The organism is Pseudomonadota bacterium, from assembly GCA_022572885.1.
Lineage (GTDB): Bacteria > Pseudomonadota > Gammaproteobacteria > Steroidobacterales > MnTg04 > MnTg04.
The window spans coordinates 57,672-106,674 of the sequence record JACZVC010000006.1 but is presented as its reverse complement, the minus strand read 5'-3'; the positions used below and the strand labels follow the sequence as shown (position 1 = coordinate 106,674).

Genomic DNA, 49,003 nt, shown 5'->3' with positions numbered 1-49,003 from the left:
TTGCCCCAGGTCAGGAGGCCGGCGTAGAGGGCGTTGGAGACGATGTCGTTGATGTCCTTGGGCGTCCACATGCGATCGGTTCGCTCCTCGGCGCGCTCTAGGAACACCCGCTCGCCGTTCTCCCTGGATTGCACCTTCCGCCGCCAGGCGCGGGACTTCACGGACTTGCGCACGCCTTCTTTGTTGAGCCGCATCGCCACCTGGCGCTGGCTCACCTCTTCGTACAGGTTGAAAATGCGCCGGACGACGTCGGCCTCTTCAGGTAACACGACCAGCTTCGCGCCCGGCTTCTTCGCACCTGGCTTGGCGCCCTGGGGCGGATCAACGTCCGGCCAGCGCTCCGACCAATCGTAGCCGTACATGGCGTACGTCGGCTCAAGCTTGCCCTGGCGGGCCTTCTCCTTCAAGCCCCGGGTGAGTGCGAGGAGGCTCTGGCGCTTGTGAATCTTCCCGACGAAGAAGTTCAGGTCGGCCAGGAGGTCATCGCCGTCGTTAGAGAAGTCGTAGGTCTTCTCTTGCGTGATGATGAGCGTGTCGGCGTCGCGGCAGACCTGGCGGATGACGCGACCGTCGATGCCGTCTTCGTCGCGCGATAGGCGAGTGAAGTCCTGGGTGACGAGCGCGGCGATCTTACCCTCGGCGATCTCTTTGAGGAGCTGCTTCATCACGGGACGGTCCGTCAGGTTCTCGCCGGACTTGATCTCCTGGCGAACCTCGCCCTCGTAGCCGTGCTCGGCCACGACCCTCTCCAGGAAGCGGTTGGCGTCGGCACGCGACCAGTTGTCGCGCTGGTGCGCGGTCGAGGCGCGGTCGTAGAGAATCGCGAGCCCTGGCTTCGAACCGTTTCTCACTTCATCGCTCTCCTAGGCGAGTCCGAGGTGCCACATATATGCATCACCGTCGCGCACAGGGCAAGTCGCGTCTGCGCCCCGCTCGCGCTGACTCCGTCACGTGCCGTGGACGAATGGACGAAGTGGACGGTGAATTTCACTATCTTTTCCCGAACTCCCGCAGCGCCTTCTCCCAAGCGGCGAAGATATGCCAGTTCACCAGCGCCAGCAGTCGCTCATCCGGCAGAGCTCGCAGTGCGGGCGCGAGGTGGGGCCGCAGGTCGTCCAGAATGCTGGCCACCGCCCTGTCGAACGGACAGCCGAGTGCGATGAGCACGGCCGCCTTGTGCTGTCCGAGCTCCGAACGGAGGTCATCGGGCAACCGCTCACCAGTGCCCTTCACCACGAGGCGACCATCCTCCTCTACGAGTTGCGCCCCGTGTTCCTGCACAGCGCGCACGATCTCCAAAGCGTTCACCTAGATCTCCTCCTCCCACTCTTCTAAAGAAGAGAATTCATCGTCCACTGCGTCCACATCGTCCATTCTAGATTCGATTTCCGCATCAGCGGCGGTCTCGCTTGCGTCCACTCCTAGCGATCCTGCGTCCACATCGTCCACTTCACCAGCGTCCACAGCATCGAGATCGTCCACTCGATCTTGCATCGGAACCAACTTGATCAGCCGGCGCCGCGTTGCTCGTGGCTCCCGGTGGAACGTCACGGCGACATTGATGGCCCTGAGGGCCGGCAGGATGCGACGGATCTGATTGGACAGCGCCCTTGCCGTCTTCGGCCACGAGCGCCCCCGTCGGGTCGTATCGTCCACGCGCCTCTCCAATTCGCGCAGGAGTTCGGTCGACGTACCCTCCCAGCCCTCCGGCTCGCAGGCAAGCGCCAGCCCGCGCATCTCCTCCGCGATAAGAGAGGCGTCGAGCACGACTTCATGGGCCAACGCTGCGCTGTCGGAGAAGCTCTTGATAAAGGCTCCCTGCGGCCAGGGGAGAGCGGGCTCGGCCGACATGACCCACGACGCGTAGTCCGCCATCCTGGGCAGCCCAGTCCATGTCTTGTGGCGGTTTCGAAGCGCCATCGCAACGGCATCCAGGAGCGCCCCGAACAGGCTTGGACGTAGCGCTTCGAACGCCTCCAGCAGCTCGCTCTCACGCCGACGTCGTTCAGGCGGAATGGACGGGAGTCCCACCAGCTGTGTGCGGTCCAGAAGGTCGCTCGCAGCGACGAAGTCGTCGATTCCGGTCATGAGAACCGGTCGAGCGAACGTGAAGACCTCCTCTTCCGCGTCGGTGTAGAGGCGTCGAGTGGCCCAGCCTTCCCCACTCGCGATACGGCAAAGCGCGTCGCTCAGCCAGGCAGGGATGTGTGAGATGTTGTCGAAGGCGAGAATGTAGTTTCCTCGCGAGGCAATCGCGAGGTCCCTCTCGTCCTTCGGCATCGCTCGGAGCGGGACCGCCGATGGGTCGATCAACGACCGTAGACACTTGGCGGCCAGCGTCTTCCCTGAGCCCTGCTCAGACACAAGGACTAGCACCGGATACGGCGGCCTCGGACGGACGGCCCCGACCAGCCAGCCGACGGCGGGCGCAACCTCACCAGACTCGCTGCTCAGCAACGGCCGCAGCATTGCCAGCGCCTCATCGGGTTTTCCCTGCAACTCGCGGATCCCCGCGATTGCCGCCGTCGCCTGCGGGTGATCCGCCTGCAAGTGAAGCGCCTTGGCAAACCACTCGCCGGCTTCATCCAGATGCCCCTGCGACTGCAATACGCTCGCCAGACCGCAGAAAACATCCGGGTCCCCGGGCGAGTGCTCCAATGCTGTTCGAAACGACTCTTCCGCCTCATGCAATAATCCCGATTCATGCCTCGCCAGGCCCAGGTTCAACCAGTGCCTATGGTTATCCGGGTCACAATCGGTCAGGCGTAACAACAAGGCCGTCGCTTCCGCGGCTCGGCCTTTGGCCAGGCAAATACTGGCCAGGCCGCCAAGGGCAACGACTTGAGAGGGTTCCAGAGCCAACGCGCGCTGGAAATCATCGGCGGCCTGGCCCATCCGCTGCAGCCTGAGCAAGATATGGCCACGATGCGCATACATCAGCGGGTTTCCGGACTCGATCCCGACTGCCCGGTTTATCGCATCCAGCGCCTCCGGGAGACGGTTCAGGTTATTCAGCACCCGGCCATACACATGGTGCAGACCAGCGTCTTCGGGTGACCTCGCGAGGGCATCGAGACAAGGGTCAAGCGCCGATTTCGCCCCATCTGCCGCCAGTAGCTCGCCGAGCCTGGTCGCGTTATACGGCATCAGGATACCTCAGCATCCACCGGCGGCGAAATGCTGCAGGAATTGACGTGGGCGACTACGGGTCCCGATTTCATGCTTGTCCGGGTCATTTGAAAGCCTCAGAATAGAGGCCGCAGTTTATCAGATTCGCCTCGGGGGACGGACTGTGGGCGATAAGTGCGCCGTTTCCGGTTCGGGTAATCCGGCAATAAATAAGGCACAATCCGGCGCCGCCAGGCCCTAAACAAATTCAAAGGATACGCGCCAGCCGATGATCTCCATAAACCTGCCAAAGCTGCGTCGAACGGCATATGCAAGCATTGTGTGCCTGTTGTTCCCCGGACCGACGAATCCGGAGGAAGTATTTATCGATATCGCCAGCGAAAGCGGCATAGACTTTTTTCATTTCAACGGCATGTCGGGCGAAATCTACTTTCCTGAGATCGTCGGTACCGGCAGCGCCCTTTTCGATTACGACCGCGATGGCGACCTGGACATCTATATCGTCCAGGGCACCACGCTGGGTCCCGGCAAACAGGTTAATGACGCATTGTTTCCACCCCGGCACCCGCTGCCCTTGAGCGACCGCCTGTACAGAAACGACACCAGGACCGGCGATGATGGAAAGACGCTGATTCGTTTCACCGATGTGACGGAGGAATCGGGCGAGCTTGGCACTGGATATGGCATGGGTGTGGCAACCGGCGATATCAACAATGACGGTTTTCCAGATCTCTACGTGATGAATCTGGATAACAACCAGTTGTTGCTCAACAACGGCGATGGCAGCTTCAGTGACGTCACTGCGTCGGCTGGCGTCGATGATCCGCGCTGGAGTACCAGCGCCGTTTTTCTTGATTACGACAAGGACGGCTGGCAGGATTTGTATGTGGCGACCTATGTCGAATTTGACTGGGAAAATCGAATCCCCTGCTTTTCCAAGACTGCCACGCGGGAATATTGTGGCCCCAAAACCTACGCTGGCACTGTCGATAAACTGTTTCGGAATCTGGGCGACGGCCGTTTCGAGGATGTGACGCGGAAGGCCGGAATCGGCGCAATCGGTGGTGCACTCGGCGTCGTTGCAACGGATTTCAACGGCGATCAATGGCTGGATATTTATGTGGCCAATGACGGCGCTGCCAACTTTCTGTGGATCAACCAGCAAGACGGCAGTTTTGTCGACGACGCGCTAATGGCGGGGGCGGCATTTAATATGGATGGCGCCCCGGAAGCAAGCATGGGCGTAGATGCGGCCGATTTCGATGACGATGGCGATGACGACCTGTTCATGACGCACCTGGCGAGGGAAACCAATACCCTTTATATCAACGACGGAACCGGCTGGTTTGAGGACCAGACCGTATCCATGGGTCTGGCGAAAGACAGCTTCTCCTATACCGGCTTTGGTGTCGGCTGGTTCGATTACAACAACGATGGCTGGCTGGACCTGCTGATGGTCAACGGCGCCGTGACCCATATCGAGGAACTGGTCGCGGCAAAGGACCCCTATCCACATCATCAGCGAAACCAGCTTTACCTGAACCTCGGCAACGGCCATTACCAGGAAGTAAGCGCCGAATCTGGGAAGGTTTTTGAATTGTCGGAAGTCAGTCGGGGCGCGTCATTTGGAGATATCGACAACGATGGCGACATCGATGTCCTAATAACCAATAACAACGGTCCGGCACGGCTGTTGATCAACCAGGTGGGCGCTCGCAACCACTGGCTCGGACTCGAGCTGGTATCCACCCGGGGCCACCCGATCATCGGCGCCAGGGTCGCGTTGGTGAATGACGGCAAAAAACGCAAATGGCGGCGGACCCGGCGCGATGGCAGCTACGCATCGGCAAACGACCCCAGGGTAATTATCGGGCTCAGCGGCGACGCTGGCGATCAGCATCTCTTCGTACTCTGGCCGGACGGGAGGCGTGAGTCGTTTACCGGGCTGGCGGCCGATCGTTACCACCGCATCGAGCGCGGCAAGGGCCGGCCGGCAGATGACTAGCCTGCCAAAAAGCAGACCAGGAATTTCCCGGGCATGAGCGTACGGCAGCCGGTCTCATTCCTGATAGCGCTGATGATGTTTGCCGGTTGCGCCAGGGGAGTTCAGCTCCAGGAGATCGGTCACCCCGATCTCAGCGGGCTGGAACCCGGCGTGCAGAAGTGGCTGATGGAAGGGCGGCTGCGCATTGAATCGGTGGCCGGCGGCAAAAAACAGCAATCCGCAGCCTGGGGAAATATGGCCATGCTCTACCATGCGTACGAGATGCACGGCCCCGCCCAGGCCAGTTATGCCAACGCCATCGCGCTGGATGAAAACGATTTCCGCTGGCCCTACCTGCTTGGGTTCAGTCATCAACGTCTTGGCAACTACCCGGAGGCGGAAAAATATTACCTGCAAGCCATGCAACTGGACGCCGATTACCTGGCTGGCTGGGTACACCTGGGACAGGTGTACCTCGATGACCGGCAACTGACTAAAGCCGAGGCCGCTTTTTCGCGCGCTCTCGATATCGACCCTGCACATGCGGCGGCATTGACCGGAATGGCGAGATTCAACATCGCCAACAGGGATTTCGAGCGCGCCATCGGCCAGCTCGAGACGGCTGTCGAAATCCAGCCCACAGCGAACCAACTGCATTACTACCTGGCGATGGCTTACCGGCAGACCGGGGACCGCGAACTGGCGCGGCAACACCTGGAGCAGCGGGGCACCGTCACCCCATGGTTCGAAGACAAGCTGTTGATAGAACTCAGCGCCCTGCACCGCAACTCACGATCCTACCTGGACCAGGGCCTGGCTGCTTTCGAGCGCGGAGACCTGCGCGCCGCGGTAAAAAATTACCGGCTCGCGCTGGAATCCAGGCCCGGCGACGCCACCACGCATCTGGCCCTGTCGTGGGTGCTTGAGCTGCTTGGCAAGTCCGACCAGGCAAGGGTACAAGTCGAGCTGTCGCTGGAATTCGACCCGGATTCCGCCAAAGCGCACTACAGCAAGGCCCGCCTGCTCGAGGACACCGGTGACGATAACCAGGCCGCGAAGCATTACCTGATCGCGATCGCCGGCGATCCACAAGCCGAACCGCCAAAGTTGTTGCTGGCCAATCTGCGCATGCGGCAGAAACAATTCAAGCAGGCCGTCGAACTGTTCCAGCAAATCGATGACGCCGACAATGTCGATGTGCTGTTGTTGTTCAGACTGGCGCTGTCCCTGCACGCGAGCGGTGATTGTCTTGCTGCGGTCGCGGCCATGGAACGTGCGCTGACCCGGCAGGCGAACTCCGGCACCTTGAATCAGGGTCTGATCCGTTCGGGCTCGAGTTGCCCGCCGGCTGTGTTGGTGGACAAACGGCGATGGCTGGCGCTGGCGAGGCAAATGTTCGAAACCCTGCGTAGCCTGGACAGTGCTGAAACGCTGGCCATGGTGCTCACGGCCAACGGTGAAACCAGCGAAGCGATCCGGTTACAGCAGTCGCTGCTGACCAATATGCCCGGCGGAGGGGCCAAAAGATTCGCGCAGGACAACCTGGTACGATACCGGCAGGGCATGACCGCCGTCAGGCCATGGCCTGAGGACAGTCCATTCTACTCTCCGCCACCGGCCTCGCTTGCCGACAAACGGCGGATAGCCGGCCTGCCGGCGCCACGCTGAACGGTCCACTCAGGCGTCTTTGTAGCCGAAGTAGTGTATGTGTGGCTCGAGGATCGCCATGAAAGGTTCTAACTTGTCCGCATAGGACAACCAGCGGCCCACGGCTCGCTGGTATAGCGGTTCGGTAACCTGATGATAACTATTGGTCGCAATGCGTCCTCGTTGTTTTGCTTTCTCATTGAATGCCAGCACTTCCGGCCGCCAGGCTACGCCAAGGAAACGGAGCAGGTTTCTTGCCTGTTGCTCAAGATCTCCGACCAGATCCTCGTAGCGCACCATGTGCACATTCAAGGCCAGCCTGCCGACATAGGTCTGCCACAGCCGCATTACCTTGTCATAGATGTTGACCGTGTCTTCAAGGCTGAAGAAGTTGGCAAAGGCGTCATTGCTGTTGAACTGCTGCATGAAGCAGGACAGGCAGACATCGCAAGGGTGGCGCGCGGAAAACACGATTTTCGAGTCGGGGAACAGCCGCCAGATTAATCCCGCATGCACCGTACGAATCGGCAGCTTGTCGACGATAATCATTTTTTTGTCCCGCTCGACATGCTTGTCAACTTCGGCAAAATAGATTTGTCTCAGCTTTGCCAATTCACCGCTATCCAGGCTTTTCAATTTTTCCGGGTAGCCGGGCTGGTCGCCGGCGATCGCCATCTCGACGGCGTTGATGGTCGGTTTCTCCTCGAGCGTTTGTATCATCGGGTGACCATCGAGAAGCAGATCCGTCAGTGTCGTTCCGGACCTCGGAAAACCGAAAAGGAATACCGGCGTATCAGACGGATCGACGGGCTCCGGCACGGGCCAGCTACCGGTATCCTCGCGTTCGAAAAATGCATGCAAGTCGTCGATTTTCTTGAGGAACCGCTGCGCGTCGACTTGTTGCAGCCTTTCGTTCATCCGGCCATGGCGATTGGCCGCCTCGAATAGTTCGAAAGCCTGCTCAAACTCCCCGGCGCGGTCTTTCCCAAGACCGAGTTCATAACTGAACTGCTGTCCCAGGCGGTGATCCATTGCCGACAAATCGAATCTCTCAAGGCGGTCTATCGCCTGTTTGATATCTCCATTGCGCCTGTCAAACTTGGCGATCTCCAGGTTGATCCTAGGATCCCTTGGGTCGATCGCCAACCCTTGCAGGGCTACCGTCATCCCCTCCTCCAACTGATTAAGGTCCTCGTGCAGCGCCGCCAGCTCCGCATAAGGACGAGAGTTTTCCGGATCGCTGGCAATCGCCTTCTCAAGCGCATCGCGAGCCTCCCCAGACTGCCTGAGTTCATTGAAAACCAGTCCCAGCGCCATCCATGCTTTCGAATTCTCAGGTGTCCGGTTCAGTACTTCCTGGTAGGCAATGACCGCCGCGGACAAATTTCCTGCAGTATGCAGACTGATTCCCTCGTTGAGCCTGGAGAGCAGATCGCCTGGATTCAGCCGAAATGCTGTAGAAAAGGCATCGGCCGCATCCAATGGGCGGCTTCGCATCATCAGGACGGTGCCGAGATTGTGATAAGCGCCAGCCAGTTCTGCATCGCAGCTGATCGCATTTCTGAAACATTCTTCCGCCTTATCCAGTTTGCCTTGGGCGCGGTAAACATGGCCTAGATTGTTATGCACTTCGGCAAACCTCGGCCGGATGGTGAGCGCCCGCAGGAACGCATCGGCCGCCTCGTCGAATTTGCGACGATTATTAAGGACCCTGCCCAGATTGTTGTAAACCGCTGCATTCTCCGGATCCAGCTCCAGGGCCTTGAAGTAACACTCGATGGCCTGTTCGTGATTGCCTTGCTCCTTGAACACCATGCCGAGACTGTTGTGAGCCACTGCCAGTCCAGGTTGAAGCTGCAGCGCCTGCTGGTAAACAGCAGCCGCTTCCTGGTATTTCCTGCGCGCCCGCAGGATATTGCCAAGCGTGTTGAGGAAACCTGCTTGCATGGGGTTGATGGCGATGGCCTTGCGGACCAGCCTCTCGGCGTCATCAAACTCACCGAGCGCCGCATCTATGCTGCCCAAAGAATGCAACGCATCGGTGTGCTCGGGGTCCAACCGCAATGCCGCGACGAAATGCTGCCTGGCCTCTTCGAGCCGACCATGCTGGTGGGCGGACTCTCCCAGCGCGTAGTGGCGGGTTATTTCAGCATGTGGGTTTTTTGGATCGGTCAAAATATTTCCTGCTGTCGTGCCCGCATTATGCGGCTTCCTGCCAGCCGGGCAAGTGCCAGACTTGCCTTGGGGGCTAATGAATAATATGTTTGGAACACAAAAACACGGGACCGGATGACCATGAACCGACTGACACTCCTTGCCATACCTTGCTTCCTTTTACTCACCCCACGGCACGGCATCGCCGAAGAATCATTGGCAGATTGTGCCGCCATTAAAAATGCGAGCGCACGCCTCGCCTGTTTTGACAACCTGGCAGGCGCAGGTACCCGCGCCGACGCGGCGCCTGCCGCAGCGCCCGCGATACCGGCAACCGGCACCCAGGCTACGCCGCCCGCTCCCGTGGTGAGTGCCGAGGCTGCCGCGGCGCCCATATCTGCGCCAGCCTTACCCGCGCCCGAGGCACCTCCCATAGCTGGCGTCACCAGCTACCAGGACATTTTTGGCCTGGAAAACCAGGCTGCTGCCAAAGGCATCAAACAGATAAGCAGCCGCATCATCAGCGATTTCGACGGTTGGGATGGAAAGACTGTTTTCCGGCTGGAAAATGGCCAGGTCTGGCTGCAGAAAGACGTCAATTCCACATTGTCCTGGCGCGGTTCCAGCCACCCGGTGGCAACCATCAGTCGAAAATCTTTCAACAGCTATCTACTCAAGGTCGAAGGCACCAACAAGTCGGTGCGCGTCACCCGGGTCAAGTAAGGACAGCAAACCCCTTATTGCACTGTGTCGTCGGCCCCTTGCAGTCCAATGGCGGCCAGCACATTTTCCACAGATCCTTTTTCAGCATCCCACAGCTCGTCGCGCTCGACCAGCGTATAAAGCGCTTCGGCATTCGATTGCAGGCTACCGGCGATTTGCCGCCAGTCCGTAGCGGCCGGGGAGCCGTCATCGCCATCGCCTTGCTCGCCCAAGTCCGCAACCTTGGAACTTTGCAACTGCCACTTCATCGAAAAGTGGCGTGCAGCCTCGCGTGGGGTCGCGGCCAAGCTTTCGTCAATATGGTCGGTCGGCAGATCCAGGCCCGAAATAACCCAGTATTTCTTTGAGCGGTCTTCCTTTGGCCAGATCTGGCCGAGAAACACGAGATGCGGCACCGCCCAGATGCACAGGCCGGTCGCCTCCGTGGAAATCAGTCCGCTGGTGTATACATGACGATTCATGCCCTGAATCTGTTCCTTCAGCCATTCGGCAAATTTCTCGACGTCCTGATCTGTTTTGAATCCCATCGCTGTCTCCCGTCGGCGCAGTTTCCCCTGCGCCGGTCGCTATTGCTGCCCAGCCGTGGCGAGACTACCGTCCGCCGCGCGCAGTGCCCGGAGATTCCTGGGCGGCAGAAATATCTCCGCCCCATCCGGCCATGTTTTGAGCGCTCGTTTTTTCTGTTGATATCGTTGCATATCGCCATACAACATAACCTGCCCATCGGCATCCTGGTCCCGTATCGCCTCGAACATGGCCTCGGCCTGATATTCCTCCGCCTCGGCGAATTCGCCGTTGGCCGCCAGGGCCATAGCCAGCGTTACCGCCATATCGGCGCCGGGCATCTCCCGGTAAAGGTCGCGCGCATAGCCCAGGCTCCGTGCCCGCAGATCGGCGGTAGCAGCCGGGCAGGTCGCGTAAAGTCGGGCAGCTACGGTCCTGACTCTCACATTGCCCGGGCCTAAAGCCAGCGAATCACCGACCGGGCCTAACGCGGCGGCGCATTTTCCCTGTACCAGGTACGCGATGCCAAGCAGGAATTGCGCGGTCATGTGCTGCTCATCTTCCGCGACCACTCGCTGATATTGCACGGTCGCCTCGGCAAAGCGCCGCAACCTCATCAGCGCATTGGCGAGCAACAATCGCGCCCTGGCAAATTCCGGCCGGCCGTTCAGCACAGAACGGTAAAAGCCAATAGCAATATTGCCGCTGCCATCCTGATCCAGCCAGACGGCCTTGATATAATTTGCCGTCGGATCCGACGGGCTCAGTTTCAGTGCTGCGTCAATCGCAGCATAGGCGGCCTTGTCCTGCTCGAGTACCCGCTGACTTTTCGCCAGCGCGATAAACAACGGCTGAAAACCGGGACCGATGGCAGTCGCCAACTTAAACGCCTTGACCGCTTCTTGGTGTTTGCCTGCTCGCACCAGCTCGCCGCCCATGCGCAGGTATTCCGCCGGGGCAACCCGATGAGCATGCACGAATGCAAGAACCGGATCCGCGATGACTGGAATACGCTGATTGACTTGCTGTAGATGCTTGTCCGCGTTGTCCCCATCGTTCATAGCGCGATAGGCTGCCGCCACCTGGTTGTGCAGATAACCTGCATCCGGTTGTGAATCCAGCGCGCGCAGGAAATAGGAGACCGCCCGTTGGTTCTGCTTTCGCTCCAGCGCGATCTGGCCCATGCCCGCCAATGCTACCGCATTCCTGTTTTCCAGCTTCAGAACCTGCCGCAATTGCGCCTCCCCCTCTGCGATGGCTCCCTGGCGAACGAACTGCAGGCCCAATCGGGTCCGAGCGGCAATATTCGATGGTTCGAGTGTGAGACTGACCCCGTACATTGCTATCGCACGATTGGTCTGGTCGAGTTCTTCCAGCACCAGGGCAATCAGGTAACTCCAGCGATAGTTTCCCGAATCGAGCAGTAACGCGTTCCTGTACGCAGCCCTGGCTTCATTGAGCATTCGGTAGGCATGGAAATGCATGCCCAGGCTGCCAAAATGAAACCCCAGTTCCGCTCCGTCGAGTTCGTCCCGCCCAGCCTCGAAACTTGCGATGGCCGGTTCGATCAGTACCCGGATCTCCGGCTGCACCCGGGTGAGATCCGGCAGCGGAATTTCCACGAGGACGATTTCCGTGTCCCGCGGCGTCCTGTTTTCCTGCGCAATCGTTTCTTTCGCGATCAACCATGCAATGCAAACCAGTGCGAGGAAAACCCATGCGCGGATTCCGGCCTTCGAGGCCCTGGCCCTAGCGATTATCATTGGCTAAACCGTCGCTGTGCATACTCATTCGTTTGCCATTTTCGCCAATGCAGTTGCGTCGTTCCCGTCTGGCCACGCTACACGCATTTCCCGGTCTACCTCCGGCACCGGAATCTCTGCCGTCTGACCATCCGGCCACAGCACCCAAAGTCCATCTACCACTGGGTTTTCACCCAAACCAAAAGTCAGGACAGGCTCCATCTGGGACAAGTAGCTGCGCGTCGGGTTCAGCGTCCTTTGTTGAGTCACGTCGCCGCTGGACAAGGTCACGACCGCCCCTATCGGGCTCCGGCCAAGCGCTCCCTGATCCAGGCTTACACGTAACCAGTGGTGTCCGGTGCGCTGGTCATTTCGCAGGAGCATCGGTCGGTCGCCGCTTTGCGTAATCACGATATCCAGATCACCATCGCCATCGAGATCGCCGTAAGCGGCCCCGCGCCCAACCAGCGGCATACCCAGATCACCGGCCTGACCATCCGCGATGGGCAAGTATTGCCGCTGGCAACCCTGTCCGCATTGCCAGAACAACTGGCTGGCCTGTCGATAATTCTGGCTTGGCTGGACTGTATTGATTTCCGGCTCCACATGTCCGTTGGTTTGAAAAAAGTCCAGCCATCCGTCCAGGTCGTAATCAAAGAAAAACAATCCAAAACTCAACGCCTGGCGGCTGAGCGGGCCGATCCCCATCAGGATCGCTTGGTCGGTAAACAAGCCGTTACCCTCCTGGGCGACATAGAACGACGTCATTTCGTTGGCAAAATTGCCGATGGCAACAGCGAGGTCGCCGTTATTGCCGTGCGCCGCCGTGTCCATGCCCATTGCGCCTGTCGCGTGGCCCGCATTATCGAACGCGAGGCCCAGGTCGGATCCCATTTCCCGGAAACCCTGGCCGCCAAGGTTTTCAAAAGCGAAATTTCGCACCGTGTCGTTGGCGACTACAAGATCCAGCCAGCCGTCGTGGTTCAGGTCGATCGGCACAACCGCCAGCCCTTTGCCCATCGCTTCGCCGGTGGCCGGGTTGAAAACCTGCACCCACTCTGACTTGTCGGTAAAACTTCCGTCACCATTGTTCAGGTAAAAGTAGGCCTGCGTGCCAGCGTAATTGGCTGGCGGCCCGAATGCCCGACCGATACCAGTTAACCGGTAGTCAACCTCAAGATCGATATCCCGTGACCATTCGACGTAATTGGCAACGAACAAATCCAGATCCCCATCATTGTCGGCATCGAAGAAAATTGCAGCCGTACTCCATACGTCGTCATCACCGGAAACTCCCGCAGCCGCTCCGACCTCGACAAAATGATCGCCGCCCATATTACGCAGCAGGCGATTTCCGCCAACCGCCGTAATAAAAATATCCGTCCATCCATCGTTGTCAAAATCCGCGGTGGCGACGCCCATGCCGTACAGTTCCAGGTTTACGCCGGTCGCCACGCTGACGTCGGTAAAAACCCCGTCTCCGTCATTCCGATACAGCCTCTGGGTTGCCCCGGCGGTTTCATCCCGCCACGGCCAGCTTTTTCCGTTGACAAAAAACAGGTCCTGATCGCCGTCACGGTCATAATCGAAAATTGCGACTCCGCTCCCCATGGTCTCCGGCAGCAGCCGCTCGCCGTAGGCCCCATTTTCGTGGACGAAATCTATGCCCCAATCTTCAGCCACCTCCGAGAAATGAACTTGCGGCGGCGACCGGTCGCTGGCCACCGAGAGCTGCTCCGGGCCTGCCAGCGTGGCTTCAGCAACCGGTTCGAGCCGTTCTTCCCCGCGGCCGGAAAAAAGCACGATCAATACGACAATGGCCAGCCCGATCATGACCAATAATGACCAGCGAAACACCCGGCCGATGATCGCGTCATCCTGCTCCATCAGATCCAGTTCCGCCGACAGGTTTTGTTCCTTGTTTTTTTTCATACTACTCAGTCCGGCGCACTGTCAAAGACAGGGCCCGTGGTGACGGACTCGCGTTGCAAGTCGTAAATCGCCACCGGGTTGGCGGCGTGGTTGGCGGCTGGATCCATGCGCCTGGCCAGCGCAATGGCGCGGTCACGCGCATTGTCGTCCACTTTGTAGGTCTGGTACAGGCGGCGGTGCTCCTCCGACAAGCCGGTTTCGCCGGATTGCGCGTATGCCTGCGACAGGCCGTAGTACGCCTCGGCGTTTTCCGGCTCGATGCCCAGCGTATGGCGGTACCAGGCGATCGCCTCGGCGATAAACGAGTTGCGCTTTTCCCTGCGCCCATCGCCCCGCTCCAGCTGCGCCCGCTCGAACAGTGTCTGGGCCAGCATGTTGCTGACCCGGTAATCGAGGCTGAAATCAAAACCACGATCACGGGCGAGCTGGTAGCGCGTATCGAGGATGTTGCGGAAGTTCTCGATCGCCTCGTCGAGAAAACCGTTCTGCCGGTTTACCTGGCCGGTAAACCAGGCGACGACCCAGGGATAAGCGGCCGGCTCGTACCGGGCCGCGCGCTCGAGCATGACCACCGCTTCATCCAGCCGCCCCTCTCGCAAGTAAACCCGGGCCAGGTTCAAGGGTCCGTCTGCCCGGCCCAGGTTTTCGACCATCCGGAACGCTTCCTCGGCCTGGCGCAATTCACCGGCTCCGGGGGTCCGCAGCAAGCCGATGCCATAATCGTTCCAGCGCTGCCATTCCGGTATATCCGGGACCTGGGCGGCGCTTTCGGCCTGATTGTACACTGGAAAGGTTATCGAATCGGTGGCTATGGTTACCACGGGAAGGTCGTTAACCGCACGCGTATCGTCCAGCACTAAACGCATCATCGTGGTATCGAATTTCCGGTACTTCAATGCTGCCCTTACCGTCACCGGTCCTCCTATATCCTCTGGCACGGTAAAGCGATAATGAACGACCTCACCGGCGCCCGGTGGAATCTGGTGATTATAAAGGCTGACAAATATGTCCTCCGGGTTACGCCTGTCGATTCGGCGGCCTTCCCGGTCGACCACATAAGCGTTGCCAAACCAGGACCACGGATCGACCTCGCCCAGGTCGTTCACTGCACCGCTGCGGCCGATGAGCCTGTCCCCCGCGGATACCGTGATCTCTACCCAGACCTGGTTTGAATCGGCGGTCCCCTGCGTGAACAGGTGGCCCAGCGTCAGCGTGCGCAATACTGTTTCCAGCAGGTAGCTTTCACCGGGAACCAGCGCCGGGATATCCGGCCGCAACGGCGCGATCAGTTCACCGCTGATTGCACCGCCGCGCCGCAAGCCGAACAGATCCAGCCTTAGCGAGCCTTCGAGGAATTTGCGATGCGCTGCATTGACCCAGTCCGGCATACCCACGATCTGCGGTATCGCAGTATTGGCGCTCGGGAACTGATGGTCGTGGATGCGAAACTCGCCGCTGACCGGGTCGGGGATGGCGGCGAAATCGTCCGATACCTGCCAGGGCATGTGGCACTGGTTACAGGTTGTCACCGCCTGGTCCGGGTAATAAAAACTGGCCGCGCCATGACCGGATACCCCGCTGAGCAGAAAGGAGTCATAGCTGTTCTGCCCGCGCAGCCAGCGATAACCATTTAGCTCAACCGGCAAGTGCACCTTGTGGCAGGTGCCACAGAACTCCGCAGTCTTGTGCAGCGGCTTGAGAAAGGTCTTCTTGTGAAATTCGGGCTTTGCCTTGACCAGCATCCGGTTGACCCATGCCAACAGCGGATCGTCGCTGTAGGCGAACGGGTAATGAATGGGTTCTTCAATCGTGTAATCCGCGTTTCCCCGGGGGCTGTTGATATGGGTGATCGCATGACAACTGGTGCAGGTAATTCCCGCCTGCGCCGTGGGATGATTCACGTCGTCGAAGTCCGGATCGTCGAACGCGCCGCTGAAAAACGGCACCGGATCGTGGCAGCCGGCGCAGAACCTCGATCCTTGCACGGTACCGTCGCGCTGCATCGCAAATTCCCGCGTGTTGCGCACGGAAAACAAGTACACCGGGTTATTGAAGGAGGACAAATGATGCATGCTCATTTCCCAGCCGCGGTGTGCGTCTATATGACAATCCTTGCAATAGGAATCCATCATCATCGCTTTTGCCGGGATAAAATTGCCCGTTGCCGTGCGCGACAGCGACGGGAAAAAATACTGCTCCCCCGATGCCGGGCCAACCACATTCCATAGCCTGGGGTCTTGCGACTGGATGCCGAGCATGACCAGGGCGAAAGAGACCGCAACCAGGGTAACCGCGCCACCCGCTTTCCAGTTGATCCCCTTGCCGGCGAGGCGATGCAGTATGAACAGCCAGACCACGAGCAAGGGTACGATCACGTGTACCCAGTAGGCCATCTCCCGTGCCGCAGGATCACGCACCTCCAGGTATGGCAGGCCGCGAGTCAAAATCAGGCCGCTGGCAAGCAGCACCAGGGCAAACGCGAACAGCGCATAACCGACCTTGATCGCGCGGCGGTTTGGCCGGTGCCTGGCGTTCTTGATGTGAACGATGCCGTAAACGATGACCGGCAAAACAATGATCAAGCCAAGGACCAGGTGCGCCAGGAACATCCACTGGTAGAAATAATCCTGGTAGGTCGCTGCGCTGAACCATTCCGCCAGCGTAATCCCGGCCAGATAGACGGAATTGATGGCGAGCAGGGCAAACATCCCAAAGACCACCATCAATAACTTGTGCAGTTTTGGTCCAACCGCCGGCACATATTGCCGACGCTCCGTTGTTTCATTTTGCATGTGATTTTTTTTGCGAACCTGCGCCTTGTATGGCGTCGCTCGTCGTCCGGGTCGTTGGGGCCGAACCTATCGGCCAGCCTGGAACCGCGTATTGTACCTTGAATTCAGGCCGTTGCGCTCGCTGATCTGCTCGGCCCGCCGATCTACGCCAGCCGCCGGCGTTAAGCTTACCGGCAGCGGCCCGACGCTTTCGCCATTCACAGTATAAAGATCCATATCCTTGGCATACCCCCTGGCCTCGAGCACCAGCCATTGCCGGTAGCCATCGGCAGGCGGGGCGGGCTCGGCGAACTCCATATGCACCTCTTCACCCGGCCCTATGATGGCGAGCGCATCGTCATGTCTTTCCAGCAATTCGGTTATCGGGCCAAAATCCGTGTAAAAACCCGGCATGTAGCGCGTATCCCAGTACTGGCTGCGATCGCTGTACCGGTAATACGGTTGTCGTTCCGGCCCGGTGGTGCGCAGCGGAAAACCGCTGCGCGCCATGCGCGCCGATTGCAAGGGAAGCACTTCATGGCGGTAGCTGGTCAAGTCCTCGGCCCAAGCGACGCCAACCCTGTCCCAGTACACTTCGAGGTTGCTCGACAGCCTGAGTGCATTTGCATCCTCGGGCAGGCGGTCCAGCGGCAAGGCCATTTTTCTTGGCATACCGGCCGGGTACCCGAACTCCGGGTAAAGCATGTGCCATTTTCCCGCGCCATCCCGATACTCCAGGCTGGGCGGCGAGTAGGATTCACCGGCCTGCCACGCCGCAAAAACAGTCTGTGAGTACGGGTACTCGACCCAGCCATCGACGATCAATACCGGTTTGGCGCCAGCGACCGGCGCGCTCAGCGGTTTGCCGAAATCCAGTGTCAGGCGCTGCTCCTGCGCCAGTTTGCCGATAAAACGAGGGTCGCGGGCGCCGGTCGCGGCCGGCTTGAGGTCGGCGAGCAATATGGCATCGGTCACATCCTGTCCCAGCTGGTTGCGGGCCGAAACCGGCCAGTCGACATGGCGATAAAAAATCGGCTCACCGCTAACCTCCGGCGCACCGGTAGCCATGCGTTCATCCATGATCATGGACCAGCCATCCGGGAGATCGTAGACATGAATTTTCACCTGGTCCAGGTAGGCGTTTTCTTCCATGGGTTCGGCTATCTTGATCTGCAGACGCCCGTCTCTCGCCACCAGGGAATCTTTGGGAAACAGGAAATATTCCCACGGCCTCGGTTCCGCCGCCTGCCCCGGCGATACAAAAAAGCCCAGCCCCCCTACGCCGAGCAAATCACTGATAAAACGATATTTCTGGCCATCCCAGGCAAACAGGACCGGGCAACTCGAAAGCTGGCGCTGGGTTTCCGGAATCCGGTAAAGCTGACCCGCAGCCAGGTCCAGCTCGGTTTGAAAAACACCGTCCGACCAGTTGATCGCGACAAAATCGGCGGCCTGTAGCCCGGCCAGCCCCATTGCCAGCGGCTGCAGACTTTGGCCGGGCCCCGAGTCGCGACTGAAAGTACTGCCCATGGTCCAGTTCGCTCCGTGCCGCAGGGCGACCTGCGTGCCGATGCCGGAACGATTCGAGCGCATCGACTCCGCCGTCTCTTCTTTGCCGGTCAGCGCCAGCAGGACAAATTCATGCCGGCCGGGTCCCGGCGGCAGTTCGGTGAGCCGGCCGCCTTCATCCAGAAAAATCAGCGACGCTCCTCGCTGACCCTCGCGCACCAACGGCAGGCGAGCGGCCGACGGACTGCTATTGACGATGGTCACTGTGCCCCTTTTTACTCCGCCCAGTGCGATCAGTTGCGTGCCGGTATCATCGGCCCAGACCAGCTCCTCATAACCGTCACCGTCAAAATCCTGCAGCGCCAGCCAGCTCGCCGCGGACCCGTTGCGCATCAGCTCGCTGCGCTGCCAGCTGCCGGCTACCGATCGTGACCAGACCAGCAGGCGGCCAGCCGGGTCCGCGCCATAGATCTCGACCCGGCCATCGGCATCCAGGTCGCCGACCACAATCGCGGTCAGCGCCTGCCCGATAAAATCGTCCAGGCCATCGGCCGGCTGGTATTTCCAGAGCCTGTCATTGAGGTACACGGCATGTGGCGGCTGTTGATTCAGCACGATCAGGTCAGCGTCGCGATCGCTGTCGAGATCTGCGACCAGCACCTGGCGGCCACCCCGCCCGTCGCCAGCCAGGCCCTGGCTTGCCGCGAGCGGACGAAAGCTGCCATCCAGGTTGTTGTTCAGCAGCTCGGCAGGGCCATCGCTGTTCACCAGAAAATAATCGAGATCGCCATCGTGATCCGCATCGAAAACCGCACCGCCGGCGCAGTGGCCCTCATGGTCCAGAGGTTTCGTGGTGTCTGCTCGCCAGCTTCCAGCAGCGGTCTGGCGCCAGAGCTGATTTTTCCCCTCGCGGCAAAAATAGACATCGAGCAGGCCATCGTTATCGATATCGCCCCACAGGGCGCCCCGAACTTGTTTGACCCCGCTCAACGGGTGCTCATGCGCCGGCTGGAACGTGCCGTCAGCGCCAAGCAGTACCAGTGACCCTCCCGGTGCGGCAATGAACAAGTCCTGTCGTCCGTCCTGGTCGATATCAGCGCTGCTGAGCTCGCCCACCGGAAGACCAACCAAATGTTCGACGGCATCGGCAAATACCGGACCGGCGGGTTCGGGTGTCTGGCTGTCAGCGATATCTCCCAACGCAATCGCCTCGGCTTTTGGCCCCATGCGCGTGTACTTGAATTCCGCGAGCCGCGCCCGTGGATTGTCTTTGAACCGCTGGTAATCAGACAGCATCCGGGTTGCCTGTTCCCGATCGCCTGATCGCCGCAAAACCAGCGCGGAACTGTAATATGCCGAGCGCAGGTATGGATCCAGTTCCATGGCTTTCTGGTACCAGACCAGCGCTTTTTCCGGCTGACTCACCTGCAGCAATACCTGCCCGAGGTAATAGGCGGCATAGGCATCCTTGGGATCGGCTTCCGTTACCCGGCTGAAATGAGACAACGCCGCAGCGGTTTCACCCAGATACAGGCGCAACAAGCCAGCAACATAATCGGCCCGGACATGACCAGGCTCATCCGTGAGCACCTGGTCGACAATGGCCAGCGCCGCTGCTTCATCGCCTTCTAGCTGGCGGTTCAGCATGGCGATCGCAAGGTTGACCCTGGCATCGGTCCACTCCGGGTATTTCTCGATCAGCGCAGCAAAGGTTTGCTGGGCCGCAGCATATTGGAAATGGCCCATCTGGGCGACACCGCGGTTATTCATCGCGATTTGTTCGGCATTCGGCCCGGCAGATTGCCATTCGCAGGCATTGAGCAGGATCAGTCCACCCAGAATCAGCGCGCTACCCGTTGCTTGCCCTCGCCAGCCTTGCTTCATTGTTTCGCTCCGTGTTTGCCTGGCCGGTTCTGCCTCAGCCGGCCTTTGGCGTCGCCGATCCGGCCCTCGATACCTGCACTGTCAATCGGCCCCTTGGCCGGCGCCAGCCATTCTTGCTTGAAATAACTATGCAAACCGGTACGCAGGTGGGCGCGCATATCATGACCGCTGCGGCGGTCTCTTTCGGCGCGCAGCATGTCGATGTGAATCGGCGCAACCACGACTTTCTCGCCAGGGCCGGGGTCCGCCTGCGCAAGTATCCGCCCATCATAATCGACCACCATGCTGCCGCCCGGCCAGCTAAACGGCGGGTAGTTCCTGAAGCTGGCCCCCTGGTTGGCGGCTACGACATAGACCGAGTTCTCAAGCGCCCGCGTTCGGTTTATCAAGGTCCACCAATCCATGGGTTGCGCGGTGCCCCACGGATCCATGTAGGCGGAAATGCGGACGATCAATTCAGCCCCCTTGAACGCCAGCTCGCGGATAGTCTCTGGAATAAGCCAGTCGTAACAAGTGGCGACCGCCAGCCGGCCCAGTTCAGTTTCGACCACGGGCAAGGGGTCGTGGGGGTAATCCTCGATATCATGAGGGCTCGTATGCACCTCCCAGGGCAGCCAGGGATTCACCTTGCGATACTTCGACAGGATTCCGCCCGGCCCGATCAACACCGTGGTATTGAAAACCGCGTCCGGATAATCCGGGTCCGCCTCCAGGAACGAACCCGTCTGGATATAGCAGCCATACTTCTTTGCCAGCTTTTCATAAGCATCCGTATGCTCGTTGGGAACCGGGATGGCTAATTTTTTTCGCAATGCGGCGACCGTCGGATAGGCTGGCGGCGAATGCGCGAATTCCGGAAACGCCAGCAGCCGGACATCGAAAAACGGTTCGTAACCACAAATCGTCTGCTCGATAATTTCGCACATGCGTTTGCTATTGGCGCCGATCTGCCCGCGCCCGGATGGACTGGGAAAATCGGTCTGGCAGGCCGCTGAATAATACAGATCGGTCATCGTTCGTGGAGTTTACTGTGTGGCACGATTGTCAGTTTACCCCAGCTTGCAGCGCCCCATCTAATCGGGCTTCGGGTTGCCGTTGCCGGGCAATATGGTGGGCGAGGGCCGCTGTGTTACGCGCTCTTAGCCTCCCCGGAGCCGTGCGGCGGGCAAAGCTCGCGATGAGCAATCTCGCGCGGGCGGAACTGGTCCGGATCCGCCAGTGCCCAGGCCGTTGCCCACGGTTCCTTTACCGTACCTTCGAGTATTTCGCCATGGTCGAGAAACTCATGCAACAAATGTCCGGGCCTGGTATCGGCCGACCCTGTGCGCCGGTAAAAATGCCAGGGACGAAGATCTTTCGGGTGGTCAAAGCCGGAGGCCGCAACAAATTCGGCCAGCGCGCGCATGGTGTTGCGATGAAAATTTGCAACCCTGCGCCATTTATCTTCAACCACCAGCGCCTGGCTGCGGTTTTTGTCCTGGGTGGCGACGCCGACCGGGCAGCGATTGGTATGGCAGACCTGCGACTGAATGCAGCCGATCGAGAACATGAAGCCACGGGCAGAATTGCACCAGTCCGCACCGATGGCCATGTTGCGAACCATGTCGAAAGCGGAAACGATCTTGCCGCTCGCACCCAGTTTGATCTGCTCCCGCAGGCCCGCGCCGTAGATCAGGTTGTGGACGAAAAACAGGCCTTCGCGAAGCGGTGTTCCCATATGATTCGAAAACTCCAGCGGCGCGGCGCCGGTGCCGCCTTCCGAGCCGTCCACGACGATGAAATCCGGGCATATCCCGGTTTTCAGCATCGCCTTGACCATCGCGGCAAATTCCCAGTAATGGCCCACGCACAATTTGAATCCAACCGGCTTGCCGCCTGACAGTTCGCGCAGACGAGCGATAAACTGCATCAATTCCACCGGCGTGGAAAAAGCGCTGTGCCGCGCCGGCGAGATGCAATCCTGACCCACCGGGACATGCCGGGCCTCCGCGATTTCTGCGGAAACTTTTGAACCCGGCAGAACACCGCCATGACCGGGCTTGGCGCCCTGGGACAACTTGATTTCGATCATTTTGACCTGGTCGCTGGCCGCCTGGCTCGCGTACAGGTCCGGATCGAAGCTGCCGTCTTCGTGGCGGCAGCCGAAGTAGCCGCTGCCGATTTCCCAAATGAGATCGCCGCCGTGTTTTCGATGGTAGCGGCTGATGCTCCCCTCGCCCGTGTCGTGGGCGAATCCGCCCTCCTTCGCGCCCTTGTTGAGCGCCTCGATGGCGTTGCCGCTGAGAGAGCCAAAGCTCATCGCCGAAACATTGAAAACCGAGAGCGAATACGGGGCCTTGCAGGACTTGCCGCCAACCGCGACCCGAAACTGCTCTTGTTGAACCGGCCGCGGCATGGCGCTGTGGTTCACCCAGGAATAATGAGATTCGTAAACGTCCTTTTCCGTCCCAAAGGGCTTGTTGTCTTCCACGTTCTTGGCGCGCTGGTACACCAGCGATCTTTGTTCGCGGTTAAAAGGCGTGCCGCTAAGATCCGACTCGAAAAAGTACTGCCGGAATTCGGGTCGTAGACCCTCGAATATCCAGCGCATGTGGGAAAAAATCGGGTAATTGCGCATTACGCTGTGGCGTATCTGGGTCATGTCCCGGACGCCCAGCAACCCGAAGCCCAGGGCTGCAGACGCCGGCCAGAGCAGCCAGGACGGACCGGTGGTCAGGGCAAAGCCGGTCAGCGCCGCCGCCAGCGCCAACAGAAAATAGACAAATCCACGCATCATCCTCATGACGCCAACCTCTCCTGTTCAAATGTAGGTCCTGCGCCGTGCAGTCTATATTTCCCCGGACTTGATAACGATCTGTTTTGCTACCTGCATATCTTTCAGGGTATAGGGAATTCCACCGACGCCGTATCCCGATTCCTTGAAGCCTGCGAATGGCATCCAGTCGACGCGAAATGCAGTGTGGTCGTTGATCATAACTGACGCCGCATCGATGCGCCGGCTAACCCGCAGTGCGCTGTCGATGTCCCGCGTAAACACAGAGGCCTGGAACGAAAACGGCAGGCTGTTCGCGCGGGCGATCGCGTCATCGACATCGGCAAACCCGTAAAGGCAGACGACCGGACCAAAGATCTCTTGTGTGCTGACCCGTACATCGGCCGGCGGGTTCAGCAACACGGTCGGCTGGTAAGTCGTGGCCGAAAGAATTTTCCCGCCGCACAACAAACTGGCGCCGCCATCGATAGCTTCGCGTACCCATGCATCCACCCTTTGTACTTCGGCCTCGCGAATCAGCGGCCCCACCTCCGTTTCTGCCAGCGTGGGGTCGCCCACTTTGAGACCGTCACAGGCCTGGGCCAGCTGCTGTGCCAACTTATCGATGATCACGCTGTGCGCGAAAATTCTTTGCACGGACACACAGACCTGGCCAGCGTGATACATGCCGCCCTTGCTGAGCAAAGGAACGGCCTGCTCCAGGTCCGCGTCGGCCATCACGATCGCCGGCGCTGCCCCGCCGTGTTCGAGCGCGCAGCGGGTACCGGGAGCCAGCTTCGAGCGCAGCATCCAGCCAACCTTGCTGCTGCCGATAAAGCTGAAAAAAGCCACTCGCGGATCGCTCACCATCGCCATCGAAACATCGCGGCCAGTCGTCACCAGCGCCTGGCACCAACCCTCGGGCAGGCCCGCCTCGCGAACGATGGCTACGATGCGCATGCACGACAGCGGCGTTGCTTCCGCCGGTTTGACAATGACCGGGCAGCCGGCGGCGATCGCCGGGCCGATCTGGTGAGCAATCAGGTTCAAAGGGTGATTGAAAGCGCTGAACGCCAGCACCACGCCGATCGGCTCGTGAATGGTAAACGCCAGGCGGTTTGCCGATGACGGCGTGATATTCATTGGAATGCAGTTGCCCGCCTGGACGCGCAGGTGATCGACACAACTGCGAAAACTGTCTGCCGCACGGTCTATCTCGACCAGCGAATCCGCCAACGGCTTGCCGCCCTCGCGCGCAGACTCTGTCGCCAGGAACTCTCTTTGCCGGTGCAACAGATCAGCCGTCTTCTTGAGAATTTCAATACGCCTGGCCGGGCTGAGCCAGCCATCCCGGTTGCGGTACAAGCCATGGGCCGTCGCCATCGCCTGCTCCGCCGCCGCCTGGCCACCCCGGCCGACGGTCGCGATCGCCTGGCTATCAAATGGCGCGCTTACCGTCAGCGGTTCGCCTTCCGCGTCGGCGCCGGGCACCATCAATGCGAAATGCTCGCTCATTTCAGATTCTGACCTTCAGATTCCCCAGTTTTTCGGTAAGTATCATGTTCTCCCGGTAGTCAACCGGACAATCGACTATCGCAACCGTGCCACAGGAAAGAGCCTGCTCGAGCGTCGGCAAAAGATCGCCGGCACTCTCCACCCGATATCCTTTCGCACCGAAACTTTCGGCAAACTTGACAAAATCGGGGTTGCTAAAATCGATGTGGCTGGTACGGCCGAATTTTTTGTTCTGGTGCCACTCGATCAGCCCGTACTTACTGTCGTTCCAGATCAAAACAACCAGTTCCAGTCCGAGTCTCACTGCTGTTTCCAGTTCCTGGCAATTCATCAAAAAACCGGCATCGCCGGTAACGGCCACGACTTTTCGCTCGGGATAAGTCAGCTTTGCGGCAATCGCACCGGGCAAGGCGATACCCATCGACGCGAAGCCGTTCGAGATGATGCAGGTATTCGGCGCCTCCGCCTTGTACATCCGGGCCATCCACATCTTGTGGGCGCCAACATCGGAGATGGCGATATCTTCCTTGTCCAGCACCCGGCGCAAGTCAGATACGATTTTCTGCGGCTTGACCGGGAATCCCTGGTCATTTTCGTAGGCCTGCAGTTCGTCCACGATGATCTGGCGCAGGCTGTGCGCAATCTTGCTTTCCCGCGGACGAGCCTGGTCTGCGATCTCATTCAGGGCCTCGGCAATGTCACCAACGACCCCCGCCTCAAGTACATAATGCGCATCCACTTCGGCCGGTGTCGCGTCTATGTGAATAATCTTCTTATCCCGGTTCGGATGCCAGCTTGCCGGCGAATACTCCACCAGGTCGTAGCCGACGCAAATGACCAGGTCCGCCTTTTCAAAACCGCTGGCAACATAGTCCGCGCCCTGAAGCCCCACCGTACCCAGCGACAGTGGATGGGAAAACGGCAACGCACCCTTGGCCATGAAAGTCATCGCTACCGGGATGTTGAGCTTCTCGGCAAACGCCAGCAGTTCGCCGCTGGCGGAGCCGCGAATCACGCCATTACCCGCCAGCACGATCGGGTTTCGCGAATTGGATATCAGCTCCGCCGCCTGCCTCACTTTCTGCGGCGTCGGATACGGCTTGCTCGGGCGCTGGACTTTCAACGGCTCACCGTCCGCCTGCATATCGGCTATGTCTTCGGGCAGCTCGATGAAACTGACCCCCGGCTTCTCCCTCTCCGCTTCCTTGAACGCCTTGCGAAGCACTTCGGGAACCACGCCCGGCGTGCGAATTTGCGTCGAGTACTTGGAAATCGGCTCGAACATTTTCACCAGGTCCAAGTGCTGGTGGCTTTCCTTGTGCATGCGACCTGTATCGACCTGGCCGGCAAGCGCCACGACCGGCGCCCGATCCATGTTCGCATCGGCCACCCCCGTTATGAGGTTGGTTGCGCCCGGACCGAGGGTCGCAAGACAAACACCGGCCCGGCCGGTCAGCCGGCCGCACACATCGGCCATGAATGCCGCCCCCTGTTCGTGTCGCGTCAGGATGAATTCGAGCTTGCTGTCCAACAAGGCATCCATGAAATCGATGTTTTCTTCACCGGGTATGCCAAACACGTACCTGACACCTTCTTTTTCCAGGCAACGGACGAAAAGCTCTGCAACTTTCATGAATCCCCCCACTCTTTCCTGTCGATTATTGCCAGTTTGATGTTCCTGGAGAACACCGCTCCCAAAATAGCACCTTGCGGCGGCAAATGGCATTTCGCCATTTCGTTACCCAGCAGACCTGAACCGACATTGTTCCATTACCGTCTGGTTGAACGGGAGGTCCGCGATCCATAAACCCTCTTTTTTCAATGTCCTGATGGTTTCGCTAATATCCTAATTCTATGCGGAATCCTCTTAATTCAAATAGTATGAATTTGGGCCTAAATTGATAACTGAAATGAGACCTGGGGATATTGGACATCGCCATAGGAAAAAGCGCAGCAGAAGCCCGTTTTTAAGGATACGCCGACGCATCCACCAAATTGGAACATGGGAGGTAGTCGCCATGACAAACAAGACAAGCATTCTTAGCTCGTTCTCGCCGCTCACGAAATCCCGAGGTGGACGGATACCGGATCCTTGCCAGTTGTCTGCAATCACTGTCAATGTTCGTCACTTCATGAGCGACGATCATATGGTTCGGCCGGTGACGTTCGCTTGCGTCTTGAGCTTAAGTCCTGCGAACGTTTTTGTGTATCATAGGTCTTCGCTCAGCAACTCGGTTAACACTTCGTTGGCGGCTTTTCGCACAGCGTTGTCCTGATCGTCCAACGCCTGGTTCAAAAGACGGATGGCCTTTTCCCCACCGATGTCCGCCAAAGCCTCGACGGCCTCCACCCGGAGTGAGACGTCCGCGTCTTGCACCGCGATAGCCAGTGCTCGAGCGGATTGCCCCCCGCCGATTTCCGTGAGCGCCTCGATGGCCGATCGCCGCACGTCGCTATCCGCATCCTGGAGCGCATGTTTGAGGACCTCAATGGCAAATTCGCCGCCAACCACGCCCAACGCATAGGCCGTTTCCGCCCGAACCCATGCGTTCTCATCGCCCGAAGCGGTGGCCAGTGCAGCACCGGCATTATCTCCCCCAATGTATGCCAGCGCATAAATAGCCTTAACGCGGACTTTCTTATCTTCGTCGGCCAGGGCGAATCTCAGAGGCGCAATGGCTTCGTCCGCCTTAAGCCTTCTCAGACCCTTGATGGCCTCCTGCCTGACGTGGATGTCATCGCTCGTAAGCTCCGCTTGCAGCACCTTGATAGCGGATGCGGGATCCGATGAAAAGCGAACGGCAGCTTGCGTATGATCTGGGTCACCCGCTGATCTACCGGAGAAAACCCACAGGGTGCTTCGACGCTCATGGTTCGCGTTTCTTGCGCCGGTTGCCGCCTGGGCCTGATACAGCAGGTAGCTTTGACCCCGCATGATGCGGTTCAACGCCTCGGACAACGGAAGCCGTTCAATATCCAGGGTGAGTCGATGTGCCAACGGATCATGCGAGACGACGATCAGATCGCTTTGGCGAGCAATCTCATCCAGGACATCCCGAACACCTGCGTTGTGCGCCGTCAGCGTCACGAGATCGCCGCTTACATCGACCTGCAGGTAGGTCGTTACGCTGCTATCGGCTAATACCTGCCTGTCGTCGAAAGCATCTTGTGCTGTGACGCCGTTGACAAAAAGCAAAATGCACGCCATCGGACCCGCTTGGCGAGCAGCGTTTGTGGTCACAGTGTTGTAATTGGCCGATGTCATCGGGGTGCCCGAGTCATGCTGGAGACAAAGTGCCGTTTCGTGTCCAGGCAGTCTGCAGCCTGGCGGCATCGGGCCGCAATCACCTCTCTCGACTGCAAAGCGTCAAAAGGCGATTGCTGCCCCTGGATTTCACGCAGGTCCGTCAGGGCGGCATTGATTTCCAGACTAACTGACTATTCTTCTTCGTCGGCGCAGCCTTTGTCTTCATTGACGCAGATGTCACCGACCTCCGTGAAGGTCGCGTTATCCGTTCCCCCGATCGCACCGACTTCGATCTTTACCAGCGTATCGTCGGGCAGGGAATCGAGATATTCTGCGGGGACCGTCACCGCCAATGACGCGAAATCGGCTAGATTGCCTGATACCCGAATGGTGAACTTCAGTTGTCCTAAAGGGTCACCATCATCGACATCGGGTTCGAAAACGATCTCCCAGGCGGCAACGACCACATCTTCCGGGTGCACCGGCAGAACTTCCTCTTCGACGAGGTCATCCAATTCCGTGTTTGTCGCGCATTCCCCAAGATCGTCGCCCGCAGCCCATGAAATTACGCCTGACATATCATCAAACATAAGGTCCTTGGGAGCGGCGGGAAGTTCATGGGTGAGCTCCGATTCACCCCCTGACTTTTCTCCCTCATCTCCCTTCCCTTTGAATACGTACGTACCGGCCGCCCACCGCTCCAGGAACTCCTCCAGCGTGACGAAGTCTTCGTCATCGTTGTCTATATCGTCATCAGTCGTCGGATCGAAGCACAGTGGCTCTGCGCTCTCGACGAAGAGCTCGGTAAAAAACTGTTCGCGCAATTCTCTTTTCGCATCCACTTTGAAGATTTTCTTGCCATCAGGATTCCTGACTTCGCCTTTGACCAGGTCATCGCCATCCATCAGGAAATGAAAACCGATATCCCCGTCCGTGGTATTTATTTCGATGAGCGCCTTACACTCACCCAGGTCGCCGCACGGCTCGGTTGCCATTGCGGCCGTGGTTGCGATACCCATGACAGCAACAGCTGCTGCTCCGAAAAGTGTATTTGACATAGAATGTTTTTGTTTCATTTCTCGTTCCTCCTGCTCATATGTCGGCAAGTGTCACAAGACAGCCGAACGCGGCTGCGATACTTGCTTTGCACGTGTATATGCTTAGACGCTTTATCAGACGGAAAACGGTCGTCTAATTGTCAAGGCTTTCCATCCCCGTCTTTGGGCCGCTTTGGCTTTGGCTTTGTTGTGTTTTCTTTATGCGGCTAGCCGATGGACAATACCTGATTGCCAACATACTCGGGCTTTTGTTGCATCCTGAGCAGTTATGGAGCGAGGTAGCACTTTACGCAGTGTTCACGTCTTCGGCACGCCAAATTAAGTCCAATGACCTGGGTGAAAATGGCACTGGACCCGGCCGACTTCTCACCTGGTCCGGTAACGACACTAGCGGCGAACTGAATATTGATTCGTTTCTCTTGGCGCCCGACAGCGGCCTGACCGTTGATATCGATGTCAACGCTATTCAGCCCTTGTCGGCGGACTTGCCAGAATAAAACCAAAACGAGGGCCGGCTTCAGAATTCATAAAGAAATCCCAATGCGGGCAACAACGGCAGCCAGTCATCTTCGTTCTTTTCGAGGAAGGAAATGCCGGCGCTGTCTTCCTCCAGGTCAAAATCCGAGCAACAGGGGTTTCTCCTGTTCAGCGCATTGGTCAGTTCAAAAAACGCCGCCAGTGTACCCTTGCCCAACTGGAATTTTCTGCTCACACGCATGTCGACACTGGCGAACCTGGCGTAACGTCCCGCGTTTCTTGGCCCCGGCGTGACGACCGGCTCTCCTGACGAATCGAAGTCCAAAACCAGGTCTGTTTTTGGCCAGCCGGTGTGTACGCCGGCGGCGATGTCCAGTTGCCAGTCACCCGGACGCCACGAAAAACCACCTTGCAATGCGTGTCGCTGGTCCCAGCCGCGGGCGATATTGCTGCCATTCACCTGGTCTTCAACTTTCGAAAAGGAATAAGCGCCCCACCAGCTCAGACTACCGCTGGTTTTTTCCAGATACAGTTCGATGCCCCTGGCACGCGCTTTTTCCGGGTCTATTCGTACACGGTCGGACTGTATTTCAGGAAGTATGGACAGAGGATCGAAAAGATTCTCGAACCTCGGTTTGAGTCGCTCCATGCTTTTGCTGAATGCCTCGGCACGAAAAAGATAGGAATCACCAAAGCGATGCTGGATTCCAATGATCAGTTGATCTGCTCTTTGTGCCGGGAAAAACCGGTTGACGCCGTCCTCAACCTGGAGCTCTTGAATGCCCTGAAACTGGTAATAACGCCCCCAGCTCAGGCGAAAATCCGTTTTCGGGTTTAGCGTGTACAGGACACTCAACCTGGGACTGAACTGCGAGTCTGAATTCGTATCCTGAAAGGTCTGCTTGTCCCATCTCAATCCGAGTTCCATGATTGCCCGGGAGCCTACCCGCCAGCGGTTGGACACATACGCGGCAAAAGCGTCTCCATCCGGAGTGACAGCCAGATCGTGGCTGATCGCAACCGGCAGACCACTAAATACGGCATTAATACCAAAATAGTCGACCGTACTCTGGTAGCGATAATCTGCCTCCGCATGCTGCGCCTCGATGCCCCATTGCAGCAGATAACTTCCATGCGCAAACCACTGCCAGTCCTGCCGCAGGGTTACAATCTTCGTCTCCCTTCGGTCATCGACGAAACCGACTATCGCCTCGGGATCGATGACCAGACCCATACGATCATTATGTATCGAGTCAAACGACAGCACCGTTGTGCTGCTCAGGTCGTCAGTCCATTCGTTTTCCAGCCTGAGCCAGAACTGCGAATTGTCTGCCCGACTGTCCGATCGTTCCTGATCGTCGATTTTGTCATCGGTGACAATCAGCACCCGGTCGCTAGCCAGCAGAATATTGAGCGACAAAGTGGCTTTCGGTGCCAGCTCGCCAGCCAGTTCGAAAAAGAAATCACTGTAGTCGGGCTCACCGAACTCCTTGTTTACGACCAAGTCCAGATTGCCGCGTCGTGCCGAAATCAACCAGTCGAAACTGCCGGATGAGAAGCTGCCCGCCGACAGGAAGGATGTGTTGTAGGCACTAAAACCAATTTCGGTCTGGCGCAATCTCACTGGTTTCATGGTTTCAATGAGAATGAGTCCGCTCATCCGGTCCCCGTAGCGAACCGGAAAACCCCCGGTATAAACTTCCATTCCGCTGATTGCGCGAACGTCTACAGCACTGAAGATGTTCTGAAAATTGCGGACATGAAATGGGTCCAGCAACCGATGGCCATTCAGGATAATTGCCACTTCGTCATCAGCCCCGCCACGAAAGTGTGTTTTCGCAGATATGCCGGCGGCGGCACCGGGCAGGCGCTGGGCCGATCTTATCGGGTCGTCCCCGAGATCCGGCATACTCTGAATCGCCCTCTGGTTAATATGAAAAACCGAAGCCGACAGCTCACGCTGCAACCGGTAACGGCTGGTAGTGACTATCACTTTTTCAAACTCCCAGAGACTGGGAGCCAGTTCCACCAGAATCACCGAAGTATTTCCTGGCTTAATTTGGACTGTTCGGTGTTCGGTAACAAATCCGGGCAGCGAAATGTTTATTTCTATATCGCCAATGTTTAGGTTATTGAATTTGAGTAATCCGTTGCCGATTGCTAACGGTTCCGGCAAAGAGACAGATGCTGTCACAGACAGCGCGCCCATATTGGCGGTTGGCGGGACATTCCTGATGATGAGCAGCAATGAGCCCTGGTTGGCGTGTACCAGCCCGTCTTCGGTTCTGACAACGACATAGAGTTCGTCAATATGGAGAAGCGTCAGATCATAGGGCATGAGTATTTCGCGAACTATTCCTTCCGGGTCGATACTTTCGGGCTCGGCACGAACCAGCATCGACTGTTTTATCAGGTTTGAACTGTAAGCGAACGCCCAGCCCTCGCTGCGGTATTGTTCCAGAACTCCGCTTATGGATCGCCCGGCAAAGGTGTCGCTTGCAACCACGGATGTGGTCCACGCAACGAAGCAAAGCCCGATGAGAAACAAGCGGTGGACTGATCCGAACAGATTTACTTGGTTCGATATGGCTGTCGAACCGGGTTCGTCGGACAAATTAACGGTACGACGCATGCTTCTCAGTATACCAAGGACCGGCCCTTCTTCTGATGATCGGTACCGGCACAACAAATCTCCAGATCAGCTGCCGAATGCTCGGGAAGTTTGCCGGGTACTGACCAGAATCACGCCGCCATGCAATTCGTACACCAGGTCAGCGGTCTGAAACATGATTTCCAACGCCTTCATGGGCAGCAAATCGATTTTGCCGTGTAGTATCGTTTCCTCGGCCAAGGATTTAGCGCTTTCTGTCTCATACTCAATAAGAAAACCAGACTCACGGCTTATCCACTGCAGAAACTCGGCCATGCTGCGGCCATCAAGCTCGTATGCCGGCGCAATTTCCTGGGCCCACTTCCACTCGTCCGAGTACGGCAAAATGGACTGACGAACCTCGATGCCGCTTTCGCTGATAATTACCTTCTCTCCGGCAAGTACCAGCGTTTCCATGCTGTCGCCACTGATCGCGACTTCGCCCTCACGCACGCTGACCGACAGTGCACCACCCGCGAGGTCGGTCATGAATTGCGTGCCCATGTGCCGAACTTTGCCATAGGGTGTTTCAATCAACAGGTTGACTAGCGGTTGCTGGTTTGAGTAAAGGGACTTCGAATCATAATGAAGTCGACCAGAAAGCAGTTGTATTTGGTCGTTGGCGGTTAGAGACACGCGCGTCTTTTCGTCTATCCTCAGCAAACCGCCGGCATTCCATGAGACAGCTATCCTGGCGCCGCCGCTGGTTGCTATGATTTGCCCGGCAGAAAGCACAACATCGCTCTCTGCCAGCCCACGCCAGGTATCGGTGGCTGGTTCAAATATAATGATTTCGCCAATTCGTCTTTCAACATTGGCAAGCTGTTGAAGGTCCATATCTGTCTCCGCAAGACGACTGACATTGATCAGGGATGCCAATACCATTACCACGGTCGCCGCGACAGCCAGCGAAACCAGGCGGCGTCTTGCCCTGCGTTTTCCCGTTATCTTTTTCCATTCCGCCAGCGCAGCCTGTCGGATTTCCAACTCATCCCTTTCAGGTGCCTTTCGTCTGGGCGAAGCCTGTCCAAGCAAGCTGCTAAAAACCTCGTCAGCCGATTGGGTTTGGTTTTTATTTCGCTTATTCATACATCTGCACAACCTTCAGGTAGAGACCCGTGAACTAATGTCATGGGTCGTCAGCGAACCGTAAACATCGTGAAATGCTCTGCGGGCCCGGGCGAGCAGCGACTGCACCGCTTCTTCACCGATCCCCATTCGCCCGGCAATTTCCCGAATCGAGTAACCCTCGATGTATTTCCACTCCAGCGCATCGCCATACCTGGCCGGCAGGCGGTCTAGGGCAACGTGAATCAACCTGACGAACTCCAGGCGTTGCATATTCCACTCCGGGTCATCCGCAAGTGGCGTCTGGAAAGAGTCAACCGCCGCCCGGATCTCTGGAAAATCCTCGGTTAGCAAGATGTGCTGGCGGTATCGGCCCTGCTGTTCCAACCAGTCGCTGATCTCATTCCGGCAAATCGCGCATAGCCAGGTAAACAACGCCGCCTCGCCCCTGAATTTGTGCAGGTTCCTGATCGCCTTGCTCAGCGCCGAATTGACGACTTCCCTGCAACTTTCAGGATCGTCCGGCACGCGGCTGAGCGCGAATCGATACAGCCGCTGGAAATTCTCTGTAAAGAACTGATCAAACGCACGCTGATCGCCCGTCAGCATTCGTTGCACTAGCTGTTTGTCTTCAAGATAAAGAAGCATGGCCGATCCTGGGTCGCCTCTTTATTAGACCCCGCCGCACACGAAAATCGGTTACCCCAAGAGCGAATACCCCGATTTTCTCACGATGGATTGCGGCAGCGCAGTAAAGTCGTCGGGTCCTCTGCCTGCCACGGTGACCACCGGCCGGCGCAATCGCCCGCCGATAAAGTGATCTTGAATCTGGATTTGCTAATTGAGCAAAGCCAATATCGCGCCGAGCAAACCACCAAGCAGCAAAATCGCCTGCGCAATCTGCCCGATAGCAAACCCCGGCCCTCTGCCTGACGGCTCCCTGAGATAGGCGCGGCAGTAAATTATTCGTGCGATCAGGAACAAGACACCCAGACCGGCAGCTATCACCGGGTGCACATAAAAAGCGAACAGCCACATCGCCGGCAGCAAGACGATCAATTGCTCCAGCGTGTTTTGCTGTACGCGGCTGATCCTTTCGAACTCCGGCGCACCCTGCATGGCCGGGGCCTTCACGCCGGTCTTCCCCCTCGCCACTCCAACCAGAAAAGAAATGACCCAATACTCGATCAAAATCAGGGCGCTGACGATGGCCACAATATCCACGTTTCTTCCTCCTGTTTAACCCTGCCGCACCGGGATAACCGGGCCCACCCAAACCATAGCAGTCATCTTAATCCAAGCGGGAAACAAATGATGCGGCTCTGGCCAAGCTGCCCGCGGGGCGGGTATTATTCGCACTCCCCCAAAGCACCAGGCATTGCATCTGTGAGTTCGGAAATAGCACAAGAAGCGTCGGTTCGTTCCGATGACAGTATTGACCCTGCTTTTGACTGGCTCAAAATTGCGCGCCTGATGCTGACCTCGCGGGCCATCGACCGGATCGAGGAAAGCGAACTGGTCCCACAGAAGAAAGTGCTTTACCAATTCTCTGCGCGTGGCCATGACCTGGCGCAGATCCTGCTGGGTTCCTTGCTGAACCATCCGCACGATGCGACCAGCGGTTATTACCGGTCCAGGCCATCGCTGCTGGCGATCGGGCTATCGATCGAAGATGCGTTCGCCGGCCCGCTGGCGCGCTCCGGCGGATTCAGTGACGGCCGCGACATCGGGGTTGTTTTCAACCTTCCTTCGACTGGTGGCGCCACGGTCCTGCCGATGTGCGGTGGAGTCGGGGCGCAATACACGCCGGTCGCCGGCTGGGCGCAGTCAATTCTTTATCACGCAGATGAACTCGGCGACGATAGCTACAAGGGTGCTATCGGCGCTGCCCTCGGCGGCGACGCATCGGTAGCGACCAATGGATTCTGGTCTGCACTGACGATGGCGACGACACTGAAACTGCCGATGCTGTTCTATATCGAGGACAACGCATATGGCATCTCGACGCCATCCACGCTGCAGACGCCAGGGGCAAACATCGCAGCCAACCTCAAATCGTTTGAGAATTTGCGGGTCCTGGATGGCGACGGCACAGAACCGGCCGCGGCGGCCGGGCTGATCCGCCAGGCGGTCGACCACGTTCGCAGCGGCGCCGGACCGGCCCTGCTAAGGCTTTCCGTACCCAGGCTGGCCGGTCACTCGGCACAAGATACCCAGGCCTACAAATCGGCCGAGATCATCGCCGCAGAAGAATCCCGTGATCCGCTACCAAAACTACGTGACTACCTGATTCCGGCGTTGATCGACGAAGCCGCCTGGGAAAAGCTGGAACAGGAAGTCGAACGGGTAGTCGCCGATGCGCTTGAGTCGGCACTCGCCAGGACCCAGCCCGATCCGGCAACCATCGAGCGGCATGTTTTTTGCGAAGCCGGGCCTGACGGCAAACCCGAGATACAACAACAAGGCGGCCTGGCCGTCAGCGGTCATGTTTTTCCCGAATCCGGCGAACAACCGGAACCCGAGCCCACGCGAATCAACATGTTGACGGCCATTCGCCGTACACTCGAATATGAACTGGCAAGCAACCCGAAGCTTACTGTCTTTGGCGAAGACGTCGGACCCAAGGGCGGCGTGCATGCGGCGACGATGGGTTTGCAGGAAAAATTCGGCGTCAACAGGGTTTTCGATACCAGCCTTTCGGAAGAAGGCATCATCGGCCGTGCCGTGGGCATGGCGGTAGCCGGCCTGATGCCGGTGCCCGAGCTCCAGTTTCGCAAGTATGCCGACCCGGCAGCGGAGCAATTGAATGACTGTGGCACGATGAGATGGCGGACCAACAACCGCTTTGCCGCACCGATAGTAGTCAGAATCCCCGGTGGTTTTTTCAAATGCGGCGATCCCTGGCACAGCCAGACAAATGAAGTGCAATGGGCACACGGCATCGGCTGGCAGGTTGCCGTGCCATCCAATGCCGAGGACGCAACCGGCCTGTTGCGCGCGGCGCTGCGTAGCAACAACCCGACGATCTTTTTTGAACACCGCTCGATGCTGGACGATGCATGGGCGCGCAGACCCTACCCCGGCGACAAATACCTTTTGCCATTTGGCAAAGCAAAAATCACCAGGTCCGGCACAGACCTGACCGTCGTGACCTGGGGCGCGATGGTGCCGCGTTGCGAAATTGCAGCTGGCCAGGTAGATGGCAGCGTAGAGGTTATCGATCTGCGCACGATGATGCCATGGGACAAGAAAGCCATATTGGAATCGGTCGCCAGGACCAGGCGCTGCCTGGTGGTACACGAGGACAACATGACCGCCGGTTTTGGCGCGGAGATAGTCGCGACCGTGGCCAGCGAATCTTTTTTCGACTTGGACGCGCCAGTCGAGCGGCTGGCCATGCCGGATATCCCCAGTCCGCACAATCCGCTGCTGATGCATGCGGTGGTTCCGGATGTAGCTGGAATAGCCGGAAAAATGACCAAACTGCTTGAGTACTAACGCCCGGGGAAGCGAATGCCAGAACTGATCGACATCGTCGTGCCGGAAGACCAGCAAGAAGGGACTGAATCGACGCTGATGCAATGGCTCAAGCGAGCCGGCGATACGGTCGCGCTGCACGAGCCTTTGATCGAACTGGAAACCGACAAGGTGGTCGTTGAGATCGCCTCGCCAGCCAGCGGCGTTTTGCACGAGCTTTTGGTCGAAGAACAAAGCCTGGTCGAGCCCGGCGCCGTGCTGGGTCGAATCGCGGCGGGCGCCACGGCCGAGGTAACAACCGGTGCAATTGAAAAACCGGCCGAATCGGCTGCCGCGATAAAAACCGCGGTAGCCGTTGACCAGCCGAAATTGAGCCCGGGCTTAAAAAAACTGCTCAAAAAGCACGGCCTGGATGCCTCTCAGATCACGGGTAGCGGCCGGGATGGCCGGCTCACCCGCGCAGACGTCGAAAACCATATCGCGGGCGGCGAATCGAGTGCGGCGAAAAATCGGGACGCGCTCGCAGCATCCGGCGGAGGGACGATCGTGCCGCATACGGCGATGCGCAAACGCATCGCCGCGCACATGGTGAAAAGCGTGCAGACCGCACCCCATGTCACCTGTGTGTTCCAGGCGGACATGTCGGCCGTCATCGCGCACCGGGCGAAAAACCGCGTCGGCCTGGAAGACCAGGGCGTAAAACTGACCTATACCGCCTATTTCGTCAAAGCCGCGGTCGCGGCGCTGAGCGCGGTACCCGAAGTCAACAGCCGTTTCCACGATGAAGGCCTGGAACTGTTTAGCGATATCAATATCGGCATCGGCACGGCGCTTGGCGACGAGGGCCTGATCGTGCCGGTCATTCACCGGGCGCAGGAGATGACGCTGGACGCGATCGCCGGGAAGCTGCAAACCCTGACCGACAAAGCGCGCAAGGGCGAGCTGGGCCAGGACGACGTAAGCGGCGGCACGTTCACGATTTCAAATCATGGGGTCAGCGGCAGCCTGATGGCGTCGCCGATCATCATCAACCAACCGCAAAACGCGATCCTCGGTATCGGCAAACTGGAGAAAAGAGTTGTCGTCGTCGAAGCCGACGGCCAGGAGCAAATGGAAATCCGGCCGCTGTGCTATGTGACCCTGACTATCGATCACCGTGCGCTGGACGCGCACCAAACCAACAAGTTCCTCTCGGTATTCGTTTCTGCGCTCGAGGGCTGGGCGGACTGATCAACCGGGCATCTGGCTGCGCGTTGCCACCATCGTGAGCACATCGTAAGCGGCAACGATTTCCCCGTCCTGATTGCTCACTTCGGTATCCCAGCGAACCTCACCGTAATCTTCGCCCTCGCGCATCGTCTTTTGCTTGCAGGTCAGCCGGACTTTCAACTCGTCGCCCATATAGACCGGTTGCGCGAATCTCAGGTCGTCGAGCCCGTAATTCGCCAGCACCGGTCCGAAATCAGGCTGCACGAACAGCCCCGCCGCCATCGATACGATAAAATAGCCATGTGCGACCCGGCCTTCGAAAAACGGGTTTTTTGCAGCCAGCTCGTCATCCATGTGCGCATAGAATTTATCGCCGCTGAGTTCGGCAAAATTCTCGATATCCTCTACCGTTATTTTTCTCGATGCGGTGTGGTGCGTGTCGCCGATCTCGAGTTCTTCGAAGTATTTGCCAAACGGATGCACCTCCTCGACATTCTCTTTGCCGCCGCGTATCCAGCGTCGCGCAATCTTGCCGAGCGTCGTTGGCGACCCTTGCAAGGCAGTGCGTTGCATGTAATGCAATACACCGCGTATGCCGCCCATTTCCTCCCCGCCACCGGCCCGGCCGGGCCCGCCATGCACCAGGTGCGGCAACGGCGAGCCGTGGCCGGTCGATTCACCGGCCGAATCGCGATTGATGATCACCAGGCGACCGTGATACGGCGCGATGCCCAGCGCCAGCGTTTCCGCAATTTCATCGTCACCCGTGAATATCGAACCGGCCAGGCTGCCCTCACCCATCCGCGCCAGGGTAATAGCCTCGTCCAGCGTGTCGTAGGGCATTACCGTGCTGACCGGCCCAAACGCTTCAACGCTGTGCACCGCCCGGCTGGTCAGCGGTTTCTGGCAATGCAGCAGCACGGGCGCGAAAAAAGCGCCTTTTTCGGTATCGGCATCGATCAGTTCGAAATTCTCCAGATCGCCGTAAATCATTTCTGCGTCACCACTGAGTTCGGCTATCCGCTCCCTGACTTCCTCACGCTGACCCTGGCTGGCGAGCGGGCCCATCTGGACTTCCTTGTTGGCCGGGTTACCGACGCGGACCTTGCCGAGCGCCTGGGCCAGTGCGTTGACCAGTTCACCGCTGAACTCGGCGGGCGCGATTATCCTGCGTATGGCGGTACATTTCTGACCGGCTTTCACGGTCATCTCCCGAACCACTTCCTGGATATAAAGATCGAACTCGGCTGTGCCGGGCTGCGCATCCGGTCCCAGTATCGATGCGTTCAGCGAATCGGTCTCCGCGGTAAAGCGCACCGATTGAGCGATCACGGTCTGGTGCTGTTGCAGCAATTCCGCCGTGGTCTTGGAGCCGGTAAACGCGATCACATCCTGACAGTTCAGGTGGTCGAACAGATCGCCGACGCTGCCGCAGATCAACTGGATAGCGCCATCGGGCAATATGCCGGATTCGATAATCCGTTTGACCATCGCCTCGGTGAGATAGGAGGTACTGGTCGCCGGTTTGACGATCGCCGGCATGCCTGCGAGCAGGCACGGCGCCAGTTTTTCGAGCATCCCCCAGCAAGGAAAGTTGAACGCGTTGATATGAACGGCGACGCCCTCGAGCGGCAGGAATATATGTTGCCCGACGAAACTGCCCTTCTTCGACAGAAACTCGGGTTGACCATCGACATAAACGTGGTCATTGGGCATTTCGCGCCGGCCCTTGCTGGAGAACACGAAAAGCGTGGAAATGCCACCGTCTATATCGATCCAGGAATCCGTGCGGGTCGCGCCGGTCTTGCCGGAAAGCGCATAGAATTCCTTTTTGTGCTCCATCAGGTATTTGGCCAGCGCTTTGAGCATGTTGGCGCGCTGGTGGAAAGTGTACTTGCGAAGATTGGCGCCACCGGTGGTGCGCGCGTAATGCGCTATCGCGCCAAAATCCAGGCCCTCGCTCGACGAGGTGGCGATCTCTCCACCATCTACGGCACTGACCAGTTGTACGCCATCGGTGGCGCCTTGCTGCCAGCGGTTTTCTGCGAATGACTGCAGCTTCATGACAAACCTCATTGCGATTTAGTGGCGGGCGGCACAGAATAGCCGATCACTCAGTCGAGTGCATACGATAACCGCCCCGCCGGGCGCATACAGGTGCCACGGCCAGGCGATTGGAAAAAACCTGGAGCACAAATGAGTTTTGCAAACATCGAATTCAGCATCACCGACGGCATAGCCAGGCTGACGCTGAACCGCCCGAAAAGCCTGAACAGCTTCAATGAGGCGATGCACCGAGAAGTCAGCGCTGCTCTGGACTCAGTGGAGGCGGGCGATTGCAGGGTATTATTGCTGACCGGAACCGGCCGCGGCTTCTGCGCTGGCCAGGATCTGTCTGAGCGACGGGTTTTACCGGGCGCGGAACCACCGGACCTGGGCTATACGCTGGAGAATTTTTATAACCCGTTGATCCGCCGGTTACGAAACCTGGAAATGCCGATCGTCTGTGCGGTAAACGGCGTCGCGGCCGGGGCCGGGGCCAACCTGGCGCTGGCGGCCGATATCGTTATCGCGGCGAAATCGGCGAAATTCATCCAGGCCTTTTGCAAGCTGGGGTTGATCCCGGATTCCGGCGGCACCTGGATATTGCCGAGACTGCTTGGACCTGCGCGAGCGACGGCGCTGGCCATGTTGGGCGATTCGCTCAGTGCGGAGCAGGCGGTCGAATGGGGCCTGATCTGGCGTTGTGTCGACGATGAAAAATTGATGCCCGAGGCGGAAGCTTTGTGTGTGCATTTCGCCGGCCAGCCAACCCGTGGCCTCGCGCTGATCAAGAAGGCGTTGAACGCGAGCTGGGGCAACACGCTGGACCAGCAACTGGATCTTGAGCGCGACCTGCAACAGGCAGCCGGTCGTACCGGGGATTACCAGGAAGGCGTAGCAGCGTTCATGGAAAAACGCGAAGCAAAATTCAAGGGCAGGTAGGCGCATGACTGATCTTGAGCAAGCCATGGCGTGCCGGGATGCAATGTATGCGAAAGACCTGGCGTCGCAGGCACTGGGCATCGAGGTCACGATCCCGGAGCCCGGCTCGGCTGAGGCACGCATGAACATAACCGCCGCCATGCTCAACGGCTTCGGCATTTGCCATGGCGGCTATATTTTTGCGCTGGCGGACACCGCGTTCGCCTTTGCCTGCAATGCCTACGACCGGGTCACGGTGGCAGCCGGGGCGAGTATCGATTACCTCAAACCGGTACACGCCGGCGATGTGCTGCGCGCCAATGCGAGGGAAATACACCGTGGCGGGCGCGCCGGCCTCTATGAAGTCAGCGTACGCAACCAGGACGATCTGCTGGTTGCCATGTTCCAGGGACGGTCGAGCGCGCTGGACAGATCGCTGCTCGATGGCCTGGATCAGGCGTAGCGGCATCAAAATGCGCTTATAATTCTCAGGGTTTATTGCCCGGGCATTTGCGGAGCTTCCATGTATACCCAAGGTCTTGACCAAAAACAGAAAAAGTCGGCCGCCGATCCTGGCGACACCCCCGAGCGTCTCGCTGCATTCCAGGCGCGGATCGACGCCGATGAGAAAATCGAGCCCAAAGACTGGATGCCATCGGCTTACCGCAAGACCCTGATCCGGCAGATGTCCCAGCACGCCCATTCGGAGATCGTCGGCATGCTGCCCGAAGGCAACTGGATTACCCGCGCGCCGACGCTCCGGCGCAAAGCCATACTGCTGGCCAAGGTTCAGGATGAAGCCGGTCATGGCCTGTATATATACGGTGCCACGGAAACGCTGGGGGTATCCCGCGACAACCTGGTCGCTGACTTGCTCAGCGGGAAAGCCAAGTACTCGAGTATTTTCAATTACCCAACGATTACCTGGGCCGATATCGGCACGATCGGCTGGCTGGTCGATGGCGCCGCGATCATGAACCAGATTCCGCTGTGCCGCTGCTCCTACGGCCCCTATGCCAGGGCCATGGTCCGAGTCTGCAAGGAAGAGAGTTTTCACCAGCGCCAGGGCTATGAAATCATGCTCGAACTGTGCCGGGGCACGGATGAGCAAAAGCGCATGGCGCAGGACGCCCTGAACCGCTGGTGGTGGCCATCGCTGATGATGTTCGGCCCCAGCGACAAGAACTCGGAGCACAGCGCCCAGTCGATGGCCTGGAAAATCAAGCGCATCAGCAATGACGAACTGCGCCAGAAGTTTGTCGATGCGACGGTGCCGCAAGCCGAATACCTGGGGCTCAAGATGCCGGATGAGGATCTCGTTTTTGACCAAAAAACCGGCCACTACCGATTTGGGGAAATCGACTGGGAGGAGTTCTGGGAAGTGCTCAAGGGCAACGGAAAATGCAACCGTGAGCGATTGGAAGCCCGCAACAGGGCCCACGATGATGGCCGCTGGGTTCGGAAAGCCGCGAGCGCCTACGCGGAAAAACAAGCGGCAAGAGACGCAGCATGAGGGAAACATGAGTAAACAGGACTGGCCATTATTCGAAGTATTCATCCGCGCCCGATCGGGTCTGAGCCACCGCCATTTTGGCAGTATTCACGCCGCCGATGAGACGATGGCGCTTGACCATGCACGCGATCTGTATACCCGGCGCAACGAGGGCGTCAGCATCTGGGTTGTCAGATCCACCGAGATCATCGCCTCCGACCCGGCAGACAGCGATTCATTGTTCGAGCCGGCTGCCGACAAGATCTACCGCCATCCGACTTTTTACAAGATTCCGGACGATGTCGAAAATATATAAGGACCGGCCGACCAGATGACCAAAGTACAAGCACTGGTCACATATGCCACGCGCATGGGGGACAATGCCATCGTCATGGCGCAGCGCCTTTCCGAGTGGGTTGGCCACGGCCCGGAGCTCGAAGAAGAAATGGCGATGGCCAATTTCGCGCTCGACTATGTCGGGCAGGCGCGAATGTTTTTCTCTTACGCCGGTGAACTCGATGGCAAGGGGCGAAGCGAAGACGATATCTGTTTTCTCCGTGATGGATGGGATTACGGCAATGTCCTGCTGCTCGAACAGCCAAACGGGGATTTCGGCGAGACCATCGCCCGGCTGGTGTTGTTCGAAACATTTTATTCTCTCCAGCTGGAGGCCCTGATGTCATCCCCGGCCACGAAACTCGCTGAAATAGCCGCGCGTGCGGTCAAGGAGTCCACTTACCACCTTCGCCACGCCAGCCACTGGCTGATTCGTCTCGGCGACGGCACCGATGAAAGCCACCGGCGGGTGCAGCACGCGATCGATCGCCTGTGGACCTACACCGGGGAGCTGTTCGAGGCTGACCAGGTCGATCGAATCATGCGCTCAGAATGGGAAGGACCGGATCTGGCAGTCCTGCGCGAACAATGGCATCGGCAAATCGATGCGTTGCTGAGCAAAGCCACTTTGCAAAAACCGGCAGACTGCTGGATGGATTCCGGTGGCAAGCAAGGCCATCACAGCGAGCATTTAGGTTACATCCTGGCCGAGATGCAAAGCCTGCAACGCACCTACCCGGGCGCCAACTGGTAAGACCATGGCGGCTCAGAGCAAAACCCTTGAAGCATCGGCCTGGGAAATCCTGGAGCAAATACCCGACCCGGAAATCCCCGTATTGAGCATCGTCGATCTTGGCATCGTGCGCTCGGTGGAAGTCGACGGTGCAAAGGTGATTGTCGGCGTCGCGCCAACCTATTCGGGTTGCCCTGCGACCGAAGTCATCGAGGACAGCGTCGTCAAGTCGCTGCAATCGGGGGGTATCGATCAGGTATCCGTACAGCGGGTGTTGTCGCCACCATGGACCAGCGACTGGATCAGTGATCGCGGGCGCGAGAAATTGCGGAAGTATGGCGTCGCGCCGCCGGAAAAAGGGGCGGCAGCACGCGACAGGCTGCTCGGTGACCCCATCGCAACGGAACGCATCGTCGCCTGTCCGAGGTGCGGTACCGAGAACACGGAAAAGGTCAGTGAATTCGGCTCGACGGCTTGCAAGGCCTCCTACAAATGCATTGAATGCCTTGAGCCATTCGAATATTTCAAATGCATATGAAATTGCGTCAGGCTCCGGCCCACGGCATCGAAAGAAAGTAACGGCATGAAACATTTTCACAACTTGACGGTTGCCCGGATCGAACCGGAGACACCGGATTCGGTGTGCGTTTATCTGAGTGTGCCGGAGGAACTCCGCGATGAGTATGCCTTTGTCCAGGGCCAGCACTTGCCGGTACGCGCCGAGATAGACGGCGTACAGGTCAGGCGAACTTATTCGATATGCAGCGCGATCGACGACCCGGAGCTCCGCATTGGCGTTCGGGTGCAGAAAAACGGTCTGTTTTCCGGTTATATCGCCAATATTCTGAAGGCCGGGGATGTACTCGAGGCAATGCCGCCGGTCGGTCACTTCCAGACCCCGTTATCAGCGGAAAAAAAGAAAAACTACGTGGCGTTCGTCTCCGGTAGCGGAATTACTCCCCTGCTGTCGATAGCGAAAACCACGCTGGCTACAGAGCCGCAAAGCCGGTTTTTCCTGTTCTACGCCAACAGGACTCATGAAAGCACGATGTTTCTTGAGGAGCTGTACGCCCTGAAAAACCAGTACCCCGATCGACTGTCTCTGCATTTCGTTTTCAGCCGGGAGGAGCAGGAATTCGAAATCGCCAGCGGGCGTTTCGATGCGGACAAAGTCCGCCAGCTCTACCAGGGTTTCTGTGCGGGCCTGACCGCCGATGAAGTTTTCATCTGCGGTCCCGGCACGATGAGCGATACGGTCAAGGAAACTCTCGTTGAACTCGGCATCAGCAGAGGCAATATTCACAGCGAGCGGTTTGCGGTCAGCAAGAAAACCGAACCGGCGCCGAAAACCGTTGCCCCGCAGCCCGCCGACCTGGCCGAGAATATCGCCAGCGTCACGGTAATCCTCGATGGGCATACGAAAAAGTTCGCCATGCCGATGGATGACATGACGTTGCTGGAAGCAGGCCGCGAACATGGCCTGGAATTGCCTGCCTCCTGCGAGGCAGGAGTCTGCTCGACCTGCCGCACGCACCTGCGCGAAGGCAAGGTGGAGATGGAAGAAAACTATGCACTGGAACCCTGGGAAGTCGAGGAAGGATTTATCCTGGCCTGCCAGGCACGCCCGCTCAGCAGGACCTTGATCATCGACTACGACAAGACCTGATCGCCCGCTCAGGACAGGCCCGCATTTTTCACCCAGGATCGCGGTTTTCGGGTGAGGGCTTGTCCTCTATCGCCACCGGTTAATAGTTTCCCCGCTAAGACGCTACAATAAGCGCTCACCATCACCGGGAATAAAACTGGATGAGCGAAACAGTCATTCTGACCCGGCATAGTCAGGTCGCGGTCATCACCATCGACAACCCACCGGTCAATGCCTTGTCTCACGCCGTGCGCCAAGGCATCAGCGACTGTCTTGCCGAAGCAGACGGCGACGATGCGATCGAGGCGCTAATTATTTACTGCGCCGGCCGGACATTTATCGCCGGCGCCGATATCCGTGAATTCGGCAAACCGCCGCAAAGCCCTTCGCTGCGGAAAGTTCTCGCGCAATTGGACAGCTGCCGCAAACCGACGGTTGCTGCAATCCACGGCACCGCGCTGGGGGGCGGACTGGAGACCGCGCTGTGCTGTCACTACCGGGTAGCGGTCAGCGCTGCAAGACTGGGTTTGCCGGAGGTCAAGCTGGGTCTCTTACCAGGGTCAGGCGGTACCCAGCGGCTGCCACGGCTGATCGGTGCGGAACACGCGCTCGACATGATGATCGGCGGCAAACCGGTGGCTGCGGCAACCGCCATGGCCTGGGGGATGGTCGATGAATGTACCGAAGACGAATTACTAAAAGCCGCCATTGAATTCGCCTCGCGATCGATTGCTCAAAAAAATCTGCCGCGCATCAGCGAGCGCAAAATCATCGATGTCGAGGAGGGCTTTTTCGCAGCGTACCGAAAAAAAATCGCGCGCCGCACGCGGGGCTTTGCAGCGCCCGAAAGAATCGTGCAATGCGTCGAAGCAGCGGTTTCTCTTTCTTTCGATGACGGTATGCGCAAGGAGCGCGAACTGTTTCGCCTTTGTCGCGATTCGAGCCAGAGCGCATCGATGCGGCATTTGTTTTTCGCAGAGCGCCAGGTCGCCCGCGTTCCCGATGTGCCGAAGGAAACCGGGGTACGGGAAATCGACAAAATTGCGGTTATCGGCGCCGGTACCATGGGCGCCGGCATCGCGCTGGCCTGTCTCAATGCGGGTCTGGATGTATCCCTGCTCGATAAGGACCGGCAGGGCCTGGAGCGTGGCCGGGCCACGATCGAAAAGTTGCTGGCGGCAGCGGTCAGCAAGGGGCGACAAACAGAGGCGCAAATGCAGGCGCAGTTGTCCCGCCTGGAACTCATCGACGATTTCTCGGCTCTGGCCGATGCCGACCTGGTCATCGAGGCCGTGTTCGAAACCATGGCTATAAAGGAAGAGGTGTTTGCCACGCTGGACCGGGTATGTCGCGATGGCGCGATACTCGCGAGCAACACTTCGACGCTGGATATCGATCGGATCGCCTCGGCAACTTCCCGCCCCGAAGACGTGATCGGGCTGCATTTTTTTAGCCCCGCAAACATTATGAAACTGCTGGAAATCGTTCGCGGCGCCAGGACCTCGGCTGAGGTCATCGCCAGTTCGATGCGTTTTGCAAAGCGGTTATCGAAGATCGGCGTGCTGGTCGGCAATTGCTTTGGCTTCGTCGGCAACCGCATGCTTTATGGCTATGGCCGCGAAAACCAGTTTCTGTTGCTCGAAGGCGCCGCGCCTGAACATATTGATAAGGCGCTGACTGACTGGGGTATGGCGATGGGGCCGAATGCCGTCGGCGACCTCGCCGGGCTCGATGTTGGTTACAAGGTCCGCCAGGAGCGCACCGACCTCCCCGACGATCCCCGCTATTACCGGGTCTCAGACATGCTGGCCGAACAGGGCCGTTATGGCCAGAAGACCGGCCGCGGCATTTATTTGTACGAGAACGGTTCACGCACACCGATACCGGATCCCGAGGTTGGCGAAATGATCCGGCGGGAAGCCGGGCGCCTGGGGGTGGAGCAACGCGAGATCGGCAGCGAAGAAATCATCGAACGTTGTATTTATGCATTGGTTCTTGAAGGGGCGAAAATACTCGAAGAGGGTTTCGCGTTGCGCGCGAGCGATATAGACGTGGTCTGGGCGAACGGTTACGGTTTTCCGCGCTATCGCGGCGGCCCGATGTTTTATGCTGATACCATAGGCGTGGACAAAGTGTATGAGGCGATCCGCGGGTTTGGCGAGCGCTTTGGCCCGCAATACTGGTCAGCGCCCGAATTGCTGGCGACACTGGCTAGTGATGGCGGCAAACTAAACTAGGGAATAGATCATGAGCGATGCATTTATCTGCGACGCGGTACGAACTCCGATTGGCCGCTATGGCGGGTCACTGGCCCAGGTACGTGCCGATGACCTGGCGGCCAGGCCGATCGCGGAAATTCTGAACCGGAACAGCGGCCTCGATCCAAAGGCCATCGACGATCTCTATTACGGTTGCGCCAACCAGGCTGGCGAGGACAACCGAAATGTTGCGCGCATGGCCGGCCTGCTGGCCGGTTTGCCGGTCGATGTCGCGGCCTGCACAGTGAATCGCCTGTGCGGCTCGGGCATGGATGCGATCGGGATGGCCGCGCGCAGCATCAAAACCGGGGAAGCTTCACTGGTTATGGCTGGCGGCGTCGAATCCATGTCGCGCGCTCCGCTGGTGATCCCGAAACAGGAAACGGCGTACGGGCGCAGGGCGGAGATGTTCGATACGACGATGGGCTGGCGGTTCGTCAACCCATTGATGCAAGAACTATATGGCGTGGATTCGATGCCGGAAACCGGCGAAAACGTCGCCGAGCAATACAGCATCAACCGCGCCGATCAGGACGCGTTTGCTTTCGCGAGCCAGCAGCGGGTTGCGATTGCACAGAAAAAAGGTTTTTTTGCCCACGAGATCGTCCCGGTCAGCATCGCGCAGCGGCGCGGCGATCCGCTCATCGTGGATACTGACGAACACCCGCGGGCGGACACCAGCCTGGAGAAACTGTCGCGGTTGCCAACGCCGTTTCGCAAAGACGGCACGGTAACCGCGGGGAATGCTTCGGGGATCAACGATGGGGCCTGCGCGCTGCTCCTCGCATCGGGCAAGGCAGCCAGAAAGCACGGTCTGAAACCGCTGGCCAAGGTGGTCGTCATGGCGGTAGCCGGCGTCGAGCCACGGATCATGGGCATCGGCCCGCTACCGGCGACAAAAAAAGTGCTGGCGATAGCCGGTCTCGAACTGGCGCAGATGGATGTCATCGAGATCAACGAGGCTTTTGCCGCGCAGTCGCTGGCGGTCCTGCGCGAACTCGGTCTGCCGGATGATGCCGCGCGGGTAAACGCGAATGGCGGCGCCATTGCGCTCGGTCATCCGCTGGGCATGACCGGCGCACGCCTGATCACGACCGCCGCCTACCAGTTACGCGAGACCGGTGGCCGTTACGCGCTGTGTACGATGTGCATAGGCGTCGGCCAGGGCATCGCAATGATTATCGAGAGTGTTTGAAGTGACCGGCTTGCTGTCTGGCCGGCTATAGCGATGATTTGTCGCTGAACTTTGGCGATCGCTTTTCCTTCAGCGACTTGAGGCCTTCGCGAATATCGGCTTGCCTGAATCCCATGAACTCAAGCGCGAGCGATGTATCGAAATTCGGACCCGCCATGCGCAGCCAGTTGTTCAACGCATACTTGGTCCAGCGTATCGCGCTCGGGCTACCATTCGACAATTCGATGGCGATTTCCAGCGCCGTCGAATACAGTTCGTCGTCTGCAACACAAAGCGACACCAGGCCGATTCTCTCCGCCTCCTCGCCGCTTATCGCCTTGTTGGTCAACAAATAATATTTGGCCTTTGCCATGCCGCACAACAGTGGCCAGATCATCGCCGCGTGATCGCCGGCGGCGACGCCGAGCCGGACATGCCCGTCCAGGATGCGGGCGTTTTTCGCGACGATGGAAATATCGGCCAGCAGACCGACCGCCAGCCCGGCGCCGACCGCCGGACCGTGAATGGCCGAAATCACCGGCTTAGAACAATTGATCAGGTTATAAACCAGGTCACGCGCTTCCTTCCAGACGCGCACCAGCGTGTCATCGTCCTCGATCATCGATTCGATCAGTTCGAAATCGCCACCGGCTGAGAACCCTTTGCCGCTACCTTTGACCAGCACGGCATTTACCGAGTCATCCAGGTCGATGTCGCGCCATACATAGGCCAGGTCACGATGCATGGCCGCGTCCGCGGCGTTCAGTTTCTCCGCGGCCTCGAGCGTGATTTCCAAAACTTTCTCGCTGGGCGCCGAAAACCGGAGTGACGGGAAGTCTTCCTGGTACTTGCCAATGTTCATCGTCCGATCGCTTCCTTTCACAATGCTTCGTCGTTCAACGACCGCAGCAACCTGGCAAACTCCGCGGGCCGAAAACGCTCATCATCCTCGACCGCCGCCGCCAGAAT

The 49,003-nt window shown here is 58.5% G+C and carries 37 protein-coding genes (1 of these 37 running past the window's edge); 15 read left to right on the top strand and 22 right to left on the bottom strand.

Annotation, left to right across the window (positions count from 1 at the left end):
* From IIA05_03770 to IIA05_03760, 3 genes are all read right to left on the bottom strand, one after another.
* A partial coding sequence (locus tag IIA05_03770; GenBank protein MCH9026221.1) for a recombinase family protein occupies positions 1-851 on the bottom strand: 851 nt, incomplete at its 3' end.
* Between the two features lie 139 nt (positions 852-990).
* The gene (locus tag IIA05_03765; protein MCH9026220.1) at positions 991-1,308 is read right to left on the bottom strand and encodes a hypothetical protein; all 318 of its coding nucleotides are present in this window, start codon (positions 1,306-1,308) and stop codon (positions 991-993) included.
* Complete coding sequence (locus IIA05_03760; GenBank protein ID MCH9026219.1) at positions 1,309-3,147, bottom strand: tetratricopeptide repeat protein; 1,839 nt, start codon at positions 3,145-3,147, stop codon at positions 1,309-1,311.
* A gap of 250 nt (positions 3,148-3,397) precedes the next feature.
* Between IIA05_03760 and IIA05_03755 the strand changes: the two genes are divergently transcribed.
* Both IIA05_03755 and IIA05_03750 read left to right on the top strand, forming a co-directional pair.
* A complete protein-coding gene (locus IIA05_03755; GenBank protein MCH9026218.1) occupies positions 3,398-5,134 on the top strand; it encodes a CRTAC1 family protein in 1,737 nt (578 codons plus the stop codon).
* A gap of 33 nt (positions 5,135-5,167) precedes the next feature.
* Positions 5,168-6,781, top strand: a complete 1,614-nt coding sequence (locus IIA05_03750; protein MCH9026217.1) for a tetratricopeptide repeat protein — start codon at positions 5,168-5,170, stop codon at positions 6,779-6,781.
* A gap of 9 nt (positions 6,782-6,790) precedes the next feature.
* Here IIA05_03750 and IIA05_03745 read toward each other — a convergent pair whose 3' ends face one another.
* On the bottom strand, positions 6,791-8,935 hold the full coding sequence (locus tag IIA05_03745) for a tetratricopeptide repeat protein (protein ID MCH9026216.1): 2,145 nt from the start codon (positions 8,933-8,935) through the stop codon (positions 6,791-6,793).
* A 120-nt stretch (positions 8,936-9,055) separates the two neighbouring features.
* Between IIA05_03745 and IIA05_03740 the strand changes: the two genes are divergently transcribed.
* The gene (locus tag IIA05_03740; protein MCH9026215.1) at positions 9,056-9,637 is read left to right on the top strand and encodes a hypothetical protein; all 582 of its coding nucleotides are present in this window, start codon (positions 9,056-9,058) and stop codon (positions 9,635-9,637) included.
* 14 nt (positions 9,638-9,651) lie between these two features.
* Here IIA05_03740 and IIA05_03735 read toward each other — a convergent pair whose 3' ends face one another.
* From IIA05_03735 to IIA05_03685, 11 genes are all read right to left on the bottom strand, one after another.
* Entirely contained in the window at positions 9,652-10,164 is a 513-nt protein-coding gene (locus IIA05_03735; GenBank protein MCH9026214.1) for a DUF4826 family protein, read from the bottom strand.
* 39 nt (positions 10,165-10,203) lie between these two features.
* Entirely contained in the window at positions 10,204-11,904 is a 1,701-nt protein-coding gene (locus IIA05_03730; GenBank protein MCH9026213.1) for a tetratricopeptide repeat protein, read from the bottom strand.
* A gap of 24 nt (positions 11,905-11,928) precedes the next feature.
* Positions 11,929-13,770: a CRTAC1 family protein gene (locus tag IIA05_03725; protein ID MCH9026212.1), complete on the bottom strand. Its 1,842-nt coding sequence runs from the start codon at positions 13,768-13,770 to the stop codon at positions 11,929-11,931.
* Positions 13,771-13,820: 50 nt separating this feature from the next.
* Entirely contained in the window at positions 13,821-16,607 is a 2,787-nt protein-coding gene (locus IIA05_03720; protein ID MCH9026211.1) for a hypothetical protein, read from the bottom strand.
* Positions 16,608-16,673: 66 nt separating this feature from the next.
* Positions 16,674-19,979 carry a VCBS repeat-containing protein gene (locus tag IIA05_03715; protein ID MCH9026210.1) on the bottom strand — a complete coding sequence of 1,102 codons (3,306 nt, stop codon included), beginning with the start codon at positions 19,977-19,979 and terminating at the stop codon, positions 16,674-16,676.
* Positions 19,976-20,992 (bottom strand): nitrilase, encoded by a 1,017-nt coding sequence (locus IIA05_03710; GenBank protein MCH9026209.1) that lies wholly within the window; start codon positions 20,990-20,992, stop codon positions 19,976-19,978. Before IIA05_03710 ends, IIA05_03715 begins: the two co-directional genes overlap by 4 nt.
* 116 nt (positions 20,993-21,108) lie before the next feature.
* On the bottom strand, positions 21,109-22,761 hold the full coding sequence (locus IIA05_03705) for an FMN-binding glutamate synthase family protein (GenBank protein ID MCH9026208.1): 1,653 nt from the start codon (positions 22,759-22,761) through the stop codon (positions 21,109-21,111).
* Positions 22,762-22,806: 45 nt separating this feature from the next.
* Positions 22,807-24,246: an aldehyde dehydrogenase family protein gene (locus IIA05_03700; GenBank protein ID MCH9026207.1), complete on the bottom strand. Its 1,440-nt coding sequence runs from the start codon at positions 24,244-24,246 to the stop codon at positions 22,807-22,809.
* A 1-nt stretch (position 24,247) separates the two neighbouring features.
* Positions 24,248-25,879, bottom strand: a complete 1,632-nt coding sequence (locus IIA05_03695) for an acetolactate synthase large subunit (GenBank protein MCH9026206.1) — start codon at positions 25,877-25,879, stop codon at positions 24,248-24,250.
* Between the two features lie 576 nt (positions 25,880-26,455).
* Positions 26,456-27,454, bottom strand: a complete 999-nt coding sequence (locus tag IIA05_03690) for a HEAT repeat domain-containing protein (protein MCH9026205.1) — start codon at positions 27,452-27,454, stop codon at positions 26,456-26,458.
* 230 nt (positions 27,455-27,684) lie between these two features.
* The gene (locus tag IIA05_03685) at positions 27,685-28,569 is read right to left on the bottom strand and encodes a hypothetical protein (protein MCH9026204.1); all 885 of its coding nucleotides are present in this window, start codon (positions 28,567-28,569) and stop codon (positions 27,685-27,687) included.
* Positions 28,570-28,688: 119 nt separating this feature from the next.
* Here IIA05_03685 and IIA05_03680 point away from each other — a divergent pair, with 119 nt between their 5' ends.
* A complete protein-coding gene (locus IIA05_03680) occupies positions 28,689-29,048 on the top strand; it encodes a hypothetical protein (protein MCH9026203.1) in 360 nt (119 codons plus the stop codon).
* Positions 29,049-29,068: 20 nt separating this feature from the next.
* Here the strand turns inward: IIA05_03680 and IIA05_03675 are convergent, their stop codons facing one another.
* From IIA05_03675 to IIA05_03660, 4 genes are all read right to left on the bottom strand, one after another.
* Entirely contained in the window at positions 29,069-31,534 is a 2,466-nt protein-coding gene (locus IIA05_03675) for a TonB-dependent receptor (protein MCH9026202.1), read from the bottom strand.
* A gap of 192 nt (positions 31,535-31,726) precedes the next feature.
* Positions 31,727-32,665: a FecR domain-containing protein gene (locus IIA05_03670; GenBank protein MCH9026201.1), complete on the bottom strand. Its 939-nt coding sequence runs from the start codon at positions 32,663-32,665 to the stop codon at positions 31,727-31,729.
* Between the two features lie 117 nt (positions 32,666-32,782).
* Positions 32,783-33,394: an RNA polymerase sigma factor gene (locus IIA05_03665; GenBank protein ID MCH9026200.1), complete on the bottom strand. Its 612-nt coding sequence runs from the start codon at positions 33,392-33,394 to the stop codon at positions 32,783-32,785.
* Between the two features lie 189 nt (positions 33,395-33,583).
* Positions 33,584-33,970 carry an MAPEG family protein gene (locus tag IIA05_03660; GenBank protein ID MCH9026199.1) on the bottom strand — a complete coding sequence of 129 codons (387 nt, stop codon included), beginning with the start codon at positions 33,968-33,970 and terminating at the stop codon, positions 33,584-33,586.
* Between the two features lie 90 nt (positions 33,971-34,060).
* Here IIA05_03660 and IIA05_03655 point away from each other — a divergent pair, with 90 nt between their 5' ends.
* Both IIA05_03655 and IIA05_03650 read left to right on the top strand, forming a co-directional pair.
* Complete coding sequence (locus tag IIA05_03655) at positions 34,061-36,244, top strand: pyruvate dehydrogenase (GenBank protein MCH9026198.1); 2,184 nt, start codon at positions 34,061-34,063, stop codon at positions 36,242-36,244.
* Between the two features lie 15 nt (positions 36,245-36,259).
* Positions 36,260-37,453 carry a 2-oxo acid dehydrogenase subunit E2 gene (locus tag IIA05_03650; GenBank protein MCH9026197.1) on the top strand — a complete coding sequence of 398 codons (1,194 nt, stop codon included), beginning with the start codon at positions 36,260-36,262 and terminating at the stop codon, positions 37,451-37,453.
* On the opposite strand, the gene paaZ is transcribed toward IIA05_03650, so the two are convergent.
* Positions 37,454-39,496 carry a phenylacetic acid degradation bifunctional protein PaaZ gene (gene paaZ / locus IIA05_03645; protein ID MCH9026196.1) on the bottom strand — a complete coding sequence of 681 codons (2,043 nt, stop codon included), beginning with the start codon at positions 39,494-39,496 and terminating at the stop codon, positions 37,454-37,456.
* A gap of 132 nt (positions 39,497-39,628) precedes the next feature.
* Here paaZ and IIA05_03640 point away from each other — a divergent pair, with 132 nt between their 5' ends.
* The 9 genes from IIA05_03640 (at position 39,629) to pcaF (ending at position 48,055) form a co-directional block, all read left to right on the top strand.
* Positions 39,629-40,417: a 2-(1,2-epoxy-1,2-dihydrophenyl)acetyl-CoA isomerase gene (locus IIA05_03640; protein ID MCH9026195.1), complete on the top strand. Its 789-nt coding sequence runs from the start codon at positions 39,629-39,631 to the stop codon at positions 40,415-40,417.
* A 4-nt stretch (positions 40,418-40,421) separates the two neighbouring features.
* On the top strand, positions 40,422-40,859 hold the full coding sequence (paaI, locus tag IIA05_03635) for a hydroxyphenylacetyl-CoA thioesterase PaaI (GenBank protein MCH9026194.1): 438 nt from the start codon (positions 40,422-40,424) through the stop codon (positions 40,857-40,859).
* A gap of 60 nt (positions 40,860-40,919) precedes the next feature.
* Positions 40,920-41,909, top strand: a complete 990-nt coding sequence (paaA, locus tag IIA05_03630; GenBank protein MCH9026193.1) for a 1,2-phenylacetyl-CoA epoxidase subunit A — start codon at positions 40,920-40,922, stop codon at positions 41,907-41,909.
* A gap of 7 nt (positions 41,910-41,916) precedes the next feature.
* Positions 41,917-42,204 carry a 1,2-phenylacetyl-CoA epoxidase subunit B gene (gene paaB, locus IIA05_03625; protein ID MCH9026192.1) on the top strand — a complete coding sequence of 96 codons (288 nt, stop codon included), beginning with the start codon at positions 41,917-41,919 and terminating at the stop codon, positions 42,202-42,204.
* 15 nt (positions 42,205-42,219) lie between these two features.
* Complete coding sequence (gene paaC, locus IIA05_03620) at positions 42,220-42,978, top strand: phenylacetate-CoA oxygenase subunit PaaC (GenBank protein ID MCH9026191.1); 759 nt, start codon at positions 42,220-42,222, stop codon at positions 42,976-42,978.
* Between the two features lie 4 nt (positions 42,979-42,982).
* Complete coding sequence (gene paaJ, locus IIA05_03615; GenBank protein ID MCH9026190.1) at positions 42,983-43,495, top strand: phenylacetate-CoA oxygenase subunit PaaJ; 513 nt, start codon at positions 42,983-42,985, stop codon at positions 43,493-43,495.
* Between the two features lie 45 nt (positions 43,496-43,540).
* Positions 43,541-44,623: a 2Fe-2S iron-sulfur cluster binding domain-containing protein gene (locus IIA05_03610; protein MCH9026189.1), complete on the top strand. Its 1,083-nt coding sequence runs from the start codon at positions 43,541-43,543 to the stop codon at positions 44,621-44,623.
* A gap of 140 nt (positions 44,624-44,763) precedes the next feature.
* Positions 44,764-46,839: an enoyl-CoA hydratase/isomerase family protein gene (locus IIA05_03605; GenBank protein MCH9026188.1), complete on the top strand. Its 2,076-nt coding sequence runs from the start codon at positions 44,764-44,766 to the stop codon at positions 46,837-46,839.
* Positions 46,840-46,849: 10 nt separating this feature from the next.
* Positions 46,850-48,055, top strand: coding sequence for a 3-oxoadipyl-CoA thiolase (gene pcaF, locus IIA05_03600; protein ID MCH9026187.1), 1,206 nt, complete (start codon positions 46,850-46,852; stop codon positions 48,053-48,055).
* A 25-nt stretch (positions 48,056-48,080) separates the two neighbouring features.
* On the opposite strand, the gene IIA05_03595 is transcribed toward pcaF, so the two are convergent.
* Both IIA05_03595 and IIA05_03590 read right to left on the bottom strand, forming a co-directional pair.
* Positions 48,081-48,896, bottom strand: coding sequence for an enoyl-CoA hydratase/isomerase family protein (locus tag IIA05_03595; GenBank protein MCH9026186.1), 816 nt, complete (start codon positions 48,894-48,896; stop codon positions 48,081-48,083).
* Between the two features lie 17 nt (positions 48,897-48,913).
* Positions 48,914-49,003: the 3' portion of a hypothetical protein gene (locus IIA05_03590; protein ID MCH9026185.1), read on the bottom strand. 1,245 nt of this gene lie beyond the right edge of the window; the window shows 90 of its 1,335 coding nt (coding positions 1,246-1,335); the start codon falls outside the window, past its right edge; the stop codon is at positions 48,914-48,916.

What these genes read in the sequence shown, in the direction of transcription:
- IIA05_03685 (MCH9026204.1), bottom strand. Translation starts at nt 28,569, where the DNA reads ATGAAACAAAAACATTCTATGTCAAATACACTTTTCGGAGCAGCAGCT.
- paaC (MCH9026191.1), top strand. Translation starts at nt 42,220, where the DNA reads ATGACCAAAGTACAAGCACTGGTCACATATGCCACGCGCATGGGGGAC.
- IIA05_03760 (MCH9026219.1), bottom strand. Translation starts at nt 3,147, where the DNA reads ATGCCGTATAACGCGACCAGGCTCGGCGAGCTACTGGCGGCAGATGGG.
- IIA05_03700 (MCH9026207.1), bottom strand. Translation starts at nt 24,246, where the DNA reads ATGAGCGAGCATTTCGCATTGATGGTGCCCGGCGCCGACGCGGAAGGC.
- IIA05_03610 (MCH9026189.1), top strand. Translation starts at nt 43,541, where the DNA reads ATGAAACATTTTCACAACTTGACGGTTGCCCGGATCGAACCGGAGACA.
- IIA05_03730 (MCH9026213.1), bottom strand. Translation starts at nt 11,904, where the DNA reads ATGATAATCGCTAGGGCCAGGGCCTCGAAGGCCGGAATCCGCGCATGG.
- pcaF (MCH9026187.1), top strand. Translation starts at nt 46,850, where the DNA reads ATGAGCGATGCATTTATCTGCGACGCGGTACGAACTCCGATTGGCCGC.
- paaA (MCH9026193.1), top strand. Translation starts at nt 40,920, where the DNA reads ATGTATACCCAAGGTCTTGACCAAAAACAGAAAAAGTCGGCCGCCGAT.
- paaZ (MCH9026196.1), bottom strand. Translation starts at nt 39,496, where the DNA reads ATGAAGCTGCAGTCATTCGCAGAAAACCGCTGGCAGCAAGGCGCCACC.
- IIA05_03740 (MCH9026215.1), top strand. Translation starts at nt 9,056, where the DNA reads ATGAACCGACTGACACTCCTTGCCATACCTTGCTTCCTTTTACTCACC.
- IIA05_03650 (MCH9026197.1), top strand. Translation starts at nt 36,260, where the DNA reads ATGCCAGAACTGATCGACATCGTCGTGCCGGAAGACCAGCAAGAAGGG.
- IIA05_03755 (MCH9026218.1), top strand. Translation starts at nt 3,398, where the DNA reads ATGATCTCCATAAACCTGCCAAAGCTGCGTCGAACGGCATATGCAAGC.
- IIA05_03665 (MCH9026200.1), bottom strand. Translation starts at nt 33,394, where the DNA reads ATGCTTCTTTATCTTGAAGACAAACAGCTAGTGCAACGAATGCTGACG.
- IIA05_03595 (MCH9026186.1), bottom strand. Translation starts at nt 48,896, where the DNA reads ATGAACATTGGCAAGTACCAGGAAGACTTCCCGTCACTCCGGTTTTCG.
- IIA05_03605 (MCH9026188.1), top strand. Translation starts at nt 44,764, where the DNA reads ATGAGCGAAACAGTCATTCTGACCCGGCATAGTCAGGTCGCGGTCATC.
- IIA05_03690 (MCH9026205.1), bottom strand. Translation starts at nt 27,454, where the DNA reads ATGGCGTGCATTTTGCTTTTTGTCAACGGCGTCACAGCACAAGATGCT.
- IIA05_03705 (MCH9026208.1), bottom strand. Translation starts at nt 22,761, where the DNA reads ATGAGGATGATGCGTGGATTTGTCTATTTTCTGTTGGCGCTGGCGGCG.
- IIA05_03695 (MCH9026206.1), bottom strand. Translation starts at nt 25,879, where the DNA reads ATGAAAGTTGCAGAGCTTTTCGTCCGTTGCCTGGAAAAAGAAGGTGTC.
- IIA05_03655 (MCH9026198.1), top strand. Translation starts at nt 34,061, where the DNA reads ATGCGGCTCTGGCCAAGCTGCCCGCGGGGCGGGTATTATTCGCACTCC.
- IIA05_03750 (MCH9026217.1), top strand. Translation starts at nt 5,168, where the DNA reads ATGAGCGTACGGCAGCCGGTCTCATTCCTGATAGCGCTGATGATGTTT.
- IIA05_03715 (MCH9026210.1), bottom strand. Translation starts at nt 19,979, where the DNA reads ATGAAGCAAGGCTGGCGAGGGCAAGCAACGGGTAGCGCGCTGATTCTG.
- paaJ (MCH9026190.1), top strand. Translation starts at nt 42,983, where the DNA reads ATGGCGGCTCAGAGCAAAACCCTTGAAGCATCGGCCTGGGAAATCCTG.
- IIA05_03735 (MCH9026214.1), bottom strand. Translation starts at nt 10,164, where the DNA reads ATGGGATTCAAAACAGATCAGGACGTCGAGAAATTTGCCGAATGGCTG.
- IIA05_03725 (MCH9026212.1), bottom strand. Translation starts at nt 13,770, where the DNA reads ATGGAGCAGGATGACGCGATCATCGGCCGGGTGTTTCGCTGGTCATTA.
- paaB (MCH9026192.1), top strand. Translation starts at nt 41,917, where the DNA reads ATGAGTAAACAGGACTGGCCATTATTCGAAGTATTCATCCGCGCCCGA.
- paaI (MCH9026194.1), top strand. Translation starts at nt 40,422, where the DNA reads ATGACTGATCTTGAGCAAGCCATGGCGTGCCGGGATGCAATGTATGCG.
- IIA05_03720 (MCH9026211.1), bottom strand. Translation starts at nt 16,607, where the DNA reads ATGCAAAATGAAACAACGGAGCGTCGGCAATATGTGCCGGCGGTTGGA.
- IIA05_03640 (MCH9026195.1), top strand. Translation starts at nt 39,629, where the DNA reads ATGAGTTTTGCAAACATCGAATTCAGCATCACCGACGGCATAGCCAGG.
- IIA05_03710 (MCH9026209.1), bottom strand. Translation starts at nt 20,992, where the DNA reads ATGACCGATCTGTATTATTCAGCGGCCTGCCAGACCGATTTTCCCAGT.